The organism is Blautia acetica, from assembly GCF_038739805.1.
Lineage (GTDB): Bacteria > Bacillota > Clostridia > Lachnospirales > Lachnospiraceae > Blautia.
Map to the genome: position 1 here is coordinate 57,672 of NZ_JBBEWO010000008.1, position 57,671 is coordinate 115,342.

A 57,671-nucleotide genomic window follows, 5' to 3' on the forward strand; every position below is an offset into this window, starting at 1 on the left:
ATTGCCATATAATAGCAGGGATTACGAGGTTTCGCCAACGCAGATTAAAGTGGAGAACAAACCGGAAAATATGAATTACAAATTTGAACCGGACAAGATTGTAGCCCGTATTAAAGCAAAAGAGGAAGATTTGGATAATCTGAAGACCGATGATATTCAGATGAAAATTGATTTAAAGGACGCAAAGGCAGGAGAAAATACTTTGCCGGTAACAGTTACTTTGCCGGAAGGGTATGAACTGGTAGAGGATATTACGGTTAAAGTAGCGCTGATTGAGGCATCTGAAAAATAGAAAGAGAACAGGGAGTGAAGCTATGGTTAGCCAAATGGTAACAATAATTAATCCAACCGGACTGCATCTGAGACCGGCAGGGCTTTTGTGCAAAGAGGCCATGAAATTTAAATCTTTGATTACATTTCGTTTTAGGGGAAATACAGCAAATGCGAAAAGTGTGCTGAGTGTGCTTGGTGCATGTATAAAATGCGGAAATGAGATAGAATTAATTTGTGAAGGCGAAGATGAAGAACTTGCTTTAAAAACATTAGTGCATGCAATTGAAAGTGGACTGGGAGAATAAGAAGAGGAGAGGGCTGTTGTTTTGAGCGATAGTCCTTTTCTTTATAGAGAAAAACAGACAGGAAGGTGTACGGGAGAGGGAAGATGGTACATAATAAGATACAAAATGGATTAAAAGATGGCGTTCCCATTTGTGTGGGATATTTTTCAGTGAGTTTTACGTTTGGTATGATGGCGGTGAAGAGCGGAATTTCGCCCTTTCATGCGGTGTTGATTTCTCTTTTCAATCTGACTTCTGCAGGGCAGTTCGCCGGATTAAACGTGATTGTGTCCGGCGCTTCTCTTATGGAAATGGCGCTGACACAGCTGGTTGTAAACATCCGTTACGCGCTGATGTCCCTTTCGCTGTCTCAGAAGTTGGATTCTTCGGTGAATTTAGGCAACCGTATGCTGATAGCTTACGGAAACACCGATGAAATTTTTGCAGTGGCCAGTGCAAAGCCGGGGACGGTGGGAAAACTTTATATGTATGGTCTGATTTTGCTTCCGGTTACCGGCTGGGTAGGCGGCACTCTGGCCGGTGCTGTGGCGGGAACGCTGCTTCCAGCAGATATTATCAGCGCTTTGGGAGTAGCCCTTTACGGTATGTTTATTGCTATTGTGGTGCCTATGGCAAAAGAGCACAGAGAAGTGGCCCTTGTGACGGTGGCTGCGCTGGTTTTAAGCACGGCCTTTTACTATCTGCCGGGATTAAAAGAAATCTCTTCCGGTTTTTCCATGATTATCTGCACCGTACTGGCTGCGGGAATTGGGGCTGTATTATTTCCCATTAAGGAGGAAGCATCATGATTTACGCATATATATTTGTCATGGCAGGGGTCACCTATCTGATTCGTATGCTGCCGCTGACTTTGATTCAGAAGAAGATTTCGAATAGTTATATCCGTTCTTTTTTATACTATATTCCATATGCATGTCTGACGGCTATGACATTTCCGGCCATTTTGTATGCAACGCAATCTCCGGTGTCAGCTTTAGCTGGATTTGCAGTGGCCGTGTTGCTGGCGCTGAAGAAACAAAGTCTGGTGACTGTGGCTTTGTTTTCCTGCGTGGCTGTATTTGTGGCAGAGCGGATAATGGAGATCGTGTGAGAAGGTGGCTTTGGTTGATTTCTGAGGGGAAATAGTGTAAACTAGAATATCGTTCAGAGAAAATCAGAAATGAGATTCAGATAGGAAAGAATCAGGAGGAAAGATGAGTAAAATAAAAAAAGCGTTAGAATTACCGACGGAAATTTTTCATAATAGAAAACTGGTATTCAGTCTGGCAAAAAATGATTTTAAAACCAAATATGCAGGGTCTTATCTGGGGATTGTCTGGGCTTTTGTACAGCCTATCGTAACGATTCTGGTATACTGGTTTGTATTCAGTGTGGGTTTAAAGGCAGGGAACGCATCCAATTATCCCTTTGTTTTGTATCTGATTTCAGGAATTGTACCTTGGTTCTTTTTTCAGGATGCACTAAACGGAGGTACGAATGCACTGTTGGAATATAATTATCTGGTAAAGAAAGTGGTATTTAAAATAAGTATTCTTCCAATGGTAAAAGTTATTTCAGCTTTGTTTGTACATGGATTTTTCGTAGCGTTTGCGCTGATTATCAGTTCTTGCTACGGTTACACACCTACTTTGCATACATTACAGCTGATATATTATTCTTTCTGTACGTTTATGCTGGCTCTGGCATTGTCCTATGCAACCAGCGCTGTTGTGATTTTTTTCAGGGACTTGACGCAAATTATCAATATTTTTCTTCAGGTAGGAGTCTGGCTGACACCTATTATGTGGGATTTAGCTATGCTGGAGGGACATCCGCTTTTGATGAAACTTTTTAAATTTAACCCTATGTATTATATTGTTTCCGGTTACCGTGACTCTATGTTGGGGAGAACCTGGCTGACGGCTCATTGGAAATGGGGAATTTATTTCTGGGGTGTGACGATTGTGCTTTTTGCACTGGGAACCCTTATCTTTAAGAGACTGAAACCACATTTTGCAGATGTATTATAAGCTGTATATGAAGGAGAAAATGGAATGTCAGAAATAGCAATTTCGATTAATCATCTAAGTAAAGTATATAAATTATACGATAAGCCTGTGGACAGACTGAAAGAGTCTCTGGGGCTCACAAAACAAAAAAAATATAGAGAACACTATGCCTTAAGAGATGTGTCTTTTCAGGTGAAAAGAGGAGAAACAGTAGGTATAATAGGAACTAATGGCTCTGGAAAATCTACGATTTTAAAGATTATTACAGGCGTCTTAAATCCCACTCAGGGAGAGGTGCAGGTAAATGGAAGAATTTCCGCGCTTTTGGAATTGGGTGCAGGTTTTAATATGGAATATTCCGGTTTGGAAAATGTATATTTGAATGGAACTATGATTGGCTTTACCAGGGAAGAGATTGACAAAAAGCTGGATGACATACTGGCTTTTGCTGATATCGGAGATTTCATACATCAGCCGGTGAAAACCTATTCCAGTGGTATGTTTGTGCGCCTGGCTTTTGCTGTAGCCATTAATATTGAGCCGGAAATACTGATAGTAGATGAGGCGTTGTCTGTGGGGGATGTATTCTTTCAGGCAAAATGTTATAAAAAATTTGAAGATTTTAAGAAGATGGGAAAAACCATTCTTTTTGTCAGTCATGATTTGGGAAGTATCAGTAAATACTGTGATCGGGTTGTTTTGCTGGATAAAGGTGTGAAACGTCAGGAAGGTAATCCAAAAGAAATAGTAAATTTGTATAAAAAGGTTTTAGTAGGGCTTGATGACAGTGAGGAAGAGAAACCGGAAAAAGACCGGAAGAAGGCTGTGAAAAGAAAGGAGCCAGGTTGGAACCGTACCTTTGAAACGAATCCCAACGTATTAGAATACGGAAATGGAAAGGCAAGTATTACAGATTTCATTTTGGCAGACGAAACGGGAACGGTAAGTAATACCATTGAAAAGGGAAGTAATTTTGAAATCAAAATGAAAGTGCGCTTTCATGAAACGGTACAGGAACCTATTTTTGCATACAGTATAAAGAACTTACAGGGAACAGAAATTACAGGAACGAACACACTTTTTGAAAAATCGGATATCAGTTCCAAAAAAGAGGGACAGGTTTGTGAAATTACTTTTTCTCAGGAAATGAATCTGCAGGGCGGCGAATATCTGTTATCTCTGGGGTGTACCGGATATGTGAATGGAGAGTTCGAAGTGTTTCATCGTTTGTATGATGTCTGCGGCATTACTGTAGTTTCAACAAAAAACACCGTGGGATTTTATGATATGAATTCCAGGGTATCTGTAAAGTAAAGGAGAGTAAAGGTGGAGAAAATAGGGAAGGTAGAATTAGATGATACCTGCTATCCTGGCAGGGATTTATACAGCGATGGCGAAGTGGAAGACCAGCTTTTGGAAATCGCCAGAAACTATGGGGAGGAAGACTATAACCGTATTATTGCTGAGACTTCCAGCTGGCCGGTGATGTACCATTTTTCTAATATCCGGCAGAATATTGTAGAATGGCTGCCTATTGGAAAAGGAGATTGTGTTCTGGAAATCGGAGCTGGATGTGGAGCCATTACAGGAGCGCTGGCCCGTAAAGCAAAAAGTGTGCATTGTATTGAACTTTCTAAAAAAAGAAGTTACATTAATGCTTACAGAAATAAAGCTTGTGACAATGTGAAAATTCTCATGGGAAATTTTCAGGAGATAGAGAAAAAACTGACAGAGACATACGATTACATTACACTCATAGGTGTTTTTGAATATGCCGATGGTTATATCAGTGGAGATGAGCCTTATCAGGAAATGCTGGAAGTGATAAAAAAGCACCTTGTGCCTCACGGAAAAATAGTCATAGCCATAGAAAACAGATTGGGTATGAAATATTGGGCAGGTTGTACAGAAGACCATACAGGAAGATACTTTGAAGGGATAGAAGGATATACAGATACCAGAGGGGTCAGAACCTTTTCTAAAAAAGAATGGGAGCAGATGATTGCTGCAGCAGGGCTGAAAGCGGAATTTTACTATCCTTATCCGGATTATAAATTTCCTCTGGCCCTATATTCCGACCATTATCTGCCCGGTAAGGGAGAATTGAATCTGAATATTATGAATTTTGACAGGGAGAGACTGGAATTGTTTGATGAAGGGAAGGTCTATGACAGCCTGATAGATGAGGAATTGTTTCCATTGTTTGCAAATTCATTTTTAATTGTATTAGAGGGAGAATGATTATGGAAAGGATTCTGTATACAAAATATTCAAATGAACGTACTGCCCAATTTGCTATCCGTACGGATATAGTAGAAAAAGACGGTTCTCGGCAGGTGAGAAAAAAAGCATACTATGAGGCGGGAAAACCTCATATCCGGAAAATATATGAAGCTTATGAACAGTTAAGCTGCAGTTTTTCGTCTACCAGACTGTTGATAAACCAATGCAGATGGGAAGAAGATGGAATTTATTTGGAATATCTTAAAGGGCAGACTTTACAGGAAGAACTGGACAGATTATTAGAGAAAAGGAAAATAGAGAAGTTTCAAAAAATTTTGAGAGAATATATGGAACTGATATTGCAGACGGCTGAGAACCCCTTTTGTATGACGGAAGAGTTTCGAAAAGTTTTTGGAGACGTGAAACTCCGTGAGGGATTTTATTCTGCTCCGGTAACGGATATTGATATGGTGCTGAGTAATATCTTTATAGACGAGAAGGGCGAGTGGACACTGATTGATTATGAGTGGACTTTTCTTTTTCCGATACCGATTCAGTTTGTGCTCTATCGTATTTTACATTATTATGAGTGCAGCAATGCCTTCCGCAGTCAGATTGGAGCCTGGGATTTATACGCTGCGGCAGGAATTTCTCCTGAAGACAGAGAAGTCTTTCTGGAAATGGAGAAACATTTTCAGGCATATGTTATAGGAAATTATGTACCACTGAGAAAACTTTATCCCAAGATTTCGCCAGGGAAGACAGGTCTGCATACGGTTTTAAAAAGAACAGGAAGTCCGGAAAGAGTTCAGATATTTCTTTCTCAGGATGGAATTTTAAGAGAAGAAGAATCGGAATCTTATGCTATGCCGGACGGGAAAGTAAAGCTTCGTATCGAAATAGGAAGCAGAATCAGACGGATTCGTCTGGATCCCGGAGAACAGGCAGGAAGAGTAAGATTGAAACGTCTGGAATGGGAAAATGGAGAGAAATGCCAAGTCAGAACCAATGGGATTGTACAGTCAGACCAGACTTTTCTTTTTCTGGAAGAAGACCCTCAAATTTATATTGAGAGTATTCCGGCAAATCCGGGATTTTTATGCCTGGAAATCAGTAAAGACAGTGGGCAGGACGGATATGTACAGCAGATTTTGAAGGAAAAAGCGGAAATGAACCGACAGAAAGAAGAAGTGGAAGCTCTGAAAAAGCAGCTTGCAGAAAAGGAGAAATTGATTGCCGCTATGGAGAATACAAAAGTCTGGAAAACGTATACGAAATATAAAAAGGTGATAAAAGGGGAATAGACAGATATGGGTACTATGCGCTGGTGTATCGACAAGGCGGATTTGAATCACTCAGGAAAAGACAGATTTGAAATCAAGGGATGGATTTGGAGCAAGAAAAGTAAAAAGCCGGAAGTTCAGGTGTATGGAAACAAAAATCAGGAGATACCTTATAAAATTACATGGGTGAAGAGACCGGATGTTCAGAAATATCTTAAATTAAAAGAGGATGAGACAGAACTTGGTTTCAGTATTTCTATAAACGGTGTATCAGGGCTTTGGGATTCCTGCACACAACTGGAAGTGTTTTTTTCAGATTCAGTAGAACGAGTACAAGTGTATAAAAAAGAATTTTCGGAAATTAAGCAAAATTATATAAAAAGTCTGATTAAATACAGCATTGATGGTGTTTCTTTTGCAGAGGATATGGTATTGGTCAGGGGATGGGCTCTTTATAAAAACGGTATTTGTCCGATTTATGTCCGAGATAGAGAAGGGCAGGAAATGGAATGCGTCCTGGAACAGGAGATGCGGCCGGATGTAAATGCGATTTTTTCCGTATCTTCCGAGGTAAAGTGCGGGTTTTCTTTGAAATTTCACAAAAAATATTTGGAGAGAGGAAATATAACAGTCTTTTTCAAGGAGCCGGATTCTAAGGCCAATTATGTGCTGTCAGCCAGAAAACTGAACTTTGAGAACAGTCGGTTTGGAAAATATTATCAGCAGCTTGGTCCCAGAATGATGAAACGAAACCTACAGTTTATACGGACACATGGAATGGGAGAGTTTAAAAAGCAGCTTGATATAAACATGAATCCCTCAAATCAGGGATATGGTTACTGGGCAAAACTGCATAAGGTGAAGAAAGGGGAATTGCGGCGTGAGAGGCAGGAAAAGTTTCCTTTTGAACCTTTAATTAGTATTGTGATTCCTCTTTATAAAACACCTTTAAACTATCTGGAAGAACTGCTGCAGTCCGTGGTAGGACAGACGTATGAAAACTGGCAGCTTTGTCTTGCAGACGGAAGCCCGGATCATGCAGTGGAAGAATATGTGAAGCGAAAGTATAAAAAAGAATCTCGCATTACTTATGAGCGGCTGAAGAAGAACGGTGGAATTTCCGAGAACACCAATGAGGGATTAAAACTGGCAAAGGGCGAGTATATTATGCTCAGCGACCATGATGATGTATTGGAAGTCAATGCTTTGTATGAGATTGTTAAGGCGCTGAATAGTGAGAGCAAGCCTCAGATTGTCTATACAGATGAAGATAAGGTGACCATGGATGGAAAGGAATATTTTGACCCCCATTTCAAGCCTGATTTCAACTGGGATTTGCTGAGAAGCAATAATTATATTTGCCATATTTTTGTGGTAGATAAGAAAATTGTAGATGAAATCGGAGAATTTCGGAAAGAATACGACGGAGCCCAGGATTTTGATTTTATTCTGCGCTGCTGCGAAAAAGCAGACAGTATTTATCATATTCCTAAGGTCTTGTATCATTGGCGTTCTCATCCCAATTCTACAGCAGGAAATCCGGCCAGCAAGATGTATGCTTATGAGAATGGCAAAAGGGCTGTTCAGGCACATTACGAAAGAATCGGCCAGCCGGCTGAAGTTACCATGACACCTTTCTGGGGAAGATATCGTTCCAGACTGTTGGTGCAGGGAATGCCTATGGTTTCTATTGTTATACCAAATAAAGATCATATAGATGATTTGGACAGATGTCTGAAATCCATTTATGAGAAAAGTACTTACCAAAACTTTGAAGTAATCCTTGTGGAAAATAACAGTACGCAGCAGGAAACCTTTGATTACTATGCTCAGGCAGAGCAGACCAGAGAAAATCTGAGGGTGCTGTACTGGAAAGACCGGTTTAACTATGCAGCTATTAATAATTTTGGTGTGAAGCAGGCAAAGGGCGAGTATCTTTTGTTCTTAAATAATGATGTGGAAGTGATTACACCTGACTGGATAGAAGAAATGCTGGGATACTGCCAGCGAAAAGATGTGGGAATTGCAGGAGCAAAATTATATTACCCGAATGATACGGTACAGCACGCCGGAGTGGTTATTGGTATGGGAGCAGACCATGCTGCCGGTCATGTGTTTTACGGAGTGGAAAGGAAACGCTTTACTTATGGAGGAAGAGCTAATTCTACACAGGATATCAGCGCTGTGACTGCTGCCTGTATGATGGTAAAAAAATCTGTGCATGAAGAAATAGGGGGCTTTGACGAGAAGTTTGAAGTTGCTTTTAACGATGTCGATTACTGTCTGCGGGTAAGAGAACTGGGACTTCTGGTGGTGTTCCAGGCCTTTGCAGAATTGTATCATTACGAGTCACAGTCCAGAGGATTGGAAGATACAAAGGAAAAGAAAGTGAGATTCCAAAAAGAGGCAGAGCTGTTCAGAACCCGTTGGAAGGAGATTCTGGAAAAAGGAGACCCGTACTATAATCCCAATTTGACTTTAAGACACAGTGACTGTTCACTGAACTGGGATTAGGACAACAGGAGTAAAGGAGAACTGTATGAGTCGCGAGTTAATAGAAGCGGAGCGGGAACGTTTCAGCTTAAAAGAGGAGAATTGTTATCGAATTGAGGGAGCCTGGAAGACGGGATATGTGCCGAAAGTCTATGTGGATAAAGAGCAGGTGACAGATATTTCTTATGCTGAACGGGAAGGACAGATGGAACTTTCCATAAAGATACCGGAGCATGCACAGCTTTATAAAAAAGTATATGTGTATGGGGTAAAAGGAGAAGCCAGATATCTGTGGTTTTCTGAGCAAATGAAAAAAATCTTGAGAAAACAGAGGAAACCCCAATATTTCATTGATTATGCAGATGTGGATTTTGAACAGCACAGATGTATGGTAAGTGGCTGGGCTGTGTATTCCGAACCTCTTGAAATTTATGTGGAAAATGAAAAGGGAGAGCGTGCAGAGTTTTCTCTGGAACGCGTCAATCGTTCTGATGTACAGCAGCAGTACCAGGAATGGGATGTGGGAAAGGAAAGCGGCTTCTTTCTGGACATTCCTTTTCGGGAGGAAAAAGGATTCCGGGTAGTATTTTCGGCAGGAAAACAGAGGACAATCCGGTATGTTAGTCTGCAAAAGAGAAAGATTGCAGGGGAAAAGGCAGAGTATTACTGTCAGAAGGGAATCCATTATCTTAAGGTACATGGAGTAGCAGGCTTTGCAAAAAAACTGATGAAAAAGGCAGAGGAATATAAAAATCGTCCGTATCCATATACCAGATGGTATCCAAAGCATATGCCTTCGCAGGCAGAACTGGAAAAGCAAAGAGGGCAGTCTTTTGCCTATGACCCCCTTATCAGTATCGTAATTCCCCTGTATAATACTCCTCAGCAGTATCTAAAGGAACTGTTGGATTCTGTCCAGGCGCAGACTTATGGAAAGTTCCAGCTTTGTCTGGCGGATGGCAGTGACAACGGGGATGTAGAAGCGTATATTCGGGAACACTACGGCAATGAAAAGCGGTTTGTATACCATCGTCTGGAGGAAAATGATGGTATCTCCAGAAATACAAATGAAGCCATCAAAATCGCAGAGGGGGATTTCATTATGTTTTCTGACCATGATGATACCCTTGCACCCAATGCGCTTTATGAAATTGTGAAGGAACTCAATGACTATCCGGAAACAGATGTGGTTTATACGGATGAGGATAAAGTCACCATGGATGGAAAACGTTACTATGACCCGCATTTTAAACCGGATTTCAATCTGGATATGTTGCGGTGTAATAACTATATCTGCCATATTTTTGTAGTGAAACGGGAAATTGTAGACCAGGTAGGGCTGCTGCGGAAAGAATATGACGGCGCACAGGATTTTGACTTTGTACTCCGCTGCTGCGAAAAGGCACATCGAATCGGTCATGTGGCGAAAATTCTGTACCATTGGAGAAACCATCCGGCATCTACAGCAGGAAATCCGGAGAGTAAAATGTATGCTTACGAGGCAGGAAGAGCTGCTGTACAGGCGCATTATGACAGACTGGGAATCCGGGCAGAGGTAAGTATGACTGAGCAGTGGGGAAGATACAGGACAAAACTGTTTGTAGAAGGAACCCCTTTGGTGTCTGTTATCATTCCCAACAAAGACCACAAAGCAGATTTGGAAAGATGTATCCGTTCTCTGTATGAGAAGACCTCTTATGATAATTTTGAAATTCTCATTGTAGAAAACAACAGCACAGGAAAAGAAATTTTCCGTTACTACAAAGAATTAGAGGAGAATTATGACAATATTCGTGTTCTTCGCTGGGAAGGTGCTTTCAACTATTCGGCAATTAACAACTATGCTGCAAAGGAAGCAAAGGGAGAGTATCTGTTGCTTCTGAACAATGATATTGAAGTAAAGTCAGAAAAATGGATGGAAGAAATGCTCAGCTATTGTCAGAGAGAGGATGTAGGAATTGTAGGTGCAAAACTTTTGTATCCCAACGAAAAAATTCAGCATGCAGGTGTGATTATTGGGATGGGACCGTCCCACACAGCCGGGCATATTTTCTATAATTTTCCAGGTGACCAGTTTGTTTATGCAGGAAGAACCCAGACTACACAGGATTTAAGTGCAGTAACAGCCGCTTGTATGATGACGAAAAAATCGTTGTATGAGGAACTTGGCGGGATGGATGAAGACTTCCAGGTGGCCTTTAATGATATTGATTTTTGCCTGAGGATGCGGGAGATTGGAAAACTGGTGGTATTCCAGGCGTACGCGGAACTGTATCATCATGAATCTCTGACAAGAGGATATGAAAACAGACCGGAAAATAGAAAGCGTTTTAAAGATGAAACCAGACGGTTTAAAAGCAGGTGGAAGGAGATACTCAGAAAGGGAGACCCTTATTACAATCCTAATTTCAGCCTGGAGAGAAGTGATTGTGTGCTGAGTGAATAGGAAAAGAAATGCCACAGGATAGAAAACCTGCCGCAGTAGGCAGCGCCGGAATACCCGGACTGTCTGCAGCGGCAGGTTTCTCTTTTTAAGAAGTGATTTTTTTCCGTTTTTTTCTGTTCTTTTTTGCCTTCTTTTTTCTTACATACTGCACAAGTACAGATACAAGTCCTGCGCAAAGCCCTGCGAAGATAAGAAGCATGGCAGGAAATACCAGCGGTGATACCAACTGTTTTTTTACTGTGCCTACTTTAAACATAGACATATCAGAGGTTGTCCGTGTTTCTACCTGCAGAGGAAAGGCAGCAGTGAGTTTTAGGATTTCCCGTCCCTGATAGGAATAGGTTCTGGTTCTGGAAACCCCTTCGGTATCCTGGTCTGTCACTATCATGGAAGCAGTGCTTGCACCTTTTGGCAAAATGACATATCCATCAGGTTCTTCCGAATCCGGCGCTTTCAGCCAGTAGACCGGAAGTTTTTCAAAATTATCAAATCCGTAATCGAAAAGTTTGATTGTGTCTGTGAAGCGGTCGTTACCTTCCGAGCGCATGACTACGCAGACAAGCGTCATATCGTCTCTGGTGGCTGCAGTAATCAGAGTGTTTCTGGCCGCTTCTGTATGTCCGGTCTTTCCGGCAATGGCGCCTTCATATTTATAATCCCCCTCTGTGAGAAGGGCGTTGTGGTTTTCCAGATTCCGGGGAGTAGAGGTCTTATTGGTTGCCGGAATGGTGTATTTGTCTGCACCGGCGATTTTGCAGAAATTCTCATTTTTCACAGCCTCGGCAAGAATCAGAGCCAAGTCGTAGGCGGTTGTGTAATGATTGGGGTCAGGCAGACCATTGGCGTTGACAAAATGGGTATTTTTGCAGCCCAATTCTGCAGCACGGGCATTCATCATATCGGTGAATGCACTGACGGAACCGGCTACCTCCACGGCCATCTGGGTGCAGACTTCATTGGCAGAGGCCAGCATAATGGCATACAGACACTGCTCCACCGTCAGTTCTTCGCCTACCTGGGCATTAATCGTAGAGTTTCCCGGTGCCAAATCCGGCAGAATCACATCGGTAAAAGTAACCTTTTGGTTTAAATCATCTATGTTTTCTAAAATCAAAAGAGCAGTCATGGCTTTGGTGGTGCTGGCCGGGTAACGAATCTCATTCATGTCCTTGTCAAAGAGCACCTGTCCCGTAGACACTTCCATCAAAACGCCTGATTCGTCTGCAATTTCCGGAGCGGAAGGCCAGGCGGCAACAGAGCTTGTTTCTGCAAAAACGGGGACAGCAGAAGTCATGGCTAATAAAAGTGCCAGCAGAGGGCACAATAACTTTTGAATCCTATGTTTTTTCTTCAAATGTATTCCTCCTTTACGCAAATTAACTTCAGTATACCATATTCATGGTTTTCTTTAAACAGAAAATGTGTTAGAATAAGGCAGGAATTAGAAACAAACAGTGAAAAATACACTGGAATCCAGGTAAAGGCAGGTAAATTTTATGCCGAAGGGAAAGATAGAATGGGGAAAGCTGATGGGCAAAATGTCCCCTTATATGATACAGAAAGGGCTGAGGTATTTAAAGCACTACGGAGTAAAAGAATTCTGGGTGCGTCTTCATGAGCGGTTTGAGCCGGAAGAAGTGCCTTATGGCCCCTGGTATGAGCAGTACATACCAACCAGAGAAGAACTGGAAAAGCAAAGAAAGAAAAAATGGAACTATGGTCCGAAAATCAGTATTATAGTTCCTGCATATAAAACGCCGGAGGCTTTTCTGCGCCAGCTGATGGACAGCCTTCTGGCACAGACATACGCGAACTGGGAACTTTGTATTGCCAACGCCAGTCCGGAGGACGCTTCCATGGAATATGTGCTGAAGGAATATGCAAAAAAGGACAGCCGGATTCTATGGAAGAAGCTGGAGGAGAACAAAGGCATTGCAGAGAATACCAATGAGGCATTTGCTATGGCCACAGGAGAGTTTGCGGGACTTTTGGACCATGATGATTTGTTGGCGCCCAATGCCCTGTATGAGGTTGCAAAAGCGCTGGAAACAGAGCCGGATATTGATGTACTTTACACAGACGAGGATAAAGTCAGAGGCGACGAGGTGCTGGAACATTTTCAGCCCCATCTGAAACCGGACTTTAATATAGACTTACTGCGTTCCAACAATTACATCTGTCACTTTTTTGTAGTGCGGAAATCATTGCTTGAAAAAACAGGAGGATTCCGCAGAGAATACGACGGCGCCCAGGATTACGATTTTATTTTCCGCTGTACACAGGCAGCAGGAAAGATACACCACATTCCTGAAATTCTGTATCACTGGAGAACGCACCAGTCCTCTACTGCGGACAATCCGGAAAGCAAACTCTATGCTTTTGAAGCGGGAAAGAGGGCCATCGAAGAAAATCTGCGGCAGAACGGGCTGATTGGAGAAGTGAGCCATACAAAGGACTATGGATTTTACAGAGTAAAATATCCGGTACAGGGAGAACCCCTGGTATCCATTATCATTCCAAATAAAGATGCAAAAGAAGATTTGGAAAAATGTATTCAGTCTATACTGGAAAAATCTTCCTATACTAATTATGAAATTCTGATTGTGGAGAATAACAGTACAGGGGAAGAAATCTTTTCATATTACAAAGAACTTTCTGAAAATTCCAGAATTCGTCTGCTGCGGTGGAAGAGGGAATTTAATTATTCTGCTATTAACAATTATGGGGCAAAGAAGGCCAAAGGGGATTATCTGCTGTTTCTGAACAATGATACGGAAGTGATAAGTCCCGACTGGATAGAGGAAATGCTGGGCTTTTGCCAGCGGCCGGATACGGGAATTGTAGGAGCCAGACTGTACTTTGGAAATAATACCGTTCAGCATGCCGGAACGGTTATTGGAATCGGCGGTATTGCAGGTCATATGTTTACAGACATGCCCAGAGAACGATCCGGCTACATGCACAAAGCGGCAATTATACAGGATTTAAGCGCCGTGACAGCTGCCTGCATGATGGTGAAGCGGCAGGTGTTTGATGAGGTGCAAGGCTTTGAAGAACAGCTTTCTGTGGCATTTAATGACGTGGATTTCTGTCTGCGCGTACGGGAAAAACAGTATTTAGTGGTATATGACCCGTATGTGGAACTATATCATTATGAATCGAAAAGCAGAGGTGCAGAGGACAGCAAAGAAAAAGTCCGCAGATTTCAGTCGGAAATCGAATTTATGCGCTGCCGGTGGGAAACTCTTCTGAAAAAGGGAGACCCTTATTACAATAAGAATCTGTCCTTGGTGAAATGGAATTATTCCCTGAAGCCAAAGGACTGAAAGGTTTAAAAACATGTATGAAGTTTCAGTAATCATTCCGAATTTTAACGGAAAAAAATACCTGAAGGACTGCCTGGATTCCATGAGAAAGCAGGACTGCGAAAATTTTGAAGTGATTCTGGTGGACAATGGTTCCGAGGACGGAAGTACGGATTATGTGCGGGAAGTCTACCCGGAAGTGCAGGTCATAGCCCTGAAGGAGAATACGGGATTTTGCACAGCGGTCAATACAGGCATTAAGGTCAGCACAGGCAGCTATGTGATTCTGTTAAATAATGACACCATTGCAGAGCCGTCTTTTGTGAGCAGCCTTTTAAAGAGTATGAAGAGACATCAGCGGGCTTTTTCCTGTCAGGCGAAAATGATTCAGATGCAGGACCATGGAAAAATGGACGATGCGGGCAATTACTACTGCGCTTTCGGCTGGGCCTTTGCGGACGGAAAGGGGAGAAATCAGGAGAATTACAATACGGAAAAGAAAATATTTTCTGCCTGCGCAGGTGCGGCTATTTATCGAAAAAAAGTGCTGGATAGAATTGGACTTTTTGACCACGAGCATTTCGCGTACCTGGAAGATTTGGACATCGGTTATCGCGCCAGACTTCATGGATATGAAAACTGGTATTGCCCGGAAGCTTTGGTTTATCATGTGGGAAGCGGCACCAGCGGTTCCAGATACAACCTTTTCAAGGTGCGCTACTCCTCCAGAAATAATATTTATATGATTTATAAAAATATGCCCCTATGGCAGATTGTGTGGAATTTCCCTTTGTTGTTGCTGGGATTTGGCTGTAAGGCACTGTTTTTCGCAAAAAAAGGTTTTGGAAAAGAGTATCTGGCGGGAATGAAAAATGGGTTTACCATTTCCCGGCAGAACCGGACGAGAAAAGTAAAAGATATTGCTTTTGGAACATACCTGCGGATTCAGTGGGAATTATATTGTAATATCATAAGATTTTTGCGAAAATAGAGAATTTTGACGGGGAGGAAAGGAGAACAGTCACACATGTTGAAGCGATATATACAGGAAAATAGAAAATCCATTTTCATAACAGTAGTGTTTACTGTGGCCTTGTATGCGGTTATGCTGCTTGGAAACCGGATATCTATTGATACAGAAGTGATGATAAACAACCCGGAAGGACAGTTAAATGCCTGGTATGGGATTAACCGTTTTGGACTGGGGCTGTTTAAACATGTTTTCCATTTGATTCCCATATCCATTCCATTTACCAATGTTATGACGGTTTTGTTTTTTATCTTTGCTGCAATTTCCTGGAATTACAGTTTGGTAACACTGCAGAAGGTGCAGAATACCAAGGCTGTTTTTGTGTTTTTGCTTATTTTTGTCAGCAGTCCTATTTTTGCTGAACAGTTTCATTTTACTCTGCAGAGTATGGAAATTGCTTTTGCACTTGGCGCAGAGGCCATTGCGGTTATTCTGGTATCCCGCTGGGTGGAGAAAAAGGGCATTTATCATGCCATAGCTGCAGTTCTTTTACTGGCCTTTTGTTTTTCCTGCTATCAGGCCTTTGTTTTTCTGTATGTGTTTGCCTGCCTTCTGTTGTACCTTATCCGTCAGGAGGAGAAAGAAACTTCGGGAAAAGAACAGGTGGAGGAAATTTTCAAATACATTTTGGTGCTTCTGGCAGCTTTTGTGCTGTATGAAGCGGCGGCAACGGCGATTAAGGCAAGTATGGGTCTGGAATCCGGAAAATATCTGACGAATCAGATTCTCTGGGGACAGGAACCGGTGCTGTATACTTTGTGCAGAGTCATAGCTTACACAGGATTTATAATGACGGGTTTTATGTCCTCGTTTCATCCGTTTTTGCCAGTGTTGTATCTTTTCTTTGCTGTTGTACTGTATAAAAAGTGGCAAAAAAAGGGAGGACAGAGTTTTCTTAAATTGGCCAGTCTTGCGGGGTTAATGATAGTGCCATTTATTCTCCCGGCAGTTATGGGAAATACGGTTCCTATAAGGGCACAGTTCTGTATTCCCATTCTGTTATCCTGGCTGGGATATTTTTTTGTAAAAAGCAATGAGAAAGGGAAAATTTTTCGATACGCAAGAATCTGCGTAATTCTTATGCTGGTGTTGCAGACTATCGCTGTCCCGGCGCTGGAACTCAGTGCATGGAGGTGCTATGAAAAGGACAAGGCCTTTGCAAAAGAAGTAGAGGCGGCGGCAGGAGATATTCAGCCAGAGGAAAAGCTGGTTTTTGTGGGAAAATATACGCCGAATCACATGATAAAAGGTCAGACCATGGGTCATTCTTTCTTTGAATGGGATGCGGATACAGCATTTGGCAGTAATTACAGAATTCATGGATTTATGGAAACTCTGGGGATAAAATATTAGCTGCCCACGCAGCAGGAATATGAGCAAGCCAGACAATATGCGGAAAAATTACCTTCCTGGAAGGAGAAGAAAGCGGTATATACCGAAAACGGACTGCGTATCATTAAGCTGTCTGATTGAGAAGAGAAGAATAGGAATTGCGTTTTTTAAAAAATTGTGATATATTATTAAGAACTTGTTAACTAATCTTAGCTATAGAGGGTGATAAAACCTTGATAAAAGAAAACCAGAAGCATTTTAACCGCCTGCAGGTGCTGATAGATGCTTTTGTGCTGTTATTTTCCTATGTGGCAGCATGGGTAATTAAGTTTCAGATAATCAGCAGTGACGACGGAGCGCTGTCCCTTCGCACATATATGATTGCTTTGCCCATTACCGTGTTGGTGTATTTGGGCTTATACTATTTGTTCAGTCTGTATACTCCCAAGCGGGTACAGGGCAGACGGCTGGAACTGTGGAATATTGTAAAAGCGAATACAGTGGGAATTGCTTTGTTTCTGGGGGTATTGTACCTCATTAAAATGATGCATTTCTCCCGTGAAATGCTTTTTATTTTTTATGTGATTAATATTTGCCTGGAGGCTATAGCCAGAAATCTTATCCGTTATTTTCTCCGCAGTATGCGGCGGAAGGGATACAATCTGAAGCATATTGTGCTGGTAGGATACAGCAGGGCGGCAGAAGAGTATATTGACCGGATTCTGGAAAATCCCCAGTGGGGATATAAGATAAGAGGAATTCTGGATGACCATATAGAAGCGGGAACTGAGTATAAAGGTATTAAGGTTTTGGGAAAGATAGACAACCTGATGATTATTCTTCCGGAAAACCGGTTAGATGAAATTGCCATTACTCTGGGGCTGAATGAGTATGCCAGACTGGAAGAAATTGTGAATCTATGTGAGAAATCCGGTGTACACACCAAGTTTATTCCGGATTATAACCAGATTATTCCCACAAAACCTTATACGGAGGACATTCTCGGTTTGCCGGTTATCAATATCCGACATGTACCCCTGACCAATACTTTTTATGCGGCTATGAAGCGGGTCATGGATATTGCAGGAGCGATTTGCGCCATTATTTTGTTTTCTCCCATTATGATGTTTTCTGTGATTATGATTAAACTCACATCACCGGGTCCTCTGATTTTCAAGCAGGAGAGAGTGGGACTGCACAATCATACGTTTATGATGTACAAATTCCGTTCCATGGATGTGCAGCCTCCGGAAAAAGAAAAAACAAAATGGACCGTAAAGGACGATCCCCGTGTGACGAATTTCGGAAAATTCATGCGGAAAACCAGTATTGATGAACTGCCGCAGCTTTTTAATGTGCTGAAGGGAGAGATGAGTCTGGTAGGGCCGAGACCGGAACGACCGTTTTTTGTGGAGAAATTCAAAGAGGAGATTCCAAGGTATATGATTAAGCATCAGGTACGTCCGGGATTGACCGGATGGGCGCAGGTCAATGGATACCGGGGAAATACTTCCATCAGAAAAAGAATCGAGTATGATTTGTATTATATAGAAAACTGGACATTGGGGCTGGATGTAAAGATACTGTTTTTGACCATATTTAAAGGCTTTATTAACAAGAATGCTTACTAGCGAAGATAAAAGGGGAACAAAAATGTCTAAAATGAAAAAAAAGAACAGACACATAGGACGCAAGATTCTGTTTGGAGTGGAAATACTGGTACTGGTACTGCTGGTCGGTGCTTTGTTTGTGTATGCACAGATTAATAAGAAAATGGATAAACTCAACCTGAACGACGAAGACGGAGAAGACATTCAGGTGCAGATGAACGAAAACATAGCAGGGAATGAGGTTCTTGAAAATTATACCAATATTGCACTTTTTGGTATTGACAAAAGGGATACAGACGGCGGATACGGAAACAGCGATACGGAAATGATTGCCAGTATCAACAATAAAACCAAGGAGGTTCGTCTGGTGTCTTTGTACCGTGACACTTACCTTCGGGTAGACGAAGATTCAGAAGGCAATGGAATTTATAATAAATGCAATGCAGCCTTTAATATCGGCGGACCGGAGAAAGCGATTTCCATGATGAATACCAATCTGGACCTGGATATTGAGAACTATGTGGCAGTGGACTTTAAAGCCATGGCAACAGTGGTTGACTGTCTGGGCGGTCTGGATATTCCTTTAAGTTATGAAGAAATCATCCACACCAACAATCACTGTGTGGAAACCTCAGAGCAGACGGGTATGGACTACGAGCCGATTCCGTTACCGGAAGAAATACCGGAAAATCAGGCGGAAATCTACGGCACATATCATTTGAATGGTGTACAGGTAACTGCTTACTGCCGTATTCGTCAGACAGCGTCTATGGATATGGGCCGTACGGAAAGGCAGAGAAAAGTGTTATCCATGATGACGGAGAAAGTAAAGAAGTCCAGCCTGACTACACTTACGAAAATTTTGGATGAAGTCTTCCCTTTGATCCAGACAAACTTTTCCAAATCTGAACTGATAAAGCTGGGAACGAGTCTTCTGGCTTATAAATTTGAAGAAACCACAGGATTTCCGGTAAGCTATGTTATGGGAGCAGAGGTGACGAAGCCGGTAACCGGGCTGGATTGTCTGCTTCCCACTACCCTGGAGGTCAATGTAAGATATCTGCACGACTTCCTGTTTGCATCAGAATCCTACGAACCTTCTGATACAATTAAGATAAGAAGTGAGTTTGTGGCAGAGAAGACAGGATTTGGAAATGCTTCGGTGACAAAGGAATGGCAGTATCTTATAAAAGAAGATACGGATTCTTCCGGGCAGGCAGACAGTGGAGAGGGCGATACAAATAACTCCCAGACTTATTCCGAAGATGACGGATACAGCGATGACGGCAGTTACGATGTAGGCGATGAATAATATTTGGAAGAAAGGGCTGTTGCATTAAGAGAATAGGACTTAATGCGGCGGCCTTTGCTGTTCTATGAGAAAGGAGATTCAGAAAAATGACAGTAACGGTGATTGTGCCAACCTATAAGCCGGACGGAAAATTTTTTCAGCTGATGAACATGCTGAAAAGACAAACCTGCAAGGCAGATCATATTCTCATTATGAATACGGAGGAGAGGTACTGGAAAAACAGTTTTATGGAAGGTCTGGACAACTGGGAGGTACATCATCTTTCCCGTGCAGCGTTTGACCACGGAAAAACGAGAGGAGAAGGCGCAAAGCTTGCAGATACTGAAATTTTGGTTTACTTTACCCAGGATGCAGTGCCTGCTGATGAAAAACTGCTGGAAAATCTATTGAAGCCCTTTCACAATCCACAGGTAGGAGCTGCTTATGCCAGGCAGCTTCCCGCAGAAGACTGTAAAATCATTGAGCGGTACACCAGAAGCTTTAACTATCCGGATACAAGCCGGATAAAGACCAAAAAAGATATTCCGGAACTGGGGATCAAGACCTATTTCTGCTCCAATGTGTGTGCGGCTTACCGCAGAGGTGTCTACGAAGAAATGGGAGGATTTGTTACCAGAACGATTTTTAACGAAGATATGATTATGGCAGCGCAGATGATACAGGCAGGCTACGGGGTGGCTTATGCTGCAGAAGCCAGAGTTGTGCACTCTCATAACTATGGGTATATGCAGCAGCTTCGGCGTAACTTTGATTTGGCAGTGTCCCAGGAGGACCATCCGGAAATTTTCGCCGCCATATCTTCAGAAAGCGAGGGGATTCGTCTGGTAAAGAGTACAGCAGCTTATCTTATAAAACAGGGAAAACCATGGCTGATACCGGATTTGCTGCTCAGCAGCGGATTTAAGTATCTGGGATACAAAGCAGGAAGAAACTACAAACATCTGCCGCTGTCCTGGGTACATCGGCTGACCATGAATCCGGCTTACTGGGAAAATAGATAAAAACAGTGGTTTTTCACGGTTTCTTTTCTTTTTTATCACAATTTGAACACAATTGGTTGGTAGACTTAGTCTTGTAAAAAGGAAAAAGAAAAGTGAAACACAGGAAAGGGAGTTGTAATTATGAGTGAAGAATACAATACTAATATAAATACTCAGGGAAGTGACCCTGAAAAAGAACAGGAGACAACAGCTGTGCAGGAAGAAAAAAAGGAAAATTCCACAGAAGCCGGCATGGAGCCGGGAAAAGCACCTACAGCAGAAAATCCCTACTATGCATACTCCTATAAAAGAGATGCAGAAAACAAAGAAGAGAAAGAAAAAACGTCTGCAGAGAACAACAGCACACCGTATACCGATAAGAGTTATGGAACATCAGGAGACAGTCAGACAGAATCCGGCAACCCAGAAGATGAAAATACCCGGACAGACAGTACAGGTACACAGCATACGGGAACGCAGAAAGGGCCTTACAGTTCCTATCATTTCAGTCCTGTACCTCCAGCGCCAAAGAGTAAAAGACAGCAGAAAAAACCAATGGCAATGGGCAAAAAATTCGGTCTGTTGGTTGCGGCAGCAGCAGTTTTTGGAATTGTGGCAGGCAGCACTTTCCAGGCTGTAAACTATATTGGAGATAAAATGTTTCCGGGAGAAACTACAAAAATTGAAAATACGGCAACTACGCAGAGCAGTTCGGCCACTGCAAAAGGTGTCAGCACTTCACAGGGCGGCGAAAGCGTAGCAGAGGTGGCAAAAAATGTAATGCCATCTATTGTGTCCATTACTGGGGTCAGTGTACAGGAAATTCCAAATTACTTCGGATTCGGCACACAGCAGTATGAAGGTCAGAGCAGCGGTTCCGGCATTATCGTAGGACAGAATGATACAGAACTTCTGATTGCTACAAACAATCATGTGGTAAAAGACGCCAATAATCTAATCGTATGTTTTACAGACCAGGATGGTAATGCAGTGACAGCAAAAGATTTGGAAAATACCAGTGCAGAGAGTAACAGCCAGAGTAGTGACAGCAGCACAGAACTGGAAAATGGTACAGCCGTAGCGGCACAGATTAAAGGTACGGATTCAGACAATGACCTTGCTGTTATTTCCGTGAAACTTTCCGATATCCCGGAAGACGTATTAAGCCAGATTAAAGTGGCAACTTTAGGGGATTCCGATTCTCTGACGGTAGGAGAACAGGTAGTAGCTATTGGTAATGCTTTAGGATACGGTCAGTCTGTAACCAGTGGTTATGTAAGCGCACTGAATAAAAAGGTAAGCTCTGAAAATGCCAATAGTACTTTTATTCAGACAGACGCAGCTATTAATCCTGGTAACAGCGGCGGCGCTCTGCTGAATATGAAAGGCGAACTCATTGGTATCAATTCAGCCAAGATTGCGTCTGATGAAGTAGAAGGTATGGGATTTGCCATTCCAATTTCTAAGGCAGAACCGATTCTGGATAACCTGATGAGCAAAAAGACAAGAGAAAAAGTAGAAGATGAAAACAAGGCAGCTTATCTGGGAATTACATGTAAAAACGTAACTTCAGAGGCTTCTGAAATGTACAACATGCCGGTTGGTGTTTTTGTAGACAGCGTTGTAGAAAATGGCCCTGCTGAAGAGGCGGGATTAAAAGCTGGTGACATTATCCGTAAAATTGACGGAACAAGTGTGGAAACGTACGACAATCTGGTAAGCCAGTTAGAATATTACGAAGCTGGCGAAAAGATTGAATTTGAAATCTCCAGAGCAGACGGCGGAGAGTACAAAGACCAGACCATTACAGTGACACTGGGAGCAAAGAAGGACGCACAGGCCAGCACGGATAATAACGGTAGAACAGGCAATAATTGATAATATGTTTATAAAAATGTATGGCAGTTTCTCTTAAAAATGGAGGAACTGCCATATTTTGGGTTTCTTTTTTGAAACTCAAAACCGTTTATAAAAAGTTTACTTGTGAGCGTCTCTGATTTGTGATAAGATACCCACAAACGGATGATACAGCGGAAAAACAGAAAAGGCGGTAACAGATATGTCAGATGATAAAGAATATTTAGATACAACTACAGGTTCTGATACTCCAAAGGAAAAGGAGCAGAAGGACCAATTTGAAAAAGTATGTTTTATGTGCAGAAGACCGGAGAGCAAAGCTGGGAAAATGATTGACCTGCCGAACAATATCCATATCTGCACAGATTGTATGCAGAGAAGTTTCGATACCATGAACAATACCAATATCAATTATGAGGAACTGATGAAAAATATGCCCAACATCAGCATGATTGATTTGAATTCCCTGCAGAATCAGATTCCACAGAGACAAAAGGTAAAGAAAAAACAGGAGCAGCCAAAAGAAAAAACAGCACAAAAGGTCTTTGATATCAAGAGCATTCCGGCGCCTCACAGAATCAAAGCGAGTCTGGACGAATATGTCATCGGACAGGAATATGCCAAAAAAGTCATGTCTGTAGGCGTTTACAATCATTACAAACGTGTCTTTGCGGATATTACGGATGATGTGGAAATCGAAAAATCCAATATGCTGATGATTGGACCAACTGGAAGCGGTAAAACGTATATGGTAAAAACTCTGGCCAGACTTTTGGATGTGCCTCTGGCCATTACAGATGCTACTTCCCTTACGGAAGCAGGTTATATTGGCGATGATATTGAGAGTGTGGTCAGCAAACTTCTGGCTGCGGCAGACAATGATGTGGAGAGAGCAGAGCACGGTATTATTTTTATTGATGAGATTGATAAGATTGCCAAGAAGAAAAATACCAATCAGCGTGATGTCAGCGGAGAAGCGGTGCAGCAGGGAATGCTGAAACTCCTGGAGGGCAGCGAGGTAGAAGTTCCGGTGGGAGCCAACAGCAAAAATGCCATGGTGCCTTTGGCTACGGTAAATACGAAAAACATTCTCTTTATCTGCGGCGGTGCGTTTCCGGATTTGGAAGAAATCATCAAGGAACGTCTGAATAAGACGGCTTCCATTGGTTTTCAGGCGGATTTGAAGGATAAATACGACCATGACAATAAGATTCTTGAAAAGGTAACCGTAGACGATTTGAAAAAGTTTGGCATGATACCTGAATTTCTGGGCCGTATGCCGATTATCTTTACTTTAAGCGGCCTGGACAGAGATATGCTGGTGGAAATCCTTAAAGAGCCGAAAAATGCCATTTTAAAGCAGTATCAGAAGCTGCTGGCTCTGGATGAGGTGAAACTGGAGTTTGAAGACGGTGCGTTGGAAGCCATTGCAGATATGGCCATGGAGAAACATACAGGGGCCAGAGCGCTGCGGGCGATTCTGGAGGAATACATGCTGGATATTATGTATGAGATTCCCAAAGACGATAACATCGGGGAAGTGATTATTACAAAAGATTACATCACCCACACAGGCGGTCCGAAAATTTTGCTGAGAGGACAGGAGCCTGCTCAGATAGAAATGAAATAAAACAGAAAATAAAAAATATCTGCGGCGTAAATCTGATTTTTATGCCGCAGATATTTTTTTGTTAAGCCAAAGGCCTGTATTTTTTCGCCTGAAGACAAAAAAAGATGCAGGAGATGGGACTTGAACCCACACGATATTGCTACCACAGGCACCTGAAGCCTGCGCGTCTGCCAATTCCGCCACTCCTGCATTTCTTTATGTTGTTCTGTGCTCTCTCAAGCACAAGACATATAATACACGAATACTTCTGAAATGTCAACACTAAATTTAAAAAAAATTAAAAAAATTTTTCAAAGATATTTTCGGGGATTTTCAAACAAGAAAAGGTTGAAAATTATCAGGTGTTGTGATACACTTTTTACAATTTGGGGAATTTTAAGGCTTTATGCCATCAGAAAGGAAGACAGGTGAGAGAATGAAAGCATTTTTGATACTGGAAGACGGTACCGTCTTTGAAGGAACCAGCATTGGCTCTACAAAGGAAGTCATCAGTGAGATTGTCTTTAATACTTCTATGACAGGTTATCTGGAGGTTTTGACAGACCCTTCTTATGCCGGACAGGCAGTCTGCATGACGTATCCTTTGATTGGAAATTATGGCATTTGCCATGAAGACCAGGAATCTTTAAGACCTTGGCCGGACGGCTACATTGTAAGGGAGTTATCCCGTATTCCAAGTAATTTCAGAAGTGAAGATACCATTCAGAACTTTTTAAAGAAATATGATATACCGGGAATCGCAGGTGTGGATACCAGAGCCCTGACCAGAATTCTGAGAGAAAAGGGAACTATGAACGGTATGATTACCACAAATGCGGCCTATAATTTAGAAGAAATCCTTCCGCGCCTGAAAGCGTATACTACAGGAAAGGTTGTGGAAAAGGTAACCTGCACAGAATCCCATGTACTGGAGGGCAGCGGCAAAAAAGTGGCTTTGCTGGACTTTGGTGCAAAGGACAACATTGCCCAGTCTTTAAATGAAAGAGGCTGTCAGGTAACGGTTTATCCTGCCTTTACTTCAGCAGAAACCATTTTAAATTCCAATCCGGACGGCATTATGCTGTCAAATGGTCCCGGGGACCCGAAGGAATGTACTTCTATTATAGAAGAAGTAAAGAAACTGTATGCGTCAGAGGTGCCGATTTTTGCTATCTGTCTGGGACACCAGCTGATGGCCCTGGCTACAGGAGCGGATACAAAGAAAATGAAATATGGACACAGAGGCGGCAATCACCCGGTAAAAGATTTGGAAACCGGAAGAGTTTATATTTCTTCCCAGAATCATGGTTATGTAGTGGATACAGAAACCTTAAATCCGGACATTGCAGTTCCGGCCTTTGAAAATGTCAACGATAAGACAAATGAAGGACTGAAATACACCGGAAAAAATATATTCACTGTGCAGTTTCATCCGGAAGCATGCCCGGGACCACAGGACTCCGGTTATTTGTTTGACAGATTCTTAAAAATGATGGAGGTGAACCGATAATGCCAAAGAACCCGGAAATTAAAAAAGTATTGATGCTGGGCTCAGGCCCTATTGTCATTGGACAGGCGGCAGAATTTGACTATGCAGGTACACAGGCCTGCCGTTCTCTGAAAGAAGAGGGGGTTGAAGTTGTACTGTTAAACTCCAACCCGGCAACCATTATGACAGATAAGGACATTGCAGATAAGGTCTACATTGAACCTTTGACTGTAGAAGTAGTAGAACAGCTGATTCTCAAGGAAAAACCGGACAGCGTTCTGCCTACACTGGGCGGACAGGCAGGTCTGAATCTGGCTATGGAACTGGAAGAGCGCGGATTTCTGAAAGAACATAACGTGCGCCTTATTGGAACAACCTCAGAAACCATTAAGAAAGCAGAAGACCGTCAGGAATTTAAAGATACCATGGAGAAAATCGGTGAGCCAATCGCTGCTTCTTTAGTGGTAAGAAACGTGGAAGACGGTATTGCCTTCAGCAATAAAATCGGCTATCCGGTGGTGTTGCGTCCGGCTTACACGCTTGGAGGAAGCGGCGGCGGTATTGCCAACAACGAAGAAGAGCTGGTAGAGATTCTGGAAAACGGTCTCAGACTTTCCCGTGTAGGAGAAGTTCTGGTGGAGCGCTGCATTGCAGGCTGGAAAGAAATCGAGTACGAAGTTATGCGCGATGGCGCAGGAAACTGTATTACCGTATGCAACATGGAAAACCTGGACCCGGTAGGCGTGCACACAGGCGACAGTATTGTTGTGGCTCCTTCCCAGACACTGGGGGATAAGGAATACCAGATGCTTAGAACCTCTGCGCTTAATATTATTACAGAACTGGGCATTACCGGTGGATGTAACGTGCAGTATGCCTTAAATCCAGACAGTTTTGAATACTGTGTTATCGAGGTAAATCCCCGTGTATCCCGTTCTTCTGCCCTGGCTTCCAAGGCCACAGGCTACCCTATTGCCAAGGTAGCGGCTAAGATTGCTCTGGGTTACACTTTAGACGAAATCAAAAATGCAGTAACAGGAAAGACGTATGCCAGCTTTGAACCTATGCTGGACTACTGTGTGGTAAAGATTCCGAGACTGCCTTTCGATAAATTCATCAGCGCTAAGAGAACACTGACCACCCAGATGAAGGCTACCGGAGAGGTTATGAGTATCTGCAATAACTTTGAGGGCGCTTTGATGAAAGCAATCCGTTCTTTGGAGCAGCATGTAGACAGCCTTATGTCCTATGATTTTACAGGACTTACAGAAGAGGAATTGAGAGAACAGCTTCATATTGTAGACGATATGCGTATCTGGAGAATTGCAGAGGCTGTGCGCCGGGGCATTTCTTACCAGGATATTCATGCAGTGACGAAGATTGACATCTGGTTTATTGATAAAATTGCCATTCTCGTGGAAATGGAGCAGGCATTAAAGAAAGAGGAATTAAGCGAAGACTTATTAAGAGAAGCAAAACGTATGGAATTCCCGGACAACGTCATTGCAAAGCTTACCGGGAAAACAGAGGAAGAAATCAAAGAACTGCGTAAAAAATGGGATATCACAGCCGTATACAAAATGGTAGATACCTGTGCAGCAGAATTTGCAGCAGTGACGCCGTATTATTATTCCGTATACGGTGGGGAAAACGAAGCAGACGGAAAGACAGAGAAGAAGAAAGTTCTGATTCTGGGTTCCGGTCCTATCCGTATCGGTCAGGGTATTGAGTTTGACTTCTGTTCCGTACACTGTACCTGGGCCTTTGCCAAGGAAGGCTACGAGACCATTATCATCAACAATAACCCGGAAACCGTAAGTACAGACTTTGATATTGCAGACAAGCTGTATTTCGAGCCATTGACACCGGAAGACGTGGAAAATGTGGTGAATATTGAGAAACCGGACGGTGCAGTGGTGCAGTTTGGCGGACAGACAGCCATTAAGCTGACAGAAGCCCTGATTAAAATGGGTGTGAAGATTCTGGGAACCTCTGCAGAAAACGTAGACGCGGCAGAGGACAGAGAATTGTTTGACGCTATTTTGGAAGAGTGTCATATTCCAAGACCAAAGGGTCATACCGTATATACAGCCGAAGAAGCGAAAAAGGCAGCCAACGAACTGGGATATCCGGTACTGGTGCGTCCTTCTTATGTACTGGGCGGACAGGGGATGCAGATTGCCATTCATGACAAGGACGTGGAGGAGTACATCGGTATTATCAACCGCATTGCACAGGAACACCCTATCCTGGTTGACAAATATCTCCAGGGAAAAGAAATCGAAGTAGACGCAGTATGCGATGGCGAGGATATTTTGATTCCCGGTATTATGGAGCACATTGAGCGGGCAGGTATCCATTCCGGAGACAGTATTTCCGTATATCCGGCCCGTACTATCAGCGACACCGCAAAGAAAACCATTGAAGAATATACCAGAAGACTGGCCAAATCCCTTCATGTGCTGGGGATGATTAACATTCAGTTTATTGTGTGCAAAGAGGAAGTTTATGTCATCGAGGTAAATCCAAGGTCCAGCCGTACTGTGCCTTATATCAGCAAGGTAACGGGTATTCCCATTGTACCTCTTGCAGCAAAGGTAATTCTGGGACATAAGCTGAAAGATTTGGGATATACACCGGGCTTACAGCCGGAGGCCAGACACTATGCAGTGAAAATGCCGGTATTCTCCTTTGAGAAAATCCGGGGCGCAGACATCAGCCTGGGACCGGAAATGAAGTCTACAGGAGAGTGTCTGGGTATTTCCGAAAGCTTTAATGAAGCTCTGTATAAAGCCTTCTTAGGTGCCGGTATCCACCTTCCGAAGCATAAAAACATGATTATTACAGTAAGGGATGAGGATAAGGGAGATATTATTCCGATTGCCAGACGTTTTGAAGCGCTGGGGTATAAGATTTACGCTACACGCAGCACGGCAAGAGTGTTAAATGACAACGGCGTAAAAGCTATCCGAACCAATAAAATTGAACAGCCTTCTCCAAACCTGATGGATTTGATTCTGGGACATAAGATTGACTTAGTCATTGATACACCGTCTCAGGGTGTGGAGAAAGCAAAAGACGGATTTATTATCCGCAGAAATGCCATTGAAACGGGAGTCAACGTTTTGACAGCTCTGGATACGGCAGAGGCTCTTGTAACCAGTCTGGAAAATACAGACATTGAGAAACTGGAACTCATTGATATTGCCGAAATTTAAAGGAGCAGGGCATGGATTTTATCGAATTATTAAAGGTTATCTTCCTGGGAATCGTAGAAGGTATCACCGAGTGGCTGCCAATCAGCAGCACGGGACATCTGATTCTGGTGGAAGAGTTTGTAAAGCTGGACGTCAGCAAGGCTTTCTGGGAAATGTTTATGGTGGTCATTCAGCTTGGCGCCATTATGGCGGTGGTTGTGCTGTATTGGAATAAGATATGGCCCTTCCAGAATAAAAAGCCGAAACATGAAAATGTAACCAAGATTGAGAAAGCAGCAGGTTTTGTATGCCGTTTTACCAAGATAGACAAAATGGTTATGTGGTTTAAAATTCTGGTTTCCTGTCTTCCTGCCATTATCATAGGACTGCCTTTTGATGATTTTATTGAAGAAAAGTTCAACAACTGGTTTGTTGTGGCTGTTATGCTGATGGTGTATGGTGTACTGTTCCTTCTGGTGGAAGACTACAATGAAAAAAGAACGGTAAAGGTAGATTCCATTGCGGATATTTCCTGGAAGATGGCGCTGTATATCGGTATCTTCCAGGTACTGGCCCTGATACCGGGCACCTCCCGTTCCGGTGCAACGATTATCGGCGGAATCCTTTTGGGCGCTTCCCGTACCGTGGCGGCAGAATACACCTTTTTCCTAGCCATCCCTGTAATGTTTGGGGCAAGTCTTTTAAAGATTGTGAAGTTCGGTCTGGCTTTTTCTGCTCAGGAACTGATTATTTTAGGGGTGGGAACCCTGGTATCTTTTGTGGTTTCCATTCTGGCTATCAAATTCCTGATGGGATATATTAAGAAACATGACTTCCGTGTATTCGGCTGGTATCGTATTGTGCTGGGCGTTGTGGTAATGCTGTATTTTACTATTTTTAAATAGCTGTAATACGGGAAATCCGGTACAGAAGCAGAGGTATCTGTATGAAAAGTTATGATAAAAAAGTATTAGACCTGTCCATGGAGGCAGGTCGTATTCTTCTGGACGCAGGTGCGGAGATTTTTCGTGTGGAAGAGACGATTGAAAGAATTTCCAGGGCCTTTGGCATAGAGAAGTGCAGCCCTTTTGTTATGAGCACGGGAATTTTTCTCACGGCAGAGAATGAAGAGGGGGAGATTTATGCCAGCGTAAAGCATATCCCCATTCAGGGTGCCAAACTCTATCGGGTGGCGGCTGTGAATCAGCTTTCCAGAGAAATTGTGGAAGGAAAGTATACCTTAGAAGAGGCGGAAGAACGTCTGGAGATTATTAAAAATATGCCGGGAAAACGCCCGTTGGTGCGGATTCTTTCGGCAGGGCTGGGTTCCGGCAGCTTCTGTTACCTGTTGGGAGGAAAATTTACGGATATGTTTGCCGCTTTTCTGTCCGGTGTACTTTTATATGCAATTCTGGCCCTTATAGACAAAAGGGAGAAAAAAACTTCAAAAATCGTGGTGAACTGTATTGGCGGTTTTTGTGTTTCTCTTTTTGCAGTGCTTTTTTACCGCCTGGGACTCGGAAATGCGCCTGGAAAAATTCTGGTAGGCTCTGTCATGCCTCTGGTTCCCGGCGTCTCTTTGGTCAATGCAGTCCGGGATTTTGCGGAAGGAAACTATATTGGCGGCGGAGTGCGTTTTTTGGATGCCCTTATGGTGGCTCTGGGAATTTCTCTGGGCGTGGGTCTGATGTATATTTTATACTATCGCTTGACGGGAGGAATTATCTTATGATATGGGAAGGGCTTTTGCAGTTTTTGGCCGCAGGCTTCGGAACCATGGCGTTTTCCGTTTTGTTTTCCGTGCCGAGAGAGCATTATCCCCTGTGCGTCTTCATTGGCGGTGCAGGCTGGTTTATCTGCTGGGGGATGATAAATATTTTTCATACAGGAGCCGTGGAGGCCAATTTTGCAGCAACAGTTTTTATTACCCTGGCTTCCAGAATCGGAAGCACAGTAAAGAAATGTCCGGTAACTCTGTTTCTCATTGCAGGAATTTTTCCTGAGGTGCCGGGAATCGGTATTTACAGAACTATTTATTACAGTATGCTGGACAATCGGGAATTGAGTCTGCACTATGGAAGAGAGACATTGGGAATTGCCATTGCCATGGTGCTGGGCATTATTCTGGTGTTTGAAATTCCCCAGAAGACAATTAACAGAATTTTTGGAAAGAACAGAAAAGCCTGCGGCAGCTCCTAAGCTTTATGCCGCAGGCTTCTTTTTATGCTGTAATAACAGTGCCTGTTTTTTCAAGATATCCTTCTTTTGCTTTTCCAATAGAGGTAATGACAGCTGTGCGTCCCGGTTTTCCTTCTACAAATTCGATGGAAGCCTGAATTTTAGGAAGCATGGTGTTGTCTTCAAAGTGTCCTTCCTCCATGTAAGCCTTCAGTTCGCTGACAGAAACTCTGCCCAGCTGCTTTTCTGTCTCAGAATGATAGTTGACAGAGGCATTTTCCACACTGGTGAGAATCAGAAGCTCGTCCGCGTCCAAAAGGCAGGCAAGTTTGCCGCTGATAAGGTCTTTTTCAATGACTGCGCTGGCTCCAGTCAATTCTTCGTCCTGCTCTAATACAGGAATACCGCCGCCGCCGGCAGCAATGACAATCTGACCTGCGTCAGACAGAGCCTTAATGGCATCTATTTCAATGATTTTTTCCGGCAGGGGTGCTGCCACAATACGCCGGTAGCCATTTTCTGTCTTGGTGACATAGTTGCCTTTCTTTTCTTCGTTTTCCGCTTCTTCTTTTGTCAGAGTTCTTCCGATGACTTTTATCGGTTCGTGGAAGGCATCATCGTAAGGGTCTACGGTTACCTGGGTCAAAATGGTGCTCACTGGTTTGTAGATACCTCTTCTGAGCAGTTCAGCCCTGAGGGCATTCTGAATGTCATATCCAATGTAGCCCTGGCTCATAGCAGAACATACGGACATAGGCACTGCCGTATAAGCCGGATGTACCTTGCCAAATTCATTCATAGCTGTATGTATCATACCGATTTGGGGTGCATTGCTGTGAGTAATTACAATATCCGCACCGGCTTCTACCAGGTCTGCAAGAACCTTTGCTGATGCTTTTACCGCTTCCTTCTGTTCCGGAAGGGTGGTACCCAGTGCTCTGTGGCCTAAAGCGACCACTACTTTTTTTCTGGTCATAATCTGGTCCCTCTTTCTTTCAAATAAAAACTTATAGAAAGATTATATCCATTCCCCGCTGGAAAAGCAATAGAAAAAACCCGATACCGAAGTACCGGGCTTTTTCAACTTGAGGGGGGAGATAGTGAGTGGTTTATCAACTATCCAAAACCTATTATAAGGAGAAAATGTTAGTAAAATATGTCTGTTTTATAAAAAAAGTGGAAACTTTATTTATAAATTTTAAAACGTATCTATCCCAAATAGGCTTTTAACAGTAAAAAGGTGTTTTTTACACCGTCGATGTGGCTTCTCTCATAACCGTGGGAAGCGTAAACACCGGCGCCGATGAGTCCGTGGCGGACGTCATATCCGGCCCGCAGAGCAGCTTCGGCGTCAGAACCGTAGTGGGGATAGACGTCAACGGCGAAATCCAGATTTTCTTTTCTGGCGGCTTCTATGAGACTGCTGACTAAGTCATAAGTATAAGGGCCGCCGCTGTCCTTGGCGCAGATAGAAACCTGATATTCTTTACATTCCAGTCCTTCACCTACACAGCCCATATCCACGGAAAGCACTTCTGTGACACCTTGGGGAATAGAAGCGGCGCCGCCATGGCCGACCTCTTCGTAAACCGTGAAGTGCTGATAGAGTTTCCGTTCTGTGACAATGTTCTCTTCTTTCAGATAAGCAGCATAGCCAAGCAAAATCGCTGCACTGAGTTTATCGTCCAGGAAACGGCTTTTGATGTAGCCGCTGTTGGTAATGGTTGTCCGGGGGTCAAAGGCTACAATGTCGCCGGTCATGATTCCAAGGGCCTGGGTATCTTCTTTGGTAGTTACCTTTTCGTCCGGCAGCACTTCTACGGTATCAAAGGTTCGTCCTGTCTCGTCGTATTTTCCGTTTACATGGACCGAGGCATCGCAGAGCTGACAGGTGCCTTCATAAACCTTTCCGGAACGGGTGATAATACGGCAGTTTTCCGCCTCCGCATTGTTGGCATTCATACCGCCAAGCGGGGTAAGAGACAGACGGCCGTTTGCTTTAATTTCACGAACCATGGCGCCAAGGGTATCTACATGGGCTTCCAGAAAAACGGCATTTTCGGCGTCCCTGCCCCCAAGGTCTACCAAAACGCCGCCTTTAACGGTTTTCTGAGGCTGGTATCCCAAAGCCTGGTATTCCTTTATGAGATAATCGGTGACTTCTCTGGTGTATCCCGTAGGGCTGTCAATGGACAGCAGAGCTTTTAAGTGTTTCAGAATGATATCTGTATAAGTATTCATGTTCAAACCTCCTGCAATGTTGTAAGTCTATTGTAGAGGGTTTCTTTTACTGCGTCAAGAAGAGGAAGAATTGTATTGACATTTTAAGAGAAGTTTTGTAATATAGTAACAATTTAAGGAAAGAGGAGGAGTGGACTATGCGATACTACAGAAAAATAGCAGGTGAAAAAGTATATTTATCCCCCATGAATGCAGATGATGCAGAACAGTATACCGAGTGGCTGAACCGGCGTGATGTGACAGACAATGTAGGCAATACAGACCTTATGATGACGCTGGAAGGGGAGCGGGCCTGGATTTCCCAGGAGAGAGACCAGTATCAGTTTGCTATTGTAGAGCAGAGTTCCAACCGGCTTTTGGGAAACTGTGGGATTCAGAATATCAACTGGAGGAGAAGATGTGCGGAGATTGGGCTGTTTCTGGGAGAAGAGGAGAGCCGCGGAAAAGGATACGGACGTGAAGTACTGGAACTTTTGCAGGAATATGCGTTTGATGTGCTGAATTTACACAGTCTGTCTCTTCGGGTGTACAGCTTTAATACCCGGGCCATAAAGTGTTACGAAAAAGCAGGATTTTCCCACTGCGGAAGACTGCGGGAGGCTTATTATATCAATGGAATGTATCACGATATGCTTTTTATGGATATTTTAAAGGGTGAATGGCAAAAAAAACAAGAAAAGCGGTAGAAAAATTTTGATTTCCCATATATAATAGATATGATACGGATATATTATAGCCAAGGAGGAATTCAAACCCATGTATGATATGAAAATTTCTGATTCAGTTGTATTTATTGGCGTAAACGACAAGACCATTGATTTATTTGAAAGCCAGTATAAGGTTCCGAAAGGAGTTTCTTATAACTCTTATGTAATTTTAGATGAAAAAGTAGCAGTTATGGATACCGTAGATAAAAGAGCTACAGACCCGTGGCTGGAGAATCTGGACAAGGCTTTGGACGGACGCAGTGTGGACTATCTTGTGATTTCCCACCTGGAGCCGGATCACGCTTCCAACATTCAGCGTCTGGCAGAAAAGTATCCGGAAATGAAGCTGGTAGGAAATGCAAAAATTTTCTCTATGCTGCCGCAGTTCTTTGATTTTGATTTTTCTGAGAGAAAAGTAGTGGTAAAAGAAGGCGATACGTTAAGTCTGGGAAGCCATACCCTGCAGTTCTTTATGGCGCCTATGGTACACTGGCCGGAAGTTATGGTGGAATATGAGCAGTCCGAAAAGATTCTTTTCTCTGCAGACGGCTTTGGAAAGTTTGGCGCATTGGACGAAGAAGAGGACTGGACAGACGAAGCCAGAAGATATTTTATCAATATTGTAGGAAAATACGGTGTGCAGGTACAGAACTTATTAAAGAAAGCGGCAACTTTGGATATTCAGACTATCTGCCCGCTGCACGGACCGATTTTAAAAGAAAATCTGGGATTTTATATTGACAAATATCTGACTTGGAGCAGCTATGAACCGGAAGAAGACGGTGTTGTCATTGCGTATGCTTCTATTCACGGAAATACGGCAAAGGCAGCAGAAAAAATGGCTGAAATCCTGACCGATAAGGGGGAAAAGGCAGTAAGACTGTTTGATTTATCAAGAGATGATATGTCAGAAGCTGTTTCCTGCGCATTCCGTTATGACAAGCTGGTGGTTATGGCACCGACTTATGACGGTGCACTTTTCCCTGCCATGGAAGATTTCCTGTACCATCTGAAGGTGAAAACTTACAGAAAGAGAAAAGTGGGAATCGTGGAAAACGGTTCCTGGGCGCCTATGGCTGGTAAACTGATGAGAGCTTATTTGGAAGAGATGAAGGATATGGAAATCTGTGAGCCGGTTGTTTCGGTGAAATCTGTTATGAAGGAAGCAGATGTTCAGAATATGGAAACGCTGGCAGATGCACTTCTTGCTTAGTCACTGCCGGGGATATACAAAAGACAGGAGGGCTTTGTTATGAAGTGTCCGTTTTGCAATCAGGAGAATACAAGAGTCATTGATTCCAGGCCTGTGCCGGATAATAATTCCATCCGCAGACGGCGTCAGTGTGATGAATGTGGAAAGCGTTTCACTACTTATGAAAAGATTGAAACCATTCCGCTTACGGTTATCAAGAAAGACCAGAGCAGAGAGCAGTATGACCGTATGAAAATACAGGACGGCATTATGCGGGCCTGCTATAAGAGACCCATTTCCGTCAAAACCATTGAAAATCTTATGGACGAAATTGAGACAGAGATTTTCAACAAAGAGGAAAAAGAAGTTCCAAGCACACTGATTGGGGAAATTGTTATGGACAAACTCAAAGAATTGGATGCGGTGGCTTATGTTCGTTTTGCGTCTGTGTACAGGGAGTTTAAGGATATTGACACCTTTATGGATGAACTGAAAAAAATGATGAAATAGAATTTTGTGCAAAAGTCCGTAAATACTGGGATGTCCCAGCATTTGCGGACTTTTAACATTTTGCTTATTGTTCTCCCAATTTGAAACAGCTTGTCTGGCAGAAAAGCAAATTCTCTGTGTACCCCAAAAGATACTTGCATTTTCCCCTTACCATGTATAAAATAACCTTGACAATTACATAATGAGAGAACTGATATGTAAAAAGGAGATAGTCATGAAAAAAGTAAAAAGAATACTCATGTTGCTTTTGGTGATGACCCTTACTATTGTACTTGGCGGCTGCCAGGACGAAAAGGATGGGAACAAAGAATCTCAAAAAGACAGCAGTTCTCAGGAAACACAGGGAGAACCGACTATGGGCGGTTCTATAGTAGTAGGGATTCCTCAGGATTTGGAGGATAGTCTTGACCCACACAAATCGGTAGCGGCAGGAACGAAAGAAGTCCTATTCAACATTTATGAAGGTTTGGTAAAACCTGATGAACAGGGAAATTACACAGACGCAGTTGCGCAGTCCCATGAAATTTCAGAAGACGGAAAGGTGTATACCTTTGCTTTGAGACAGAATGTGAAATTTCACGACGGAACTACAGTGACCGCAGAAGATGTAAAATATTCGATTGAACGCTGCGCCGGTATCAGTGAGGGAACAACTCCGCTGGTAGCGGCGTTTTCTAATGTGGAGAAGGTAGAAATACCGGATGCACAGACGGTTGCCATTACATTAAAAGAGCCGGATACAGAATTTTTGGCTTATCTGACAGTGGCGATTGTTCCGCAACATGCAGCGGATTTGGACAAAAATCCGGTGGGAACAGGTCCGTTCCGGTATGTATCACGCTCTCCTCAGGAAAATATTGTAATAGAGAAATTTACAGATTACTGGGACAGCGAGCACCAGGCTTATCTGGACAAGGTAACCTTTAAAATTGCCGGAGACAGCAATGCCATTGTAACTGGATTAAAGAGCGGTTCCATAGATATGTATCCCAGAATCAATTCCACTCAGTCGGCTCAGCTTGCAGAGGATGAAGATTTGACCATTTATGAGGGAGGCATGAACCTGATTCAGGCGCTGTATTTGAACAATAAGGAAAAACCCTTTGATGATGTGAAGGTGCGTCAGGCTCTGTGCTATGCAGTCAACCGTCAGGAAGTGCTGGACATGATGGCAGACGGCAAAGGAACCATTATCGGCAGCAGTATGTTTCCTGCTTTTGAAAAGTACTATATGCCGGAATTGGCAGATAAATATCCGCAGGATATTGAGAAGGCAAAGCAGCTTTTAAAAGAGGCGGGTTATCCCGACGGATTTGAGATGACCATTACAGTACCAAACAACTATCAGCAGCATATTGACACGGCTCAGGTGCTGGCAGAGCAGTTAAAGCAGGTGGGCATTGACGCGCAGATTCAGCTGATAGAATGGGACAGCTGGCTCAGTGATGTGTATGCAGACCGAAAATTCCAGTCTACGGTTGTGGGAATTGACGCAGCTTATTTAAGCGGCAGAGCTCTTTTAGAGCGTTTTACCTCACAGGCAGGAACCAATTTTATCAATTACAGTAATCCGGAGTACGACAAGCTGTATGAGCAGGTGAAGAAGAGTACCAATGAGCAGGAACAAATAGAGCTGTATAAGAAAATGGAGACACTGTTAAGCGATGATGCAGCCAATGTCTATATTCAGGACATGGCGTCAGAAGTGGTACTGCGAAAGGACTACGGCGGCTATGTATTCTATCCGCTGTATGTGCTGGATATGGCAAAAATTTATAAAATCAAATAAGAATTAGAAAGAACAGGAGAAAAGGAGAAAGACAGAATATGAAATATGTGATTAAAAAAACAGGAACTCTCATTATAACGTTGTTGATTGTCTCATTCTTGTCTTTTTTTGCTTTCTCTGTAATTCCGGGAGACGCGGCAAGGTCAAAGCTGGGGACAGAAGCCACAGAGGAACAGGTAGAGGCCCTGCAAAAGGAAATGGGGCTGGATAAACCCATAGTGGTGCAGTATGGTATCTGGCTGAAAAATTTTGTGACAGGAGACATGGGAGAGTCCTACAGCTATTCCATGCCCGTGGCCCAGATGCTGAAGGAAAAAATTCCGGTGACCATAGCCATTACTCTGATGGCGTTTCTCATGATTCTGGCGCTGTCTGTGCCTTTGGGAATTTTTACGGCACAGCACGAGGGCGGCTGGCTGGACAGGATACTGATGGTTTTGAATCAGGTGGTCATGTCGGTGCCGGGATTTTTGCTGGGAATTGTTATCACCTATGTTTTCGGACTGGTGTTGAAGTGGTTTACACCCGGGGCTTATGTGGCGGCTTCGGAAGATTTTGCAGGGTTTCTGGGGTATCTCATAGCCCCCTGCGTGGCCATAGCCCTGCCCAGGTGTGCCATGGGTGTGAAAATGCTGCGAAGTTCTGTCATTTCTCAGATGGAAGCGGACTATGTGCGGACAGCTCTGGCCAGAGGAAATACGAAAAACAGAGTGATGTATCATCATGTTTTAAAAAATGCCCTGATTCCGGTGCTGACCTTCTGGGGCATGACCATTGCGGATATCATTGCAAACAGTATGATTATCGAGCAGGTTTTCACGATTCCGGGAATGGGAAGTTTGCTGATTTCCTCCATTTCCAATCGGGACTATCCGGTAGTACTGGGCATTATTGTACTGATTGCGGCTTTGGTGGTTGTGATTAACTTTATTGTGGATTTGCTGTACAGCAGGATTGACCCGCGTATCAGAATCCGGGAGTAAGGGGTGGAAAGATGAAGAAAAAACAGAAAAATTACAATTTGATTCTGGGGATTTTCATTGCCCTTTTTATGCTGCTGTTTCTTTTGGCGGGACTTTTTTATACGCCTTACGACCCGGACGCCATGAATGGGGCGACCAAGTTTGCAGCTCCCGGTGCAGAGCACCTGTTTGGGTGCGACCACTTCGGAAGGGATATATTAAGCCGGGTGATGAAAGGAACAGGAACAACTTTTTTTGTAGCAGTGTCCACAGTCGTGTTGGGCGGCGGAATCGGAATTCTGGTGGGAGCTTTTACCGGGTATTTCGGCGGCTGGGTAGATGAAGTGCTCATGCGGTTTAACGACGTGGTTTTTTCCTTTCCCCATATTCTGCTGGCTCTGGTGTTCATCGGAGTTTTGGGACCGGGTAAATACAATGTGATACTGGCACTTTCTGTTGTCTTTATTCCCAGCTTTGCCAGAATTACCAGAGGTGAATTTCTGGCTCAGAAGGAAATGGATTATGTGAAAAGCGCCCGTCTTATGGGGGTTTCCCATCTGCGGATTATGTTTGTGCACATTTTTCCAAATACACTGCCGTCCGTGCTTTCCATGGCTGCCATTGGTTTTAACAATGCGGTGCTGGCAGAGGCGGGTATGAGTTATCTGGGAATCGGTGTACAGCCTCCGGATGCCTCTCTTGGAAGAATGTTGTCAGAATCCCAGACGTATCTTATGAGCGCTCCATGGTGCGCCATTTTTCCGGGGCTTTGTATTTTGCTGCTGGCTCTTGGATTTTCTCTTTTAAGTGATGGACTTTTAAAGAAAGGCGGGAAATAATATGAGCTTGTTGGAAATCAGACATCTGCAGCTGAAATTTTACGATACACAGCCCCCTCTGGAGGTGGTAAAAGATATTTCTTTTGCCATGAAGGAGGGAGAAATACTGGGCATTGTAGGAGAATCCGGTTCCGGGAAAACCCAGACCGCCCTGTCGGTTCTGGGACTGCTGAAAAAGCATGAGGAAATTTCTGCGGGCGAAATTCTCTTTGAGGGGAAAAATCTGGCAGAGTTTTCTCAAAAGGAACTGGAAGCTGTCCGGGGAAAAGATATCAGCATGATTTTCCAGGAGCCCATGACGTCTTTAAATCCTGTACTGCCTGTGGGGCAGCAGGTGGAAGAGGGCCTCAGGCTGCATACTTCCTATACAAAAGAGGAATGTAAAAAACGAGCCCTGGACATGCTGCGAGAGGTAGAATTAGCCGAAGTGGAGAATATTTACAACCGTTATCCCCATCAGCTTTCCGGAGGAATGAGACAGAGAATTATGATTGCAGCAGCCCTGGTGACAGAACCCAAACTTCTCATTGCAGACGAACCCACTACGGCATTGGATGTGACCATACAGAGCCAGATTTTGAAACTGCTAAAGAAAATCAATGAAAAACATCACACAGGAATTTTGTTTATATCCCATGATTTGGGTGTGATACGGCGGCTCTGTGACCGGGTGATTGTCATGAATCAGGGAAAAATTGTAGAAATGGGAACCGTGGAGGAGATTTTTCAAGAGCCCCGGCAGGAATATACGAAAAAGCTGTTGGCCGCTGTTCCCACACGGGGAGAATCTCTGCGAAGAAGAAAAGGCGGTGAAGCACAGTGAAAAAGGTACTGGAAGTCAAACAGGTGTCTGTTTCTTATAAGGAAAGCAAAAGCCGGAAAGAAGTGTTAAAAGACATCAGCTTTGAAGTACGGGAAAACGAAATTCTGGGACTGGTAGGAGAGAGCGGCTGTGGGAAATCCACACTGTCTAAGGCAATTTTGGGATTTGTAAAGACAGACGAGGGAGAGATTGTACATCATACAGAACGTCCCCAGATGATTTTTCAGGACCCTTTTTCTTCTCTGAATCCCAGTAAAAGAGTGGAATGGATTTTAGAAGAGCCTCTTCGTATGCAGAAAATACCAAAGGAACAGCGGAAGCAGAAGGTGCTTGCCATGGGAGAAAAGGTAGGGCTTACAACAGAGCAGCTTAGGCGCTATCCACGGGAGTTAAGCGGAGGACAGAGGCAGCGGGTGAGTATTGCTGCCGCGCTGATACAGGGAGCAAAATTTATTATTGCAGATGAGCCGGTATCTGCTCTTGATGTGACTATACAGAAGCAGATTATGGAACTTATGGTGCATCTGCAGGAGGAAATGGGACTGTCCATTCTGTTTATATCCCATGATTTGAACGTGATTTATCAGATGTGTGACCGGGTGATGGTCATGAAGGACGGAAAAATAGAAGAACAGCAGGATACGGAAGACTTATTTGCTCATCCGAAATCTTCCTACACGAAGCTGTTGTTGTAGGGACTGCCCCAGTAAAACGAGGCTGCCCCATGAAATTGCAAGCAGGAATGGATAAAGATTCTTGGTATGCACTTCATGGGGCAGTCTCTGTTTTTACAGTTACAGCAGAAGCTCTATGAGATTTTCGTAGATATCCTGGCTTTTCTCTTTCCAGTTGAGACATACGGCAGAAGCGGCTTCTTCCGTGGGGACGGCAATGGTTAAGTCTACCATGGGGAAGTCTCTTTTTTTCAAACGGCAGCGTACCTGCCAGCCCCCTTCTTCGCCCTTGTAATAATCGGCAATGGCAGACAGTTCTTCCCGCATCTGTATAATGTTTTCCTGAAAGAAAGCAGAAATATCGGCCTTGATACCATCGGAAATCTGGTCTCCGAAGTAGGAGAGGGTCTGTTCTCCCTGCTCGGTAATCTGGAAGTAAGAGGAATTTCGTATGGTTTTTGCCTCTATGAGATTGGAGTCAATGAGTTCCGAAATAGCCTGCTGTAAGTGGAAGTAATTGGTGTATCCTTTGTCCAGCACAAAGCCGGAAATCTGGGCATTGGTCAGGGGAAAGTCCACCTTTTCCAGCATATACAGAATAATCAGTTTATAGAGTGTAAGAGGTTCCGACATTTTTTAATCCTCCTTATATTGTTTTCCCTGATAGGAATTTCTGATTTTACATTCCCGGTGCAGGGTGTTCAGCACAGTCCTTTTTGCGCTGCTCCATAAAGGCGCCAGCAGCAGGTCTTTGGGACCGTCTCCGGTGAGCCGGTGAATGACAATTTCCGGTGAGAGGTGTTCCAGACAGTCTATGAGCAAATCCAGATACTCTTCCATGGAATACACCTGAAATTTCCCTGCCAGATAATCGTCAGCCAAATCTGTGCCCCTAAGCACATGCAGAAGCTGCAGCTTAATTCCCTGGATGTCCATGCGGTTTAAATAGTTCATGGTAGCCAGGATATCGCTCTGTGTTTCATGGGGAAGTCCTAAAATAGTGTGTACGATGACTTCCAGGTTTCGTTCTCTTAAGTTTTTTACAGCTGTATCAAAGCAGGATAAAGGGTAGCCTCTCCGGATGTAGCGGGCTGTTTTCTCGTGAATGGTCTGCAGTCCAAGCTCTACCCACACAGGTTTTATGCGGTTCAGTTCTTCTAAGAGGTTCAGGACATCTTCTCCCAGACAATCCGGACGCGTTCCGATAGAGAGTGCCACTACGTCTGGATGGGAAATGGCTTCTGTATAGACGCTCCGAAGGTATTCCACCGGGGCATAAGTATTGGTGTATGCCTGAAAATAGGCAATAAAGCTGTCTGCGTTTCTCTTTGCCCGAATACTTTTCGTCTGCTTTTCTATCTGCTGGGTGATGGTATCTCTCCGGTCCCCTGCAAAGTCCCCGGAACCGCCAGCACTGCAGAAAATACAGCCGCGGCTGCCCAGAGTGCCGTCCCGGTTGGGGCAGGTCATGCCGCCGTTTAGGGCTACCTTATATACCTTGCCGTGAAAGCGTTCTTTTAGCATAGAATCAAAAGAGTGGTATGGTTTTCCGTTCCAGTTTTTCATTTGCCAGCCTTTCTTCTTACGTTTTCTATATCTATCATACCATTGTGGAAAATCTTTTACAAGTGTGAGAAAATTCAGGATTGTTTTTACTGAGGGGATATATTAAAATGTATAAAACACAGAACAGGAGAAACACTATGCAAATCAATCGAGAAGACATGCTTTTGCTTACCAGGCGCATGACTCCAAAGCGCACGTCCATTACCAGAATCGCCGGGTGTTATGTTGACAGCGAAGGCTTTATAGACGGAACTTTTAATACAGATTTTTTGAAACTTTCTCCAAGCGACAAGGAGAAAAATCTGGCGCTTGCAAAGGCAATTCCTTTTGCAAAGACCAACGAAGGACTAAAGAGAGAAAAATTTTCCGAGAAAGAAATGGGAAAAGAGGGATTATGGCAGCTTCTTTGGGCTATTCGGGACTGCGGACTGAAAAACGACGCTCTGCTGGACCTTTTCTATGAGCGTGTCATAGAGCTGTGCCAATTACCTTACGACTATGCCATTTACCTCTTTCATGACCGCTATGACATTCCGGCTAAGGCCGCGGACCATGAAAGATTGGGAGAATCTGAGCAGACCTTTGAACATCTTATCTGCGCCGTCTGCCCTGTGTCCGGCGATTACGAGCCGGGGAAACCGGTAGGAGGATTTTTGTTCCCGGCCTTTGAGGACGGGGGATGTCTGCTGGAATATATGGATATTTACCGTGCGGATTGACAAATCCTTTCTTTCCGTGGTATGGTGGTCTGGAACAAATATGTGAAAACGGACAAAGCGGGAATGAACGATATGAAAAACCAGAACAATAGAACAAAAGAGAAAAATATATGGAAAAAAGGGACTGTCATCGGACTGCTTTGCGTGCTTTTTGTACAGATGCTGGCAGGCTGTCAGCTTCCGGGAAGTGAGGCAGAGCCGGTGGAAAAGGGGATGCTCAAAGTGGGCATGCATCTGGAAATTCCCTCTATGTGTTATCTGTCGGAAGATACGAATAAGCCGGAGGGATTTGATGTGGAACTGGCAGGCAAGCTGGCGGAAAAAATGGGATTGGAATTGGAAATTGTAGACACCTCAGAGGAAAATCTGCTGAAATCACTGGACGCAGATTTGTATGATTGTGTAATTTCCTCTGTGGGACTTTCAGACTGGAATGAAACCCATTACTCCCACACCTCTCCCTATGCGGACATTTCTTCCGTGAAGGAAAAAACAGGACAGGATACCGAATATACAGAACTTGCGGTGTTTACAAAAAAAGGAAATCCTATGACAAAGAAGCTGGAAGAAAATCTTCAGGAATTAAAGAAAGACGGAACCTTAAAAGAACTTTCCCAGAAATATTTTGAGAAAGATATTACTGTGGCAGCACAGACAAAAGAATAGAGAAAATTTTGTCTTTTCAAGAGGAGAATCATGGAAATATGCCCTATGATTCTCCTGTTTTTTTGTATAAAATTACGACGGATTTTTTCAAAAAACAACTTGATTTTTTGCAGGAGGAATGGTAGCATGAAGATATAGTTTAATGACTAAACTAAGTAAGGAGGTTTCAGTGCGTGATGAATATTTTGAAGGTTACAGACCCGGCCTTTCAAGCGTATGGCAAAGTAGTGGAGGGCATGGATGTATCTGAACTTCTCACAGCTTTAAAGGAAGTTCCACAGCCGGATGATGTGATTTATGTGGCATCGGACAGCAAGCTGGAGGCATGCGGCTGCTGTGAAGAGATTGGCAATAGTCTGTTTGGAGGAATGCCCATACAGATTGGGTACTGCAGCGGCAGCAATTATCTGCTGAATGCAGTGGAGTATCACAGAGACTCTGAAGTGAATGTGGCTCTTACCGATTTGATTCTGATTCTGGGAAAAGAACAGGACATTGAAGAGGATTTTACATACGACACTTCTAAGATGGAGGCCTTTTTCATACCTGCGGGAACTGTGGTGGAAGTCTATGCCACAACACTGCACTATGCGCCGTGCAATGCCCATGAAAACAAGTTCTGCACTGCCGTTGTGCTGCCAAAAGGAACCAATACAGAAGCACCGAAAACCACGGGAAATACACCTGAGGATAAGTTGCTTTTTGCAAGAAACAAATGGCTCATTGCCCATAAAGAGGCAAACATTGAGGGTGCTTTTGAAGGCTTAAAGGGCGAAAATTTATCTATAAAATAAGAGAGAATATGACAAGAATCAGGAGGAAAATACTATGAATTTATCAAATATGCCAGAATTAAAATTAGGAATCGTGGCAGTAAGCCGTGACTGTTTCCCAATGTCTTTATCTGAAAACAGAAGAAAAGCAGTTGTGGAAGCATATAAGAAAAACTTTGGCGGAGAAATCTACGAATGTCCTGTTGTTGTGGAAAGCGAAACCGATATGATGAAGGCTTCTAAGGATTTAAGAGAGGCAGGCTGCAACGCACAGGTAGTTTACCTTGGAAACTTCGGACCGGAAACAGAAGAAACCATGCTGGTAAAAGCATTCCACGGTCCGTCCATGGTAGTTGCAGCAGCAGAAGAAGGCAACCTGGTGCAGGGCAGAGGCGACGCTTACTGCGGTATGTTAAATGCAAGCTACAACTTAAAACTGCGTAACTTAAAAGCATACATTCCGGAATATCCGGTTGGAACTGCTGAAGAAGTAGCAGAAATGATTCATGAATTTGCACCGGTTGCAAGAGCATTAGTTGCGGTAAGAAACTTAAAAATCATCAGCTTTGGTCCTCGTCCGACCAACTTTCTGGCCTGCAATGCGCCTATTAAGAGATTATATGATTTAGGTGTGGAAATCGAAGAAAACTCAGAGTTAGACTTATTTGAAGCATTCAACAAACATGCAGATGACCCGCGTATTCCTGACGTAGTAAAAGAAATGGAAGCAGAGCTTGGTGAAGGCAACATGAAACCGGAAATTCTGCCAAAACTGGCACAGTACGAAATCACTCTTTTAGACTGGGTGGAAGCACACAAAGGCTGCAGAAAATATGTGACACTGACAACCAAATGCTGGCCTGCTTTCCAGACACAGTTTGGCTTTGTTCCATGTTATGTAAATAGCCGTCTGACAGACAGAGGCATTCCGGTTTCCTGCGAAGTAGATATCTGGGGAACTTTAAGCGAATATATCGGTACAGTTATCAGCCAGGATACCGTTACTCTGCTGGATATTAACAATACCGTTCCGGCATATATTTACGATGATGAAATCAAAGGAAAATACAACTATACACAGAAAGATACGTTTATGGGCTTCCACTGCGGAAATACAGCAGCAAGCAAGCTGACAGCATGTTCTATGAAATATCAGATGATTATGGCCAGAACTCTGCCGGAAGAAGTAACACAGGGAACTCTGGAAGGAGATATCATTCCGGGCGACATTACCTTCTATCGTCTCCAGAGCACTGCAGACTGCAAACTTCGCGCTTACATTGCACAGGGTGAGGTTCTGCCTGTAGCAACACAGAGCTTTGGCGGTATCGGTATCTTTGCAATTCCAGAAATGGGACGTTTCTACCGTCATGTACTGGTAGAGAAAAATTATCCGCACCACGGAGCCGTTGCTTTCGGACACTTTGGAAAAGCCCTGTATGAAGTATTCAAATACCTGGGTGTAGAGGTGGAAGAAATCAATTACAATCAGCCGAAGGGAACACTGTATCCGACAGAAAACCCATTTGCATAAAAGGAGAAAAGCATGTTATATATTGGTGTTGATTTAGGAACCTCTGCAGTCAAACTGCTTTTGATGGACGCAGAGGGCAAGATTCAGAAAATTGTTTCCAGAGAATATCCGCTGTCTTTCCCGCACCCCGGCTGGTCCGAACAGAATCCGGAGGACTGGTGGAAGCAGAGTCTTGAGGGAATCAAAGAACTGACAGCAGAGTGCGACAAGAGCCAGGTGGCAGGTATCAGTTTTGGCGGCCAGATGCATGGTCTGGTGATTCTGGATGAAAAGGACGAAGTCATTCGTCCTGCCATCCTCTGGAATGATGGAAGAACCGGAAAAGAAACCGACTATTTGAATCAGGTGATTGGGAAAGAAAAACTGTCCGAGTATACGGCAAACATTGCCTTTGCAGGCTTTACCGCACCGAAAATTCTCTGGGTAAAAGAGCATGAACCTGAAAACTTTCAGAAAATCAAAAAAATCATGCTGCCAAAGGATTATCTGGCGTATAAACTGTCTGGGGTACACTGCAGCGATATGTCCGATGCCTCCGGCATGCTGCTTCTGGATGTGAAGAACCGCTGCTGGTCTAAGGAAATGCTGGATATCTGCGGTATTTCAGAAGAACAGATGCCAGAGCTTTTTGAAAGCTATGAAACCGTAGGCACTCTGAAACCGGAACTGGCAGAGGAACTGGGAATTCCCGCTTCCTGTAAAATCGTGGCAGGGGCCGGAGACAATGCCGCTGCTGCTGTGGGAACAGGAACCGTAGGAGACGGAAGATGCAATATTTCTCTGGGAACCAGCGGAACGATCTTTATTTCCAGCAAGGAGTTTGGCGTAGACCCATACAATGCCCTTCATGCTTTTGCACACGCAGATGGGAACTATCATCTCATGGGCTGTATGTTAAGCGCGGCTTCCTGCAATAAATGGTGGATGGATGAAATTATCGGTACTGCGGACTATGCAGGAGAACAGGCAAAGATTACAAAGTTGGGAGAGAACAAGGTATTTTTCCTGCCGTATCTTATGGGCGAGCGTTCTCCTCACAACAATCCCAATGCCAGGGGAACCTTTATCGGACTTACTATGGACAGTACCAGAGCCGATATGACACAGGCCGTTTTAGAGGGCGTGGCTTTTGCTATCCGGGATTCCTTTGAAGTGGCAAAATCGCTGGGAATTCAGATTGAGAGAACTAAAATCTGCGGCGGCGGGGCAAAGAGTCCGTTGTGGAAAAAGATGATTGCAAACATTCTGAATGTAAAAGTGGATGTCATTGAGTCCGAGGAAGGCCCGGCTCTTGGGGGCGCTATGCTGGCGGCTGTGGCAAACGGAGAGTATACCTCCGTGGAGGAAGCGGCAGAGAAGATTGTAAAAGTCATTGACACCGTGGAACCGGAGCCGGAACTGGCTGCTAAATATGAAGAAAAATATCGGAAATTTGCAAAAATTTATCCGACTGTAAAAGAATTATTTGGAGAAATTATTTAATATACCTGAGACACAAGGGAAAGGACTGCGGAAGTACTGCTTCTGCGGTTCTTTTGTGTTATACTGAACGAAAAAACAGAAAGGAATGATACAAAGTGCGAGATATTTTAGATGTACACACCCATACACTTGCCAGCGGACATGCGTACAACACCATGCGGGAAATGGCAAAGGCAGCTTCTGAGAAGGGACTGGAAATTCTGGGGATTACCGAACACGCAGTGTCCATGCCGGGAACCTGCGGTGCCTTTTATTTTGAAAATCTGAAAATGGTGGAGAGAAGTATGTACGGTGTGGAACTGCTGTTGGGGGCAGAGGTAAACATTATGGATTATGAGGGCCGCGTGGACATGGAAGACAGCACCATGAAGAAAATGGACATGGTGATAGCCAGCCTTCACATTCCCTGTATCAAACCGGGAACCAGAGAAGAAAACACACAGGCCTGCCTGGAAGTCATGAAAAATCCCTATGTCAATATCATAGGACATCCCGATGACGGCAGATATCCCATAGATTATCTGGCCCTGGTGCAGGCAGCGAAGGAGTATGGCGTCCTTTTAGAAGTCAATAACAATTCTCTGGACCCCAGATGTACCCGGCAGGGCGGTGAGGAAAACATCAGAACTATGCTGAAATACTGCCGGGAATATGAAGTGCCCGTGGTAGCAAACAGTGACGCCCATACAGATACTCTGGTAGGTTTTCATAAATATGCATTTGAAATTTTCCGGGATATGAAGTTTCCGGAAGAACTGATTGTAAACAGAAGCGGGGCAGAATTAAAGAAGTATGTTAACAAATACAGGAATTTATAAAATTTTTAGAAAAATTCCTAAAAATATGCCTTTGGATTCTTTACTTTAAAAATTTACTGTGCTAATATATATGTGAGTGATGAAAGGTATAACTGGTAAAGTGCTAATGCACAAAAGGAAGCATGGCACAGCCCTTGGCAGAGGCCTTTCAGGGGTGCATACTACAAATGTAAGGAGAACATGGATTATGAGTAAGAAAATTCATACAGAGGCAGTTGATTCTTTGTTTGACGCTGTTCTGAGTTTAAAGAACAAAGAAGAATGTTATTTATTTTTTGAAGATGTGTGTACAGTAAATGAAATTTTATCTTTATCCCAGCGTTTCGAAGTGGCAAAAATGTTGAAGGAAAAGAGAACTTATCTGGAAATTTCTGAGAAAACAGGTGCATCCACAGCTACCATCAGCCGTGTCAACAGAAGCCTGAACTATGGAAATGACGGATATGATATGGTATTTGAGCGAATTGAAGACGGAAAATAAAATATTCGTGGTACAGTACAAAAAACGGTAGCAGAAATTTCTGTTACCGTTTTTTTGACTTTTCATCAGAAGCAGGCGTCATCTGGTCAATGAGATTTTCGATGACCTGCTTTTTTACATAAACATCAAAACTTAACATGCAGATAAATGCAAATTTCTGTAAAAATTCCTGTTCTGTGGTATCTGCATCCGGAAAGGAAGTTCCGGCCTTCCGGAATTTTCTGGTAATATCTTTTACCAGAGGTTCAATCTGTTCCAGCTCCAGATTCATGATTTCTTCATAGACTTCTGTAAGCTTCAGACTTCCCTCGCCGGGGAAAAACTGTTCTGCCACAGGACCAAGAAGCACCTGAATATCACTGATGGACATAATATTTTTAAAATAATAAATAAATGTCAGCATCAGAATGTGTTCTTTGGAATATTTTTTCTTCACAGGCGGCGGCAGGAGATGGTTCTTGGCATAATTGTTAATCATGGTCTTGGTCAGAACCTTGTCCTCGGGATGACGTTTGGAGGAAGAGAGATGTTCTTCCATGAAAGTAGTCACCTGATCCATATATAAATGAATGCCGGGAATCTCTTCCAGCTTGATGTAATCAATGCGGGAGATACTGGCGAGAATACTGTTTAAAATGTCTTTTGTGTCTATTGTCATATGTTATCACCTCTACTCCTCATTATATAGTTTTTAAAACTATTTGTAAAGAGGGAAATCCGGTGCTCAACAATTTCTATACCATGATTTCAAGTGGTTATTATTCTGTATTTGCGCTTTGTTAATCTTTTAAAATAGCAAAATAAGTAAAAAAATCAAGCATTTAAAGCAATTTTAGTCTACTTTTTTCGAAAAGAAGTCATTATAATAAAAGCGCAAATTGTGTAAGAAGACATGAGGAGGAACATCATGAAACTATGTTTACAGGCAGGAGAGGTGAAACAGATTGGAGATTATTTTTCTGTTTCTACGAACAGTGTAGAAATCCGTATTCTGTTTTTGACAGATTCTATTTTAAGAATCCGCGCAGGCTTTGATGGGGAGTTTGCAGAGGAATCTTACAGTCTTGTAATGACAGCCTGGGAAGACCGGATGGATGTGTTCATGAAGAAATACCGGACACGGGTACAGCCGGCAAAAGCAGAATTAACAGATGGTGAAGAAAAAGCAATCCTGCAGGGAAAACTGCTGCGTGTAGAGGTGGAGAAAAATCCATTCCGTATCTGCGTATACGATAGGGATAACACGTTGCTGCATGCCGATATTGTAGACCTTGCTTATATGGAAGACAGCAATCACCGGAGAATTCATACCAGCGAAATTTCTGAGGATGACTGTTTTTACGGATTCGGAGAAAAGAGCGGAGTGTTCAACAAGGCTCAGAAGTTCATGGGAATGAGCCCCAAGGATGCAATGGGATATGACCCAAAGGAAACAGATTCTCTTTATAAACACATTCCGTTTTACATTAAACTGAATCGGAAACATCAGAAGGCCGTGGGTTATTTTTACCACAATACGTATGAATGTGATTTTGATATGGGAAAAGAAAAGAGCAATTACTGGAAGCGCCACAGCCGTTACCGTACAGACGGAGGGGATATTGATTTGTTTCTGATTGCAGGTCCGGCTGTCCGGGACGTGGTAGAGCGTTATACAGACCTGACCGGGAAATCTGCTATGCTTCCTGTCTATGCTCTGGGATATCTGGGATCTTCTATGTATTATCCCGAACTGGAAGCAGACTGCGATGACGCTATTTTGGAATTTATTGATACAACCAGAGAAGAGGGAATTCCTGCAGACGGATTTCAGTTATCTTCCGGATACTGTGCCATTGAAACACAGGAGGGGATCAAACGCTGCGTATTTACCTGGAATAAGAAACGGTTTAAAGAGCCAAAAGAGTTTTTCAGCCAGATGAAGGAGCGAGGAATCTGTGTTTCTCCCAATGTGAAGCCGGGAATTCTTCTGGTACATCCAATGCTGGAAGAGATGAAAGAAAAGGGCATGTTTGTCAAAGACAGTGAAACGGATGAGCCGGGAATCGGAACCTGGTGGGGCGGAAAGGGAATGTTTGTGGATTTCACTAAGGCTTCTACCAGAGAAGAGTGGAAAGAGCTTCTGAAAGAAAATGTTCTGGACTATGGTACCAATTCTGTATGGAATGATAACTGTGAGTACGACAGTATGGTAGACAAGGATTGCCGCTGTTCCTTTGAAGGAAAAGGCGGAACGATTGGACAGCTTAAAGCAGTGATGTCCAATATTATGTGTCATGTGACAGATGAGGCCATTCAGGAAACGTTTGGAAACCAGAGACCTTACATTGTCTGCCGTTCCGGACACAGTGGGATTCAGAAATATGCACAGACCTGGGCCGGAGACAATCTGACTTGCTGGGATTCGTTAAAATACAATATTGCCACCATTCTGGGCATGAGTCTGTCCGGTGTGGCAAACCAGGGATGTGATATCGGAGGATTTTACGGACCAGCGCCAGAGGCGGAACTGCTGGTAAGGTGGATTCAGAATGGAATTTTCCAGCCAAGATTTTCCATTCATTCTACAAATATTGACAATACGGTGACAGAACCGTGGATGTACAGTGGCTGCAAAGAGGAAATCCGCCAAGCCATTGAATTTCGGTATCAGATGATTCCGTATCTGTATTCTCTCATGGAACGTGCCCATGAAACTGGACTTCCTATTATGGAGCCCATGTGCAGTGCTTTCCAGCATGACAGCAAGTGTTACGATGAGGGTGTGGACTTTATGTTCGGAGACTCTCTGTTGGTAGCAAATGTGGTGGAAAAAGGTGCAAAGACCAGAAAAGTATATCTTCCGGAAGGTGAAATCTTCTATGATTTCTATAACAGAACCCAATATCAGGGCGGACAGACAGTAGAACTTCCGGTAGAACTGGGAAGCATTCCGCTGTTTATCAGAAGCGGAGCTATTATTCCTATGGCAGCGCATCAATTGAACAACCTTATGCAGCAGAAAGTAACTGCAATCCGGATGATATGTGAAGCAGGCCGGGACGGAGCCTTTACTCTGTATGAAGATGACGGCGCTACAATGGAATATACAAAAGGGGCATACCTGAAAACCCGGATTACTATGCAGGCCGGCGAGCAGACAGCGCTGTCGTTTGTTCATGAAGGTTCCTACGAAACTGCGGTGGAAGATATGTACATTGATATGATTCACCGGGAAAAAGCGCCTTACTGGGTGCAGGTGGACGGACAGGAAGTACCGCATTTCCTGCATAGGAGAAAATTTGAAGAGGCAGAGTTTGGATGGTACTACAGCCAGAGTCTGAAATCAGTTCAGATTAAATATAAAAATCCAAAGAAGGATTACAAAGTAGTCGTGTCTTTTGAACAATTCGATATGATTGGAATGTAAAAAAGAAAATGGAGGTTTGCTATGAGCACAACGAAAAAGAATGTAAAACCGTTTGGAATACGGGATAAAGTGGGCTATATGTTTGGTGATTTCGGAAATGACCTTACTTTCGTATTGTCCTCTATGATGTTGTTAAAGTTTTATACGGATATTATGGGTGTTTCTGCCGCTATCGTCGGAATGATGATGATGGGAGCCAGATTTGTGGATGCGGTGACGGATATCACCATGGGACAGATTGTAGACAGAAGCAGACCTACAGCAAAAGGAAAATTTGCGCCATGGCTTAAGCGCATGTGCGGTCCAGTGGCAGTGGCATCAGTGCTTTTGTATGCTACCTGGTTCCAGGACATGCCTATGGCTTTTAAGGTGTTCTGGATGTTCTTTTCTTATCTGCTGTGGGGAAGTGTCTGCTATACAGGAATTAACATTCCTTATGGTTCTATGGCTTCCGCAATTTCCGAAAAACCGGAAGACAGAACGTCTCTCTCTAATTGGAGAACCATTGGTGCAACACTTGGAAACATTGCCATTGGTGTAATTCTGCCATTGTTTGTATACTATACAGACAGTGAAGGAAAGCAGTGGCTTTCCGGAACAAGAATGAGCATTGCAGCCGTAATTTGTTCGGTTCTGGCCGTAATCTGTTATCTGCTGTGCTACAATCTGGTTACAGAACGTGTGAAAATTGAACAGAAAACAGAGAAATTTTCTGTGATGTTCCTGGTAAACAGCCTGATTCAAAATAAAGCATTAATCGGAATTGCCGTTACTTCTTTATTCCTGATTCTGGCACAGATTTCTCTTGGAAACATGGGAGCTTATCTGTATCCAAACTATTTTAGAAATATTGCAATTCTTTCCGTGATTTCTCTGATTGGACATATGATTACACTGGCTATGTCTCCATTCATTGAAACTTTTGCAAAGAAAATCGGAAAGAAAGAAATTGCCATTGTAGCTTCTGTTTTGGGAGCGGTTCCCATGCTGGTAGCCTTTGTTTTGCACACAAAAAATGTCATTGTGTGGATGGTGTGCTACTGTATTACCTGGGTAGGTGTATCTATGTTCATTCTGATTTGCTGGGCAATGATTACCGATGTTATCGATGATACAGAAGTGAAAACAGGAAGCCGTTCTGACGGAACTGTATATTCTATTTACTCTTTCTGCAGAAAACTGGGCCAGGCTTTGTCTTCCGGTTTGACAGGGGTACTGCTGTCTATGGTTGGATACTCTACGGCTACCGCTTTTGACACACCGGTTGTCAATGGAATCTATAACATTACCTGCCTGGTTCCAGGTATTGCTTTTGTACTGATGTTCTTATCTCTGGTATTTTTATATCCATTGAATAAGAAAAAGGTAGAGGAAAATGCAAAGAAACTTTTGGAAAAAAGATAAGGTGGAATGGCCATGTTTTTGAACTGTCAATATTATAGTACCGCATTGCAGCACAATACGCAGATTCAAGTGATTATCCCCACACCTGAGGGACAGGAACAGATTACCGGAGAAGAAACAAAGAAGCGGTATGATTATAAAAAAGGACTTCCGGTAGTCTATCTGCTGCATGGAGCCTATGGTGACTGCAGCAGCTGGGTACGCTTCAGCAATATTGAACGATATGCTCAGTCTCATCAGATAGTTGCGGTGATGGCTTCTGTGGAAAACAGTTTTTACCAGAATATGTATCATGGAAATCCTTATTTTACCTATATTACAGAGGAGCTTCCTGCATTTGTCACAGCTCTGTTTCCGGTTTCTGAAAAGCGGGAGGATACTTTTGTTGCCGGATTTTCCATGGGCGGCTATGGCGCTTGGTATGTGGGGCTGTCCTGCCCGGAGCGCTACAGTAAGATTGCCGGGATGTCTGCTGCCATGGATATTGCAGAACTGGGAAAACAGTGCCGGGATGGAAAGGTAGAGGGCCCCTTTGCCTGGGAAAATATTTTTGACAATCCGGAGCAGCTTGCGGGTACAGAGAAAGATATTTTTGAACTGTATCGGCGCTGCCAGGAAAACGGAGTGATTCCGGAGTTGTATCAGGCATGCGGAACAAAAGATTTTCTGTATGAAATGAACCTGGACGCAAAACGGCGTTTGGAAAAGATGGGGGCAAAGCTTACCTGGTCAGAAACCGAAGGGGCTATGCACAACTGGGATTACTGGGATAAAGAGATTCAGAAAATACTGGATTGGATGATGAACAAAACTTGTATTTAGTAGAAAAAAGCGCCTGCCGGATATGGTGAGGCGCTTTTTTCTGCCGTTGCATTTATTTCGCGTAATTGTCAAAATACCCCTGAATGTAAATAATCGGAGTTCCCTTATCTCCGGAGCCGGAGGTCAGGTCTGCAAGAGAACCCAAAAGGTCGGTCAGACGTCTCGGAGTGGTTCCCTGTGTCACCATGGTACCCTTTAAGCTGGCAGCTTTCTCATCTTTTTCTGTAATATAATTCTTAATGGCATCTTTTAATTCTACGCCGGATAATTGAGCAAAATCGTTGTCAGCCAGATATTTCAGTTTCACTTCGTTTGGTGTTCCTTCCAGTCCATTGGTGTAAGCCGGAGAAACTACCGGGTCAGCAAGTTCCCAGATTTTTCCAACCGGGTCTTTAAACGCGCCGTCACCGTAAACCATCACTTCCACGTTTTTGCCTGTTTTTTCCAGCATGGATTTGTGAATAGCAGAGACTACTTCTTCACATTTAATCGGGAAGAGTTTTACCGTATCTTCTGTGGCTTTGTTGGAACCCAGAAGACCGTAGGCGTCATTGTAGCCGCTGCCGTTTATGCTCTTTGTCATAATGTCGTCTAAAGAATAAACTTTCTCTGCACCGTTGGCTTTTAAGATTCGTTTTGTTCTCTGGCGTGTGTGGATATCGCAGGCCAGTACGCTTTTAGTATAAGAGAGGATAGCCTTTGGATTATTTGCAAAAATGATTTCCACTTCTGCACCGGCTTCCTGAATCAGCTGTTTGTAATATTCTACATAGTCCACGCCTGTGAAAACGTGTTTTTCGTATCCGAATAATGCTCTGTAAGTTTCCTCTGTGAGCACATCAGACCAGGGATTAATATTTTTCTCATCCAAAAGGTCCAGGTCTACCAGATGATTACCCACTTCGTCAGAAGGATAGCTGAGCATGAGTACGATTTTTTTGCAGCCCATGGCGATTCCTTTTAAACAGATAGAGAAGCGGTTGCGGCTTAAAATGGGGAAAATCACGCCTACGGTATCATCGCCGAATTTTTCTTTTACGTCTGCAGCAATGTCCTTTACACCAGCATAGTTTCCCTGTGCTCTGGCTACAACAGCCTCTGTTACAGCAATGACATCTTTGTCGCAAATTTCAAAGTTTTCGCTTTCGGAAGCTTTCAGCACGCAGTCTACTACGATTTCGGAAAGATTGTCACCTTTGCGGATAATCGGGGCTCTGACACCTCTTGAAATGGTTCCAACCATGCGTTCTTTCTTTTCCATATTTATATACCTCCATTGGTTTTTCACAAAATTATGGGCAGAAAAATCCTGCCTATTTCATAATACGTTGAAATTCGTCTGTATGCAAGGGAAACCTGTGTTTTTGCAAAAAAATCCCGATTTCTGCCGAAAAAAAGTTTTTGCCCTGGGGAGAATCCCCCCAGGGGGCTTGTTTGCAGAGGTGAAATTTGATAAAATGACTCCAAAAAACAGCCTATTTGGAGATAAAGGACAGATTAAAATGGAAAAAAACAAAGTATTTTGCCTGGGAAATTTTCAGGCAGAACCGGGAGAGAAAAAAAGCGGTTATCTTTTCGTGGGAAACGGAGAATTTGAACTGCCTGTGACTATTTTGAACGGAGAAAAACGGGGGAAAACCGTGTTGATTACAGCCGGTGTTCATGCAGCGGAATATGTGGGAATCCAGTCAGCTATGGAGCTGGCAGAGCATTTACATCCGGAAAAGATTGCCGGTACGGTTGTCATTGTAAAGGTGGTAAACCGCCAGGCGTTTGAAATGCGCAGCGGCAGCGAAGGGTTTGAAGACGGGGTGAATTTAAACAGGGTATTTCCTGGAAAAGAAACGGGCAGCCAAATGGAGCGGCTGGCCTATGCCATTGAAAAGGAACTGTTTCCGGGAGTGGATTTTTATATTGATTTGCACAGCGGTGACAGCTATGAGCAGCTGACACCTTATATATATTACGCAGGTGTAGCAGAGCCCCGGGTGGTAGAGGCAGCCAGAGAGATGGCGCAGCAGGCAGATGTGCCCTATATGGTGCGTTCCTGTGTGGCAGGCGGCGGCTGCTATAATTATGCGGCGCAGCTTGGGATTCCGTCGGTTTTGATTGAACGGGGACAGATGGGAGCATGGACAGAGGAAGAAGCGCATTCTACCAGACGGGATGTGAGAAATATCTTGTGTCATCTGGGCGTGTATCTGGGACAAAAGGATTACAGAAATTATTATCCCCTGGAGGTGACAGACGTCAGCTATCAGGCGGCAAACCAAAATGGTATCTGGTATCCTTATAAAAGTCCGGGGGATATGATACGGCAGGGAGAAGTCCTGGGCGTGGTCAAGGATTATGAGGGAACTGTGCTGGAAGTGTGCAGGGCGGAATATGACGGTGTGGTCTTGTATCAGACAGGCAGTCTGCAGGTAAAAGAGAGCGGCCCTATGATTGCCTATGGAAAGATTTCCAGAGAGGCGGATAACCGGAAGAAAAAAATTGCAGGATACTGGACAAAGCGCAGTACCAGTTTTCAGGAACAGAGACGTGCGGAACTGCACAGCAGTCTGGCGGACCGGTGGTTAAAGGAAATCGGGAAATACCTGCCCAAGAAAAAACTGAAAATTCTGGATGTGGGCTGCGGCTCAGGCTTCTTTACCATTTTACTGGCACAGCAGGGGCATGAAGTGCTTGGGGTGGATTTGACTCCGGATATGATAGAGAGGTCAAAAGAACTGGCAGAGGAAGAGGGAGCAGACTGTATCTTCCAGGTTATGGATGCGGAAAATCTCACCTTTGCGGATGAAACTTTTGATGTGGTTATTTCCAGAAATCTGACCTGGACGCTGCCGGATGCCAACAGAGCCTACCGGGAATGGCTGCGGGTGCTGAAAAAGGGAGGTTGTCTGCTGAATTTTGACGCCAACTACGGGGCAAGCGATTGTGCAGATACGTCTCATTTGCCCCAAAATCACGCACACAATAAGCTGGGAGAGGAGCTTTTGCAGGAATGTGAAGAAATTAAGAGACAGCTTCCTATCAGTTCTTATCAGCGGCCTGCCTGGGATGTGGGAGTCCTTGGAAATCTGGGAACTGTAGAACTGTTTTTAGATTTTAGTGTCAGCAAAAGAATTTATATGGAAAAGGATGAATTTTATAATCCGGACCCGCTTTTTGTCATTAGTGCCAGAAAAGGAGAATGAAATGAAAAAATATATCCTTAAGCGCCTGCTGCAGTTGATTCCCATTCTGCTGGTGATTACCTTTCTCTCTTTTGGCATGATGCGTCTGGCAGGAAGCGACGCAGTATTGCAGAAAATGGAAAATACGGGAATGATAGTTTCTCAGGAGGTCAT

At 43.6% G+C, this 57,671-nt stretch carries 50 protein-coding genes and 1 tRNA gene (2 of these 51 cut by a window edge); 43 read left to right on the plus strand and 8 right to left on the minus strand.

What is annotated here, in order from left to right; translation table 11 throughout:
• From WBS51_RS07375 to WBS51_RS07420, 10 genes are all read left to right on the plus strand, one after another.
• Positions 1-292: the final stretch of a CdaR family protein gene (locus WBS51_RS07375; RefSeq protein ID WP_302702790.1), read on the plus strand. Its footprint begins 977 nt before the window's first position; only the last 292 of its 1,269 coding nucleotides appear in the window; the start codon falls outside the window, past its left edge; its stop codon occupies positions 290-292.
• Positions 293-314: 22 nt separating this feature from the next.
• A complete protein-coding gene (locus WBS51_RS07380; RefSeq protein ID WP_173747903.1) occupies positions 315-578 on the plus strand; it encodes an HPr family phosphocarrier protein in 264 nt (87 codons plus the stop codon).
• A gap of 83 nt (positions 579-661) precedes the next feature.
• Positions 662-1,366 (plus strand): AzlC family ABC transporter permease, encoded by a 705-nt coding sequence (locus WBS51_RS07385; RefSeq protein WP_173747901.1) that lies wholly within the window; start codon positions 662-664, stop codon positions 1,364-1,366.
• Positions 1,363-1,668, plus strand: coding sequence for an AzlD domain-containing protein (locus WBS51_RS07390; RefSeq protein WP_173747899.1), 306 nt, complete (start codon positions 1,363-1,365; stop codon positions 1,666-1,668). The genes WBS51_RS07385 and WBS51_RS07390 overlap by 4 nt, the downstream gene beginning before the upstream one ends.
• 103 nt (positions 1,669-1,771) lie before the next feature.
• Positions 1,772-2,587, plus strand: a complete 816-nt coding sequence (locus WBS51_RS07395) for an ABC transporter permease (protein ID WP_173747897.1) — start codon at positions 1,772-1,774, stop codon at positions 2,585-2,587.
• 24 nt (positions 2,588-2,611) lie between these two features.
• A complete protein-coding gene (locus WBS51_RS07400) occupies positions 2,612-3,880 on the plus strand; it encodes an ABC transporter ATP-binding protein (protein ID WP_173747895.1) in 1,269 nt (422 codons plus the stop codon).
• 12 nt (positions 3,881-3,892) lie between these two features.
• On the plus strand, positions 3,893-4,807 hold the full coding sequence (locus tag WBS51_RS07405) for an SAM-dependent methyltransferase (RefSeq protein ID WP_173747893.1): 915 nt from the start codon (positions 3,893-3,895) through the stop codon (positions 4,805-4,807).
• Positions 4,808-4,809: 2 nt separating this feature from the next.
• Positions 4,810-6,093, plus strand: coding sequence for a hypothetical protein (locus tag WBS51_RS07410; protein ID WP_294459633.1), 1,284 nt, complete (start codon positions 4,810-4,812; stop codon positions 6,091-6,093).
• A gap of 6 nt (positions 6,094-6,099) precedes the next feature.
• Positions 6,100-8,586, plus strand: coding sequence for a glycosyltransferase family 2 protein (locus WBS51_RS07415; RefSeq protein ID WP_294459631.1), 2,487 nt, complete (start codon positions 6,100-6,102; stop codon positions 8,584-8,586).
• A gap of 25 nt (positions 8,587-8,611) precedes the next feature.
• Positions 8,612-11,011: a glycosyltransferase family 2 protein gene (locus tag WBS51_RS07420; RefSeq protein ID WP_291681475.1), complete on the plus strand. Its 2,400-nt coding sequence runs from the start codon at positions 8,612-8,614 to the stop codon at positions 11,009-11,011.
• An 85-nt stretch (positions 11,012-11,096) separates the two neighbouring features.
• Here WBS51_RS07420 and WBS51_RS07425 read toward each other — a convergent pair whose 3' ends face one another.
• A complete protein-coding gene (locus tag WBS51_RS07425) occupies positions 11,097-12,365 on the minus strand; it encodes a D-alanyl-D-alanine carboxypeptidase family protein (RefSeq protein ID WP_294459628.1) in 1,269 nt (422 codons plus the stop codon).
• Positions 12,366-12,507: 142 nt separating this feature from the next.
• Here WBS51_RS07425 and WBS51_RS07430 point away from each other — a divergent pair, with 142 nt between their 5' ends.
• From WBS51_RS07430 to clpX, 8 genes are all read left to right on the plus strand, one after another.
• Complete coding sequence (locus tag WBS51_RS07430) at positions 12,508-14,337, plus strand: glycosyltransferase family 2 protein (RefSeq protein WP_173747883.1); 1,830 nt, start codon at positions 12,508-12,510, stop codon at positions 14,335-14,337.
• A gap of 13 nt (positions 14,338-14,350) precedes the next feature.
• Entirely contained in the window at positions 14,351-15,307 is a 957-nt protein-coding gene (locus WBS51_RS07435; RefSeq protein WP_173747881.1) for a glycosyltransferase family 2 protein, read from the plus strand.
• A 36-nt stretch (positions 15,308-15,343) separates the two neighbouring features.
• Positions 15,344-16,699 (plus strand): glucosyltransferase domain-containing protein, encoded by a 1,356-nt coding sequence (locus WBS51_RS07440; protein ID WP_294459625.1) that lies wholly within the window; start codon positions 15,344-15,346, stop codon positions 16,697-16,699.
• Positions 16,700-16,911: 212 nt separating this feature from the next.
• Positions 16,912-18,309: an undecaprenyl-phosphate glucose phosphotransferase gene (locus WBS51_RS07445; protein ID WP_173747877.1), complete on the plus strand. Its 1,398-nt coding sequence runs from the start codon at positions 16,912-16,914 to the stop codon at positions 18,307-18,309.
• 31 nt (positions 18,310-18,340) lie between these two features.
• Positions 18,341-19,600: an LCP family protein gene (locus tag WBS51_RS07450; protein WP_342694060.1), complete on the plus strand. Its 1,260-nt coding sequence runs from the start codon at positions 18,341-18,343 to the stop codon at positions 19,598-19,600.
• An 86-nt stretch (positions 19,601-19,686) separates the two neighbouring features.
• A complete protein-coding gene (locus WBS51_RS07455; RefSeq protein ID WP_173747873.1) occupies positions 19,687-20,601 on the plus strand; it encodes a glycosyltransferase family 2 protein in 915 nt (304 codons plus the stop codon).
• Between the two features lie 120 nt (positions 20,602-20,721).
• Complete coding sequence (locus WBS51_RS07460; RefSeq protein ID WP_294459619.1) at positions 20,722-22,458, plus strand: S1C family serine protease; 1,737 nt, start codon at positions 20,722-20,724, stop codon at positions 22,456-22,458.
• Positions 22,459-22,639: 181 nt separating this feature from the next.
• Positions 22,640-24,067, plus strand: a complete 1,428-nt coding sequence (gene clpX / locus WBS51_RS07465) for an ATP-dependent Clp protease ATP-binding subunit ClpX (protein ID WP_173747869.1) — start codon at positions 22,640-22,642, stop codon at positions 24,065-24,067.
• 105 nt (positions 24,068-24,172) lie between these two features.
• Here clpX and WBS51_RS07470 read toward each other — a convergent pair.
• Positions 24,173-24,256, minus strand: a tRNA-Leu gene (locus tag WBS51_RS07470).
• A gap of 226 nt (positions 24,257-24,482) precedes the next feature.
• Between WBS51_RS07470 and WBS51_RS07475 the strand changes: the two genes are divergently transcribed.
• From WBS51_RS07475 to WBS51_RS07495, 5 genes are read left to right on the plus strand one after another with little or no spacing between them, the layout of a single operon-like run.
• Positions 24,483-25,556, plus strand: coding sequence for a carbamoyl phosphate synthase small subunit (locus tag WBS51_RS07475; protein ID WP_173747867.1), 1,074 nt, complete (start codon positions 24,483-24,485; stop codon positions 25,554-25,556).
• Positions 25,556-28,753, plus strand: a complete 3,198-nt coding sequence (gene carB, locus WBS51_RS07480) for a carbamoyl-phosphate synthase large subunit (RefSeq protein WP_173747865.1) — start codon at positions 25,556-25,558, stop codon at positions 28,751-28,753. The genes WBS51_RS07475 and carB overlap by 1 nt, the downstream gene beginning before the upstream one ends.
• Positions 28,754-28,764: 11 nt before the next feature.
• Entirely contained in the window at positions 28,765-29,637 is an 873-nt protein-coding gene (locus WBS51_RS07485; protein WP_173747863.1) for an undecaprenyl-diphosphate phosphatase, read from the plus strand.
• Positions 29,638-29,678: 41 nt separating this feature from the next.
• The gene (locus tag WBS51_RS07490; RefSeq protein ID WP_173747861.1) at positions 29,679-30,464 is read left to right on the plus strand and encodes a threonine/serine exporter family protein; all 786 of its coding nucleotides are present in this window, start codon (positions 29,679-29,681) and stop codon (positions 30,462-30,464) included.
• Positions 30,461-30,931, plus strand: coding sequence for a threonine/serine exporter family protein (locus tag WBS51_RS07495; RefSeq protein ID WP_173747859.1), 471 nt, complete (start codon positions 30,461-30,463; stop codon positions 30,929-30,931). Before WBS51_RS07490 ends, WBS51_RS07495 begins: the two co-directional genes overlap by 4 nt.
• A 22-nt stretch (positions 30,932-30,953) precedes the next feature.
• Here WBS51_RS07495 and arcC read toward each other — a convergent pair whose 3' ends face one another.
• Together arcC and WBS51_RS07505 are read right to left on the minus strand one after the other, a co-directional pair.
• Positions 30,954-31,886, minus strand: coding sequence for a carbamate kinase (arcC, locus tag WBS51_RS07500; RefSeq protein ID WP_173747857.1), 933 nt, complete (start codon positions 31,884-31,886; stop codon positions 30,954-30,956).
• 233 nt (positions 31,887-32,119) lie between these two features.
• Positions 32,120-33,151 (minus strand): M42 family metallopeptidase, encoded by a 1,032-nt coding sequence (locus WBS51_RS07505; protein WP_173747855.1) that lies wholly within the window; start codon positions 33,149-33,151, stop codon positions 32,120-32,122.
• A 137-nt stretch (positions 33,152-33,288) separates the two neighbouring features.
• Between WBS51_RS07505 and WBS51_RS07510 the strand changes: the two genes are divergently transcribed.
• The 8 genes from WBS51_RS07510 to WBS51_RS07545 all read left to right on the plus strand — a co-directional run bounded on the left by WBS51_RS07510 (position 33,289) and on the right by WBS51_RS07545 (position 40,668).
• On the plus strand, positions 33,289-33,837 hold the full coding sequence (locus tag WBS51_RS07510) for a GNAT family N-acetyltransferase (RefSeq protein WP_173747852.1): 549 nt from the start codon (positions 33,289-33,291) through the stop codon (positions 33,835-33,837).
• Between the two features lie 70 nt (positions 33,838-33,907).
• Complete coding sequence (locus tag WBS51_RS07515; protein WP_173747850.1) at positions 33,908-35,071, plus strand: FprA family A-type flavoprotein; 1,164 nt, start codon at positions 33,908-33,910, stop codon at positions 35,069-35,071.
• 39 nt (positions 35,072-35,110) lie between these two features.
• Positions 35,111-35,560 carry a transcriptional regulator NrdR gene (gene nrdR, locus WBS51_RS07520; protein ID WP_173747848.1) on the plus strand — a complete coding sequence of 150 codons (450 nt, stop codon included), beginning with the start codon at positions 35,111-35,113 and terminating at the stop codon, positions 35,558-35,560.
• A 214-nt stretch (positions 35,561-35,774) separates the two neighbouring features.
• Positions 35,775-37,349, plus strand: a complete 1,575-nt coding sequence (locus WBS51_RS07525; protein WP_173747846.1) for an ABC transporter substrate-binding protein — start codon at positions 35,775-35,777, stop codon at positions 37,347-37,349.
• 38 nt (positions 37,350-37,387) lie between these two features.
• The gene (locus tag WBS51_RS07530) at positions 37,388-38,332 is read left to right on the plus strand and encodes an ABC transporter permease (RefSeq protein WP_294459610.1); all 945 of its coding nucleotides are present in this window, start codon (positions 37,388-37,390) and stop codon (positions 38,330-38,332) included.
• 11 nt (positions 38,333-38,343) lie between these two features.
• Positions 38,344-39,150 (plus strand): ABC transporter permease, encoded by an 807-nt coding sequence (locus WBS51_RS07535; protein ID WP_294459608.1) that lies wholly within the window; start codon positions 38,344-38,346, stop codon positions 39,148-39,150.
• A gap of 1 nt (position 39,151) precedes the next feature.
• Positions 39,152-39,973, plus strand: a complete 822-nt coding sequence (locus WBS51_RS07540; protein WP_294459606.1) for an ABC transporter ATP-binding protein — start codon at positions 39,152-39,154, stop codon at positions 39,971-39,973.
• Complete coding sequence (locus WBS51_RS07545) at positions 39,970-40,668, plus strand: ABC transporter ATP-binding protein (protein ID WP_294459604.1); 699 nt, start codon at positions 39,970-39,972, stop codon at positions 40,666-40,668. The genes WBS51_RS07540 and WBS51_RS07545 overlap by 4 nt, the downstream gene beginning before the upstream one ends.
• A gap of 99 nt (positions 40,669-40,767) precedes the next feature.
• Here the strand turns inward: WBS51_RS07545 and WBS51_RS07550 are convergent, their stop codons facing one another.
• On the minus strand, positions 40,768-41,280 hold the full coding sequence (locus WBS51_RS07550; RefSeq protein ID WP_173747836.1) for a DUF4364 family protein: 513 nt from the start codon (positions 41,278-41,280) through the stop codon (positions 40,768-40,770).
• Positions 41,281-41,283: 3 nt separating this feature from the next.
• Positions 41,284-42,213 (minus strand): tRNA modification radical SAM protein MnmL/YtqA, encoded by a 930-nt coding sequence (gene mnmL, locus WBS51_RS07555; RefSeq protein ID WP_294459599.1) that lies wholly within the window; start codon positions 42,211-42,213, stop codon positions 41,284-41,286.
• A 137-nt stretch (positions 42,214-42,350) separates the two neighbouring features.
• Between mnmL and WBS51_RS07560 the strand changes: the two genes are divergently transcribed.
• From WBS51_RS07560 to WBS51_RS07590, 7 genes are all read left to right on the plus strand, one after another.
• Positions 42,351-42,932: a DUF4317 family protein gene (locus WBS51_RS07560; RefSeq protein ID WP_294459598.1), complete on the plus strand. Its 582-nt coding sequence runs from the start codon at positions 42,351-42,353 to the stop codon at positions 42,930-42,932.
• A 21-nt stretch (positions 42,933-42,953) separates the two neighbouring features.
• Positions 42,954-43,598: a transporter substrate-binding domain-containing protein gene (locus WBS51_RS07565; protein ID WP_302702878.1), complete on the plus strand. Its 645-nt coding sequence runs from the start codon at positions 42,954-42,956 to the stop codon at positions 43,596-43,598.
• 176 nt (positions 43,599-43,774) lie between these two features.
• A complete protein-coding gene (locus WBS51_RS07570) occupies positions 43,775-44,392 on the plus strand; it encodes a DUF4867 family protein (RefSeq protein WP_291681473.1) in 618 nt (205 codons plus the stop codon).
• A 34-nt stretch (positions 44,393-44,426) separates the two neighbouring features.
• Positions 44,427-45,905 carry an L-fucose/L-arabinose isomerase family protein gene (locus WBS51_RS07575; RefSeq protein ID WP_173747830.1) on the plus strand — a complete coding sequence of 493 codons (1,479 nt, stop codon included), beginning with the start codon at positions 44,427-44,429 and terminating at the stop codon, positions 45,903-45,905.
• A 12-nt stretch (positions 45,906-45,917) separates the two neighbouring features.
• Positions 45,918-47,387, plus strand: a complete 1,470-nt coding sequence (gene xylB, locus WBS51_RS07580; protein ID WP_173747828.1) for a xylulokinase — start codon at positions 45,918-45,920, stop codon at positions 47,385-47,387.
• A 95-nt stretch (positions 47,388-47,482) separates the two neighbouring features.
• A complete protein-coding gene (locus WBS51_RS07585) occupies positions 47,483-48,205 on the plus strand; it encodes a phosphatase (RefSeq protein ID WP_294459594.1) in 723 nt (240 codons plus the stop codon).
• 187 nt (positions 48,206-48,392) lie between these two features.
• Positions 48,393-48,686, plus strand: coding sequence for a YerC/YecD family TrpR-related protein (locus tag WBS51_RS07590; protein WP_173747823.1), 294 nt, complete (start codon positions 48,393-48,395; stop codon positions 48,684-48,686).
• A 43-nt stretch (positions 48,687-48,729) separates the two neighbouring features.
• Here WBS51_RS07590 and WBS51_RS07595 read toward each other — a convergent pair whose 3' ends face one another.
• On the minus strand, positions 48,730-49,344 hold the full coding sequence (locus WBS51_RS07595; protein WP_173747821.1) for a DUF1836 domain-containing protein: 615 nt from the start codon (positions 49,342-49,344) through the stop codon (positions 48,730-48,732).
• A 249-nt stretch (positions 49,345-49,593) separates the two neighbouring features.
• On the opposite strand from WBS51_RS07595, the gene WBS51_RS07600 reads away from it, so the two are divergent.
• From WBS51_RS07600 to WBS51_RS07610, 3 genes are read left to right on the plus strand one after another with little or no spacing between them, the layout of a single operon-like run.
• On the plus strand, positions 49,594-52,095 hold the full coding sequence (locus WBS51_RS07600; RefSeq protein WP_173747819.1) for a glycoside hydrolase family 31 protein: 2,502 nt from the start codon (positions 49,594-49,596) through the stop codon (positions 52,093-52,095).
• 21 nt (positions 52,096-52,116) lie between these two features.
• Entirely contained in the window at positions 52,117-53,499 is a 1,383-nt protein-coding gene (locus tag WBS51_RS07605) for an MFS transporter (RefSeq protein WP_173747817.1), read from the plus strand.
• A gap of 18 nt (positions 53,500-53,517) precedes the next feature.
• The gene (locus WBS51_RS07610; protein ID WP_342694061.1) at positions 53,518-54,321 is read left to right on the plus strand and encodes an alpha/beta hydrolase; all 804 of its coding nucleotides are present in this window, start codon (positions 53,518-53,520) and stop codon (positions 54,319-54,321) included.
• Between the two features lie 52 nt (positions 54,322-54,373).
• Here the strand turns inward: WBS51_RS07610 and WBS51_RS07615 are convergent, their stop codons facing one another.
• A complete protein-coding gene (locus tag WBS51_RS07615) occupies positions 54,374-55,582 on the minus strand; it encodes a coenzyme F420-0:L-glutamate ligase (RefSeq protein ID WP_173747814.1) in 1,209 nt (402 codons plus the stop codon).
• A gap of 241 nt (positions 55,583-55,823) precedes the next feature.
• Between WBS51_RS07615 and WBS51_RS07620 the strand changes: the two genes are divergently transcribed.
• Positions 55,824-57,518, plus strand: a complete 1,695-nt coding sequence (locus tag WBS51_RS07620) for a M14 family metallopeptidase (RefSeq protein WP_291681433.1) — start codon at positions 55,824-55,826, stop codon at positions 57,516-57,518.
• A gap of 1 nt (position 57,519) precedes the next feature.
• On the plus strand, positions 57,520-57,671 hold the beginning of the coding sequence (nikB, locus tag WBS51_RS07625) for a nickel ABC transporter permease (protein WP_173747810.1). The gene runs 793 nt beyond the window's last position; only the first 152 of its 945 coding nucleotides appear in the window; it begins with the start codon at positions 57,520-57,522; its stop codon lies off the right edge, out of view.

What these genes read in the sequence shown, in the direction of transcription:
- WBS51_RS07380 (WP_173747903.1), top strand. Translation starts at nt 315, where the DNA reads ATGGTTAGCCAAATGGTAACAATAATTAATCCAACCGGACTGCATCTG.
- WBS51_RS07385 (WP_173747901.1), top strand. Translation starts at nt 662, where the DNA reads ATGGTACATAATAAGATACAAAATGGATTAAAAGATGGCGTTCCCATT.
- WBS51_RS07390 (WP_173747899.1), top strand. Translation starts at nt 1,363, where the DNA reads ATGATTTACGCATATATATTTGTCATGGCAGGGGTCACCTATCTGATT.
- WBS51_RS07395 (WP_173747897.1), top strand. Translation starts at nt 1,772, where the DNA reads ATGAGTAAAATAAAAAAAGCGTTAGAATTACCGACGGAAATTTTTCAT.
- WBS51_RS07400 (WP_173747895.1), top strand. Translation starts at nt 2,612, where the DNA reads ATGTCAGAAATAGCAATTTCGATTAATCATCTAAGTAAAGTATATAAA.
- WBS51_RS07410 (WP_294459633.1), top strand. Translation starts at nt 4,810, where the DNA reads ATGGAAAGGATTCTGTATACAAAATATTCAAATGAACGTACTGCCCAA.
- WBS51_RS07415 (WP_294459631.1), top strand. Translation starts at nt 6,100, where the DNA reads ATGGGTACTATGCGCTGGTGTATCGACAAGGCGGATTTGAATCACTCA.
- WBS51_RS07420 (WP_291681475.1), top strand. Translation starts at nt 8,612, where the DNA reads ATGAGTCGCGAGTTAATAGAAGCGGAGCGGGAACGTTTCAGCTTAAAA.
- WBS51_RS07430 (WP_173747883.1), top strand. Translation starts at nt 12,508, where the DNA reads ATGCCGAAGGGAAAGATAGAATGGGGAAAGCTGATGGGCAAAATGTCC.
- WBS51_RS07435 (WP_173747881.1), top strand. Translation starts at nt 14,351, where the DNA reads ATGTATGAAGTTTCAGTAATCATTCCGAATTTTAACGGAAAAAAATAC.
- WBS51_RS07440 (WP_294459625.1), top strand. Translation starts at nt 15,344, where the DNA reads ATGTTGAAGCGATATATACAGGAAAATAGAAAATCCATTTTCATAACA.
- WBS51_RS07450 (WP_342694060.1), top strand. Translation starts at nt 18,341, where the DNA reads ATGAAAAAAAAGAACAGACACATAGGACGCAAGATTCTGTTTGGAGTG.
- WBS51_RS07455 (WP_173747873.1), top strand. Translation starts at nt 19,687, where the DNA reads ATGACAGTAACGGTGATTGTGCCAACCTATAAGCCGGACGGAAAATTT.
- WBS51_RS07460 (WP_294459619.1), top strand. Translation starts at nt 20,722, where the DNA reads ATGAGTGAAGAATACAATACTAATATAAATACTCAGGGAAGTGACCCT.
- clpX (WP_173747869.1), top strand. Translation starts at nt 22,640, where the DNA reads ATGTCAGATGATAAAGAATATTTAGATACAACTACAGGTTCTGATACT.
- WBS51_RS07475 (WP_173747867.1), top strand. Translation starts at nt 24,483, where the DNA reads ATGAAAGCATTTTTGATACTGGAAGACGGTACCGTCTTTGAAGGAACC.
- carB (WP_173747865.1), top strand. Translation starts at nt 25,556, where the DNA reads ATGCCAAAGAACCCGGAAATTAAAAAAGTATTGATGCTGGGCTCAGGC.
- WBS51_RS07485 (WP_173747863.1), top strand. Translation starts at nt 28,765, where the DNA reads ATGGATTTTATCGAATTATTAAAGGTTATCTTCCTGGGAATCGTAGAA.
- WBS51_RS07490 (WP_173747861.1), top strand. Translation starts at nt 29,679, where the DNA reads ATGAAAAGTTATGATAAAAAAGTATTAGACCTGTCCATGGAGGCAGGT.
- WBS51_RS07495 (WP_173747859.1), top strand. Translation starts at nt 30,461, where the DNA reads ATGATATGGGAAGGGCTTTTGCAGTTTTTGGCCGCAGGCTTCGGAACC.
- arcC (WP_173747857.1), bottom strand. Translation starts at nt 31,886, where the DNA reads ATGACCAGAAAAAAAGTAGTGGTCGCTTTAGGCCACAGAGCACTGGGT.
- WBS51_RS07505 (WP_173747855.1), bottom strand. Translation starts at nt 33,151, where the DNA reads ATGAATACTTATACAGATATCATTCTGAAACACTTAAAAGCTCTGCTG.
- WBS51_RS07510 (WP_173747852.1), top strand. Translation starts at nt 33,289, where the DNA reads ATGCGATACTACAGAAAAATAGCAGGTGAAAAAGTATATTTATCCCCC.
- WBS51_RS07515 (WP_173747850.1), top strand. Translation starts at nt 33,908, where the DNA reads ATGTATGATATGAAAATTTCTGATTCAGTTGTATTTATTGGCGTAAAC.
- nrdR (WP_173747848.1), top strand. Translation starts at nt 35,111, where the DNA reads ATGAAGTGTCCGTTTTGCAATCAGGAGAATACAAGAGTCATTGATTCC.
- WBS51_RS07525 (WP_173747846.1), top strand. Translation starts at nt 35,775, where the DNA reads ATGAAAAAAGTAAAAAGAATACTCATGTTGCTTTTGGTGATGACCCTT.
- WBS51_RS07530 (WP_294459610.1), top strand. Translation starts at nt 37,388, where the DNA reads ATGAAATATGTGATTAAAAAAACAGGAACTCTCATTATAACGTTGTTG.
- WBS51_RS07535 (WP_294459608.1), top strand. Translation starts at nt 38,344, where the DNA reads ATGAAGAAAAAACAGAAAAATTACAATTTGATTCTGGGGATTTTCATT.
- WBS51_RS07540 (WP_294459606.1), top strand. Translation starts at nt 39,152, where the DNA reads ATGAGCTTGTTGGAAATCAGACATCTGCAGCTGAAATTTTACGATACA.
- WBS51_RS07550 (WP_173747836.1), bottom strand. Translation starts at nt 41,280, where the DNA reads ATGTCGGAACCTCTTACACTCTATAAACTGATTATTCTGTATATGCTG.
- mnmL (WP_294459599.1), bottom strand. Translation starts at nt 42,213, where the DNA reads ATGAAAAACTGGAACGGAAAACCATACCACTCTTTTGATTCTATGCTA.
- WBS51_RS07560 (WP_294459598.1), top strand. Translation starts at nt 42,351, where the DNA reads ATGCAAATCAATCGAGAAGACATGCTTTTGCTTACCAGGCGCATGACT.
- WBS51_RS07565 (WP_302702878.1), top strand. Translation starts at nt 42,954, where the DNA reads ATGGTGGTCTGGAACAAATATGTGAAAACGGACAAAGCGGGAATGAAC.
- WBS51_RS07570 (WP_291681473.1), top strand. Translation starts at nt 43,775, where the DNA reads ATGAATATTTTGAAGGTTACAGACCCGGCCTTTCAAGCGTATGGCAAA.
- WBS51_RS07575 (WP_173747830.1), top strand. Translation starts at nt 44,427, where the DNA reads ATGAATTTATCAAATATGCCAGAATTAAAATTAGGAATCGTGGCAGTA.
- xylB (WP_173747828.1), top strand. Translation starts at nt 45,918, where the DNA reads ATGTTATATATTGGTGTTGATTTAGGAACCTCTGCAGTCAAACTGCTT.
- WBS51_RS07590 (WP_173747823.1), top strand. Translation starts at nt 48,393, where the DNA reads ATGAGTAAGAAAATTCATACAGAGGCAGTTGATTCTTTGTTTGACGCT.
- WBS51_RS07595 (WP_173747821.1), bottom strand. Translation starts at nt 49,344, where the DNA reads ATGACAATAGACACAAAAGACATTTTAAACAGTATTCTCGCCAGTATC.
- WBS51_RS07600 (WP_173747819.1), top strand. Translation starts at nt 49,594, where the DNA reads ATGAAACTATGTTTACAGGCAGGAGAGGTGAAACAGATTGGAGATTAT.
- WBS51_RS07605 (WP_173747817.1), top strand. Translation starts at nt 52,117, where the DNA reads ATGAGCACAACGAAAAAGAATGTAAAACCGTTTGGAATACGGGATAAA.
- WBS51_RS07615 (WP_173747814.1), bottom strand. Translation starts at nt 55,582, where the DNA reads ATGGAAAAGAAAGAACGCATGGTTGGAACCATTTCAAGAGGTGTCAGA.
- WBS51_RS07620 (WP_291681433.1), top strand. Translation starts at nt 55,824, where the DNA reads ATGGAAAAAAACAAAGTATTTTGCCTGGGAAATTTTCAGGCAGAACCG.